The sequence below is a fragment of the Streptomyces sp. NPDC052023 genome (genome assembly GCF_044548465.1).
In the GTDB taxonomy this organism is placed as follows: Bacteria; Actinomycetota; Actinomycetes; order Streptomycetales; family Streptomycetaceae; genus Streptomyces.
On record NZ_JBIUBW010000015.1, the window covers coordinates 114906 to 170740 of the forward strand.

Genomic DNA, 55835 nt, shown 5'->3' on the forward strand with positions numbered 1-55835 from the left:
CCCACGACCCGCGCCCGGGACGGCAGCCCCGCCGGTCAATGCACCTGAGCGCCCCGGGCGAAGAAGGCCGCGGTGCGTTGCGTGAACCACTTCGGGTCGTCCACCCACGGATAGTGCCCCGCGCCCGGCTGGACGGCCACCTCGGCGTGCGGGAAGACCTCCGCCGTGCGGTGGGCCAGGCCGGGCCGTGGGCCGCCGTCGAGTTCGCCCGCGTACACGAGGACCGGGGCGTCCAGTGCCGCAAGCGCGGCGCGGGTCGCGGGTGCGTCGAAGGCGCCCTCGGAGCCGTACCGCCCGGCCGCCTCGTCGTTGCTCTCCTGCTCGTCCCGCTCGGCGTGCGCGGCGGCGGCCTCGTCCCAGCGCCCGTAGAAGAACGGTATGAACCTCGGGTCGAAGTCGCCGCCCTGGCGCAGCCACTTCTCGAACGCCGGGAACGCCTCCGCGAACCAGGGCTGACCCTCCCGCAGTCGCGCGGCGGCCAGCCGGTCCTCGGTCGTCGCCGGCATGTCCAGCGCCCAGGGGGTCGCGGTGATCAGCGCGAGCCGTGCCACCCGGCCGGGGTGGCGGGCGGCGTACAGCATGGCGAGGCTGCCGCCCGCCGAGTGGGCGAGCAGGTCCATCCGCTCCAGACCGAGGTGGACGCGCAGCGCCTCCACGTCGTCGACGAGGCGGTCGCATCGGTAGGTCGCCGGGTCGGCAGGCACCTCCGAGTCGCCGGTGCCGCGCAGATCGAGCAGGACCAGCCGGCGGTGGGCGGCGAGGCCGCCCAGGTCACCGAGATAGGTGGAGCGCCGCATGGGGCCGCCCGGCAGAACGACCAGCGGCGCGCCGTCACCGCGCAGATGGTAGGCGAGCCGGGTGCCGTCAGGGGCGAGGAAAGTGGGCATGGCGAGCATCCTCGACGCCCGGCGACGGCCCGCGCAACGGACTTCCGCCCGCCGCAGAAAGTGCGGGCCGGGGCCTTGCTTCCGCCGGGGCGGACTGGATTACTGATCCACAACACCTCGACCGAATGATCGGTCGTCCGAGATGCTGCGGTTGGTAAGGAGAGGTCCCATGGCGAGGACGACGGACCTGCTGGACGCGGGGGAACGACTGGGCCCGCAGGAACTGCGGGCGGTGCAGCTGGAGCGGCTGCGGGCACAGTTGCGGCACGCCTACGACAACGTGCCCTTCTACCGGGAGTCCTTCGACAAGGCGGGCGTCCACCCCGACGACTGCCGCTCCCTCGCCGGCCTCGCCCGCTTCCCGTTCACCACCAAGGCCGACCTGCGGGAGCACTACCCGTACGGGATGTTCGCCGTGCCCCGGGAGCGCATCCGCCGGATCCACGCGTCGAGCGGTACCACCGGGCGCCCGACCGTCGTCGGCTACACGGACAACGATCTGTCGATGTGGGCCGACATGGTGGCCCGTTCGATGCGGGCGGCGGGCGCGCGGCCCGGCGACACCGTGCATGTGGCTTACGGCTACGGCCTGTTCACCGGCGGACTGGGCGCGCACTACGGTGCCGAGCGGCTCGGCTGTACGGTGATCCCGGCATCCGGCGGCATGACGGCCCGTCAGGTGCAGCTGATCCAGGACCTGAAGCCCGGCGTCATCATGGTGACACCGTCCTACATGCTGACGCTGCTGGACGAGTTCGAGCGCCAGGGTGTCGACCCGAGGGGCACCTCGCTCCGGGTGGGCATCTTCGGTGCCGAACCCTGGACGGAGGGGATGCGGCGGGAGATCGAGGAGCGGTTCGCGATCGACGCCGTGGACATATACGGGCTCTCCGAGGTGATCGGCCCGGGAGTCGCCCAGGAGTGCGGGGACACCAAGGACGGTCTGCATGTGCACGAGGACCACTTCTACCCGGAGATCGTCGATCCGGTCACCGGTGAGGTGCTGCCCGACGGCGAACGGGGCGAGCTGGTCTTCACCTCGCTCACCAAGGAGGCCATGCCCGTGATCCGCTACCGGACCCGGGACCTGACGCGGCTGCTGCCGGGCACGGCACGCGTCTTCCGCCGGATGGAGAAGATCACCGGCCGGAGCGACGACATGGTGATCCTGCGCGGCGTGAACCTCTTCCCCACCCAGATCGAGGAGATCGTGCTCCGCACCCCCGGGGTGGCCCCGCACTTCCAGCTGCGTCTCACCCGGGAGGGCAGGCTCGACGCCCTGACCGTCCGGGCCGAGGCCCGTCCGGACGCCACCGCCGGGACCCGCGACGACGCGGCCCGGGCCATCGCGGCCGCCGTGAAGGACGGCATCGGCGTGTCCGTGACGGTGGAGATCGTCGAACCGGAGTCCCTCGAGCGGTCCGTGGGCAAGATCAGGCGGATCGTGGATCTGCGTCCGCGCTGACCTGTCCGTCGCCGAACCGGTCCCGCAGCTCCCGCTTGAGGATCTTGCCGCTGGCGTTGCGCGGCAGCGCGTCCACGAACACCACCCGCTTCGGCGCCTTGAAGTGGGGAAGCCTCTCGCGCGCGTGGGCGATCAGGTCCTGCGGGGTCACCTCGCCGCGCGGGACGACGAAGGCGGTGATCGCCTCGATCCACTTCTCGTCGGGCAGACCGACGACGGCGACCTCGGCGACGGCTTCATGGGTGTAGAGGGCGTCCTCGACCTGCCGTGAGGCGACGACCACGCCACCGGAGTTGATGACGTCCTTCACCCGGTCCACGATCGTGAGGTAGCCCTCCGCGTCCCGCACCGCGAGGTCTCCGGAGTGGAACCAGCCGTCGCGGAAGGCCTCGGCGGTCTCCTCCGGCTTGCCCCAGTAGCCTTCGCACAACTGCGGTGAGCGGTAGACGATCTCGCCGGGTGTGCCGTCGGGCACGTCCTTGCCGTCCTCGCCGACGACCCGGGCGTCCACGAAGAGCACCGTCCGGCCGCAGGAGGCCGGACGGGCCGTGTGCTCGCCGGGTGTGAGGACCGTGGCCAGGGGGCCGATCTCGCTCTGGCCGAAGCAGTTGTAGAACGCCAGCCCCGGCAACCGCTCGCGCAGCCGTTGCAGGACGGGGACCGGCATGATCGACGCCCCGTAGTACGCCTTGCGCAGCCCGCTCAGGTCACGGGTGGCGAAGTCGGCCCGGTTCGCCAGGCCGATCCACACGGTGGGCGGAGCGAACAGGCTGTCCACGCGCCCGGCTTCGATCAGGTCGAAGAGCTGGTCGCCGTCCGGGGCGTCCAGGATGACGTTCGTCGCGCCGACCGCGAGATACGGCAGCAGGAAGACGTGCATCTGCGCCGAGTGGTACAGCGGCAGCGCGTGCACCGGCCGGTCGCCCGCGCCGAGGTCGAGGGCGGTGATCGCACTGAGGTACTCGTGCACGAGGGCGCGATGCGTCATCATCGCGCCCTTGGGCAGCGCTGTCGTGCCCGAGGTGAAGAGCAACTGCGTCAGGTCCTCGGCGCGCGGATCCGGGCCGTCGTAGGGCGTCGTGGACGGCAGGCGGGCGAGCAGCGAGTCGCCTGCGTCCCGCAGCGGCAGCGTCCGTACGCCCTGCGGGAGTCGGCCCGCCAGGTCCGGGTCGGCGAGGACCAGCCCGCTGCCCGACTGCTCGACGATGTACGTCAGGTCGTCGCCGGTCAGGTTCTGGTTGACCGGCACGTGCACCAGGCCCGCGCGGGCGCAGGCGAGGAAACCGATGAGGTAGGCGTCGGAGTTGTGGCCGTAGGCGCCGACCCGGTCACCGGGGGCGAGGCCCTCACCGAGCAGGAGACCCGCCGCCCGGGAGACGGCGTCGTCGAGTTCCTCGTACGTCCAGCGGCGGTCGCGGTACTCGACCGCGACGCGCGCCGGGGTCCGGCGGGCGCTGCGCCGCAGCACCCCGTCAACCGTGCTGCCGTGTCCGGGCGTCATGACTGATGATCCTCGGTCCGCGTACGGCGGAGGTCAAGGGACCCGTCCGCGGCGGACATACCAGTTGGTACGCTCAACCGCTCCTTCCCTCAATGACGTTGGGAGGCACGATGCACATCCGCCTGAGACGATTCACCCTCATGGCAGTCGCCCTGCTCACCGCCGCCACCGCGCTGCCCGCCGCGGCCGCGCCGGCGCAGGGCCGTCCGGAGCGACACCCCTCGCACGGCGGCCTGTCGGCCGTCATCCGCTACACCGAGTACGGCGTTGCGCACATCCTCGCGCGCGGCTACGCGGACCTCGGCTTCGGCACCGGCTGGGCGCAGGCCGCCGACCAGGTGTGCACGCTGGCCGACGGCTTCGTGACGGTACGCGGCGAACGCGCGCGCCACTTCGGCGCCGACGCGCCGTCCGACCCGGCCCTCTCCTCGGCGGCCCGGAACCTCTCCAGCGACCTGTACTTCCGCGGGGTCCGCGAGGCGGGCACGGTGGAGCGGCTGCTCGCCACGCCTGAGCCGGCCGGGCCGAGCCGCGCCGCGAAGGACCTGATGAGGGGGTTCGCGGCCGGCTACAACGCATGGCTGAGGCAGAACCGGATCACCGACCCGGCCTGCCGGAACGCCTCCTGGGTACGGCCGGTCACCACCCTCGACGTCGCCGCGCGTGGCTACGCGCTCGCCGTGCTCGGCGGTCAGGGCCGGGGCGTGGACGGCATCACGGCCGCCCAGCCGCCCACCACGAGCACCGGGGTGGCGCCGGACGCCGAGCGCACCGCACGGGCCGCGCGGGAGCTGTTCGCCGCCGAGAGCGCTGACATGGGCTCCAACGCGGTCGCCTTCAGTGGTGCCACGACGGCCGGTGGACGTGGTCTGCTGCTCGGCAATCCGCACTACCCGTGGCAGGGCGGCCGCCGCTTCTGGCAGTCGCAGCAGACCATTCCCGGCCATCTCAACGTCTCCGGCGGATCGCTGCTCGGCACGGCCACCATCTCCATAGGCCACAACGCGCATGTGGCGTGGAGCCACACGGTGGCCACCGGGGTCACCCTCAACCTGCACCAGCTGACCCTGGATCCGGCCGACCCGACGGTCTACGTCGTCGACGGCCGGCGCGAGCGGATGACGCAACGTCATGTCACCGTCGCCGTCAAGGACGGGCCCGCGGTCACCCGGACGCAGTGGTGGACCCGGTATGGGCCGGTGGTCACCTCGCTCGGCGCCACGGTGCCGCTGCCGTGGACCAGTACGACGGCGTACGCGCTCAGCGATCCCAACGCGGCCAATCTGCGCGCCTCCGACACCGCACTCGGCTTCGGCCGGGCGCGCGGCACCGACGACGTCCTCGCCGCCCTGCGCCGCACGCAGGGCCTGCCGTGGGTGAACACGATCGCGGCCGACTCGGCAGGCCACACCCTCTTCACGCAGTCCCAGGTCCTGCCGCGCCTCACGGACGAGCTGACCGGGCGCTGCTCCACCCCGCTCGGCCAGGTGACCTACCCCTCGTCGGGGCTCGCGGTGCTGGACGGATCGCGCGGCGACTGCGCGCTCGGCCGGGACACCGACGCCGTGCAGCCGGGCATGTTCGGGCCGGGGAGGATGCCGGTGCTCAGGGACGCGCCGTACGCCGAGAACTCGAACGACAGTGCCTGGCTCGCCAACGCCGAGCGGCCGCTGACGGGGTACGAGCGGGTCTTCGGGAACATCGGCACGGCCCGCAGCCTGCGCACGCGCGGCGCGCTTCAGGACGTGGCGGCGATGGCCGGGCGTGGCCGTCTGACCGTGAGGGACCTCCAGGCACAGCAGTTCGCCAACCGGGCGCCTGCCGGGGACCTCGCCGCGGCGGACGCGGCGCGGGGGTGTGCCGCGCTGCCGGGTGGCACGGCGACCGGCAGCGACGGAAGGGCCGTCGACGTCTCCGAGGCGTGCCGGGTGCTGGGCAGCTGGGACCGCACCATGGACACCTCCAGCCGGGGCGCGCTGCTCTTCGACCGCTTCTGGCGGAAGCTGACGGCCACGGTCCCGGCCGCCCGGCTGTGGAAGGTGCCGTTCTCCGCCGCCGATCCGGTCGGCACCCCTCACACCCTGGACACAACGGCCCCCGGCTTCGCGACGGCCCTCGCGGACACGGTGGCCGAACTGCGGGCCGCGGGTATCGCGCCGGACTCCCGGCTCGGTGCGCACCAGGTGGTCGTACGGAACGGGCAGCGGATCGCGGTGCCCGGCGGTACCGAGTCGCTGGGTGTGTGGAACAAGATCGAGCCGGTGTGGGACCCGGCGGGCGGCGGGTACGCGGAGGTGTCGACGGGCTCCAGCTACATCCAGGCCGTGGGCTGGGACGGGAGTTCCTGCCCGGTGGCCCGGACCCTGCTGTCGTACTCCCAGTCCTCGAACCCGCGCTCCGCGCATCTCGCCGATCAGACGCGGCTGTTCTCCGGGGAGAGGTGGGTGACGTCCCGGTTCTGCGAGCGGGACATCTGGTCCTCGCCGGCGCTCCGGGTCGTGGTGGTGCGCGAGCGCCGCTGAGAGGCCGGTGGTGCCGCCCCTGGCGGGGCGAGCGCCCGGTCAGCGTGCGCGGCCCGCCGTGGACCCGTACATCAGCCGTCGCAGCACCGCTTCGGCGGGGCCGCGGCGGCCCGCGCGTTCCAGGGCGTACGCGCCGGCCACGGTGATCAGCCAGACGCCGGCCGCGAACAGTGCCATGCCGGCGCTGCCGAGGTGCGCGCCGAGCCCGAGGCCCCAGGCGGCCAGCACCGGGGCGAAGAGCAGGGAGTGGGCGAGGTAGCAGGACAGCGACCGCTTCCCCACGGCCGACACCGCGGCCACCGCCGTCGCACCGTGCCGGCGCTCGCGGCCGGTCCACCAGTGTGCGAAGAGCGCGACGGCGGCGACGTAGCCGAGTCCGGCGGCGTTGCCGGTGGCGTCGCGGAGGATGGTGAGCGCCCCCGACTCGCTCTGCGCGTCGGGCGGTACGTCCAGGGCGCCCACGTGGGCGAGCGCCGCGGGCAGGGCGCCGAGCCAGCCGGTCGCGATGCCGGCGACGGCGGTCCACCGCAGCAGGGTCCGGTGGCGGCCGGGCTCCTCCAGGACGCGGTGCCGCGCGGCCAGGAAGCCGAGCAGGAAGAGCCCGAACCCCCCGCCGACGAGCGACAGCGGCGCGGCAGCGAAGGTGACGAACAGGCCGGTCTCCAGCCGGATGCCCGCGGCGGCGAGCCAGTTCTCCTCGTCCGCCGCGTAGGCCTTGAAACCGGGCTCCGCCCCGGCGTCGCCCAGCGTGCCCAACTCGCCCCGCAGCAGCGCCGACACGACCGGCTCGGCGGAGGTGAGGAGCAGCAGGGCGACCGCGAGGCCGATCCACCACTTCAGGGCGCGGTCGCCGCGCCGCAGGAAGGCCACGCCGAGGACGAGGCTGAGCACGCCGTAGAAGCCGATGATGTCCCCCGCCATGAGCAGGCTGGAGTGGGCCAGGCCGACGGCGATCAGCCACAGGCTGCGCCGGCGCAGGATCCTCGCGGCGTCGCGCTCCGGGGTGCCGGCGGCGGTCTGCCGCAGGTAGAGCTGCGTCATGCCGTAGCCGAAGAGGAACGCGAAGAGCGGATAGACCCGCAGATCGAGCACGGTGATCATGGTGAACTGCACTGCGTGGTCGAGCCACGAGCCGTCCGCGGGCTGCCAGCCGGAGGGGCCACGCCGGGCCGTCCAGAGGTGGAAGGCCGTGTTGGACAGGACGATGCCCAGCAGCATGAACCCGCGGGCGAGGTCGGGGGCGAGTGCCCGTTCTGCGGGCCGCACGCCCCCGCGTCGCAGGCGGCTCTCCGTGGTCGTGGTCGTCATACGGCCACGCTAGGAGGGCGAGGCGGGGGCGAGGATCGGCCGAAGGTCGAGGGTGACCGGCCGAAGGATGACGTCCGCGCCGAGTCTGCCGGCCGGTCGGTCGGCCGCAGGCGACCGAGTGCGTCACATCGCCCGGGTCCGCCCCTCCCAGTAAGGCTCCCGCAGCCGCCGTTTGTACAGCTTGCCGTTGGGGTCGCGGGGCATCTCGCTGGTGAAGTCGACGCTCCTGGGGCGCTTGTAACCGGCGAGCCGGGCGGCGCAGTGGTCGAGGAGGGCGGCGGCGAGGGCGGGGCCGGGTTCGTGGCCGGGGGCCGGTTCGACGACGGCCTTCACCTCCTCGCCCCAGTCGTCGTGCGGGATGCCGAAGGCGGCGGCGTCGGCGACGGCGGGGTGGGCGAGCAGGGCGGACTCGATCTCGGCGGGGTAGATGTTGACGCCGCCGGAGATGATCAGGTCGATCTTGCGGTCCCGCAGGAACAGGTAGCCGTCCTCGTCGAGGAGGCCGAGGTCGCCGACGGTGAAGAAGTCGCCGATGCGGTTCTTCCGGGTCTTGTCGTCGTCCTTGTGGTAGGCGAAGCCGCCGGTGCTCATCTTCATGTAGACGGTGCCGAGTTCACCGGGGGGCAGCCGGTTGCCGTCGTCGTCGAAGACGGCGAGTTCACTGATCGGCCAGGCCTTGCCGACGGTACCGGGCTTCTTCAGCCAGTCCTCGGCGGTGGCGAAGGCGCCGCCGCCCTCGCTGGCCGCGTAGTACTCCTCGACGCAGTGCCCCCACCAGTCGATCATGGCGCGTTTGACGTGGTCCGGGCAGGGGGCGGCGCCGTGGATGGCGTGCCGCATGGAGGAGACGTCGTACGACCGGCGGACGTCCTCCGGGAGGGCCAGCAGCCGGTGGAACTGGGTCGGGACCATGTGCGTGTGCGTGCATCCGTGGGTGTCGATCAGGCGGAGCATCTCCTCGGGCGTCCATTTGTCCATGACGACGAGGCGGTGGCCGATGTGCAGCGAGGCGCCGGCGAACTGGAGCACCGCCGTGTGGTACAGCGGCGAGCAGACCAGGTGGACGTTGCCGTCGTGGGGCTTGATGCCGAAGATGCCGAGGAACCCGCCGAGGTAGGACTCCTCGGGGGGCTTGCCGGGCAGCGGGCGGCGGATGCCGCGGGGGCGTCCCGTGGTGCCCGAGGTGTAGTTCATCACCCAGCCGAGGGTGCGGCCGCCGGGCGGTGACTCCGGCCGTCCGTCGAGGAGTTCGGCGTACGGGCGGAAGCCCGCGGGTGTACCGACGGCGTACCGGTGACGGGACGGCAGGCCCGCCTCGTCGGCGGCCTGGCGGGCGGCGTCGGCGAACCGCTCGTGGGCGATGAGGACCTTGGCGCCGGAGTCGGCGACGATCCAGGCGATCTCGGGACCGACGAGGTGGTGGTTGACGGGGACCAGGTAGAACCCGGCCTGGGTGGCGGCCAGGTACGCCGTGAGGAACTCGGGCCCGTTGGGCAGCACGGCGGCGAAGGCGTCGCCGGGTTCCAGGCCGGCGGCTCGCAGCCCGTGCACCAGGCGATTGGCGGCGGCGTGCAGGCGCCCGGCGGTCCACTCCTCGCCGTCGGGTGCGACGAGGACGGTGCGCCCGGGATCGGCGCCTGCCTGGGCCCAGAAGCCGGTGGGGTGGTTCATGACGTGCCGCTCCTTCCCGCGATGCGGTTGATGCGGTCGACGGCCCGCTCGAAGCCGCGCGTGAGGTCGTCGAAGACGGCCTGGACGCTGCGCTCGCCGGTCATCCGGCCCACGATCTGGCCGACGGGCGTGCCGAGCAGGGGGTCGATCTCGTACTTCTGGATACGCGAGACGGCCTCGGCGACGAGCAGGCCCTGAAGGGGCATCGGCAGGGTGCCCGGTCCGGCGGGGTCGTCCCAGGCGTCGGTCCACTCGGTGCGCAACTGACGCGCGGGTTTGCCGGTCAGGGCGCGGGAGCGGACGGTGTCGCCGGAGGTGGCCGCGAGGAGTTTGCGGGTGAGGGCCGGGGAGTGGAGGTCGGCCTCGGTGGTGGTCAGCCAGATGGAGCCCGTCCACACACCCTGCGCGCCGAGCGCCAGCGCGGCGGCCACCTGTTCCCCGCTGCCGATGCCTCCGGCGGCCAGCACGGGCAGCGGGTCGACGGCCTCGACGACCTCGGGGGTGAGCACCATGGAGGCGATTTCGCCGGTGTGGCCGCCCGCCTCGTACCCCTGGGCGACGACGACGTCGATCCCGGCGTCCTTGTGCTTGCGTGCGTGCCGCGCGCTGCCCGCGAGCGCGGCGACCCGGACGCCGCGGTCGTGGGCGCGCCGGACGACGTCGGCGGGCGGTGAGCCCAGGGCGTTGGCGAGCAGCCGGATCGGGTAGTCGAAGGCGACGTCGAGCTGGGTGCGGGCGACCTGCTCCATCCAGCCGGTGATGCGCCAGCCGGCCGCCTCGCCTTCGGGTAGTTCGGGTACGCCGTACTTGGCGAGCGTCTCCTCGACGAACCGCCGGTGCCCCTGGGGGATCATCGCCTCCACGTCGGCCTCGCTGACGCCCTCGACCTTGGTGGCGGGCATCACGACGTCCAGGCCGTAGGGCCGCCCCTCGGCGTGGGCCTCGATCCAGTCGAGGTCGCGCCTGAGGTCGCCGGGTGCGGTGTAGCGGACCGCGCCGAGTACTCCGAAACCGCCGGCCCGGCTGAGGGCCGCGGCGACGGCGGGGAACGGCGTGAAGCCGAAAAGCGCGTGTTCTGCTCCCAGTTGCTTGCTCAGCTCCGTCTGCATGGGCGCAGGATGCCGCAGTCCTCCGGACGACGGAAGAGCTTTTCTGACACAGTGTCAGATCTGTCGGGCTCTCATCCGCGGACCGTACGCCCCATTGACACACCCCCGCCCCTGACAGGAAAGTTTCACTCCGCATGGTGGTCCTCGAAAGATACTTTCAGCCGGGTACGGGAGGGTCCTCGATGGGCGAAGAGATGGCGAACGGGTTCAGCCGCCGTCAACTGGGGTTCAGAGCACTTGCCTTGGGCGGCGCACTCACCCTCGCGCCCTTCCCGGCGGGACCGGCGGTGGCCGCCGCGCCCTCCGGCACCGGCCGCCCGACCCTGCGGCGCGGCTCGCCGGAGCGCGCCGGGCTGCTCGGCTCGCATCTGCGCCGGCTCGTCACCGACGCAGAGGCGTTCCTCGGCCCCTCCCCCAAGTACCCGTGGTACGCGGGGGCCGTGCTGCTCGCCGGGCGGGGCGGGACCGTGGCCCTGCACGAGCCGATCGGGACAGCCGTGCGGTACGCGGCGTACGACGAGAAGACCGACACCGCGGTCGAGCTGCCGGCCGAGCAGCAGATACCGATGGCCGAGGACACCGTCTTCGACCTCGCCTCGGTGTCCAAGCTGTTCACGTCGATCCTGGCCGTGCAGCAGATCGAGCGGGGCGCGCTGGAGCTGGAGGCACCGGTCGCCTCGTATCTGCCCGAGTTCGCGGGCGCCGGCAAGCAGGACGTCACGGTGCGGCAGCTGCTCACGCACACCTCGGGGTTCCGGGCGTGGATTCCGCTGTACGGCGCGCCGACGTACGAGGAGAAGCTGCGGCTCATCTGGAACGAGGCGCCGGTCAACGCGCCCGGAACCAGATATCTGTACTCGGACCTCAACCTGATCTCGCTTCAGCTGGTGCTGGAGAAGATCACCGGGCGCCGTCTGGACGCGCTGCTCCGGAAGGAGATCACCGCTCCACTCGGTATGCACCGCACTCGGTTCAATCCGCCGGCCTCCTGGAGACCGCGGATCGCGGCCACCGAGGACGCCCGCAAGCCGTGGTCCGGGCTGGACCGGGGGCTGGTGTGGGGCGAGGTGCACGACGAGAACGCGTACAGCCTCGGCGGGGTCGCCGGGCACGCCGGGATCTTCTCCTGCGCCTGGGACCTCGCCGTGCTCGGCCGGACCCTGCTGAACGGGGGCGCCTACGGCCGGGCGCGGATCCTGCGGCCGGAGTCGGTGGAGCTGATGTTCACCGACTTCAACACCGCTTTCCCCGGTGACGAGCACGGCCTGGGCTTCGAACTCCACCAGCACTGGTACATGGGCGCGATGGCCACCCCGCGCACCGCCGGCCACACCGGCTTCACCGGCACCTCCCTCGTCCTCGACCCGACGACCGACTCCTTCCTCGTGCTGCTGGGCAACTCGGTGCACCCGGTGCGAAGCTGGCGCTCCGGTTCGGCACCCCGGGTCGCCGCGGCGAACAATCTGGCGCGCGCCGTGGCCGTCCGCCCGGCGCGCGGCCGTACCGCCTGGTTCTCCGGGATGGCGAACTCGACGACCGCGACGCTCGCCCTGCCCGCGCTCGACACCTCCTCGGGCGGGGCATCGCTGCGTGGCGCGCTGTGGTGGGACACCGAACCGGGGTCCGACGGTCTGGTCCTGGAGTCCTCCACGGACGGCGGCGCGACCTGGCAGCCGGTTCCGTTCACCACGGTCCGGCGCGGCGAGGAACCCGAGGAGCACCCGGCCGGGCGGGTCACCGGCTGGTCGGGCCGCACCTGGCACCGGTTCACGGCGGCCCTGCCGCCCGCCCCGGGACTCACCCTGCGCTGGCGGTACACCACCGACCGGCTGTACGTCGGCCGTGGAGCGTACGTCGACGGCCTGCGGGCCGAGGCCGGCGGAGCCGTTCTCTTCGACGAGGCCCGGCCCGCGGACGCGGCACGGATCACGCCGACGGGGTGGACGGCCTCGAAGGACTGAACGGCGGTTGCGGCGGCGGGGTCCGCGGGGCTCGGCGGCGTGGTGCCCGTCCCGCAGCCGTACGGCACCACGGCGCCGGTCTCCGCGGGGCGGGCCTGCCGTGCGGATCGGCCCGGCCACCGTGTCCGGCGGCGGTGTCACCCCGCCGCACGAGGAACGCGCGCCCCGCCCCGGGCATCAAGCCGGGGCGAAAGTCACCGGGACGGGCCGGCACCGGCCTCCAGGACCGCCATCGCCGCGTTGTGCCCCGGCACCCCGCTCACCCCGCCGCCGCGCACGGCGCCCGCGCCGCAGAGCAGCACGTTGGGATGCCGGGTCTCCACTCCCCAGCGGCCGGTGCCCTCCTGGGCGTACGGCCAGGACAGCTCGCGGTGGAAGATGTTGCCGCCGGGCAGCCGCAGGTCACGCTCCAGGTCGAGCGGCGTTCTGGCCTCGATGCAGGGCCGCCCGTCGGCGTCGGTGGCCAGGCAGTCGGCGAGGGGCTCGGCGAGGTGGGCGTCGAGCTGCGCGAGGGTCGGTTTCAGCAGGGCGTCCCGGACCGCGTCGTTGTCCTGGGCGAAGAGCCGGGCAGGGGTGTGCAGACCGAACAGCGTGAGCGTCTGGTAGCCCTGCGCGGCCAGCTCCGGGGCGAGGATCGACGGGTCGGTCAGCGAGTGGCAGTAGATCTCGGAGGGCGGGGCGGCGGGGAGCTCCCCGGCGGCGGCCTGGGCGTGGGCGGTGGCCAGCTGCTCGTACCCCTCGGCGATGTGGAAGGTGCCGGCGAACGCCTCACGCGGGTCGACCGAGGTGTCACGCAGCCTCGGCAGCCGCTTCAGCAGCATGTTGACCTTGAGCTGGGCGCCCTCCGCGGGGGCGGGCGGGGTGTCCGCGGTGAGGGCGGCCAGCTCCTGCGGGGAGGCGTTCACGAGGACGTGCCGGGCGACGGCCACGCCCTCGCCGTCGTGGGTGCGGTAGGTGACCTCCGCGGTACGGCCGTCGGTGTCGATCCGCACGGCCTCGTGACCGGTGGCGACCACGGCGCCCGCTTCCCGCGCGGCGGCGCTCAGCGCGCCGGTCAGCGCGCCCATGCCGCCGACGGGGACGTCCCAGTCGCCCGTGCCACCGCCGATCACGTGGTAGAGGAAGCACCGGTTCTGGCGCAGCTCCCCGTCGTGCGCGTCGGCGAACGTGCCGATCAGCGCGTCGGTCAGCACCACGCCACGCACCAGGTCGTCGGCGAAGTGGTCCTCGACGGCCACGCCGATCGGCTCCTCGAAGAGCATCCGCCAGGCGTCCTCGTCGTCGATGCGCCGGCGCAGTTCGTCCCGCGTGGGCAGCGGCTCGGTCAGCGTGGGGAAGACCCGCTGGGCGACGCGGCCGGTCATGCCGTAGAAGCGCTGCCAGGACTCGTACTCGCGGTCGCCGCCCGTCAGCCGCGCGAAGGCCTCCCGGGTCCGGTCCTCGCCACCCCCGATCAGCAGCCCCGTCGGCCGGCCGTCGCGTTCGGCGGGGGTGTACGAGGAGATGGTGCGGGTGCGCAGCCGGAAGTCGAGGCCGAGGTCCCGCACGATCTTCTGCGGGAGCAGGCTGACCAGGTAGGAGTAGCGGGAGAGGCGGGCCTCGACGCCGGGGAACGGGCGGCTGGAGACGGCGGCACCGCCGGTGTGGTCGAGCCGTTCCAGCACCAGTACCGACCGTCCGGCGCGGGCCAGGTAGGCGGCGGCGACCAGGCCGTTGTGGCCGCCGCCGACGATGACGGTGTCGTACGCGCGGGATCCCTCGTGTGCAGGCATGTTTCTTGGTAACACGCGATGATCCCGCCCGGCCAGAGCGGGTCCGGCCCGGTCAGGTCTCGCGGGGGTCCTGTGGCCGGCGCAGCTCCGCCACCCTGCGGTACAGCTCCGCCGCCTCCTGCCCCCGGCCGAGCCGCTCCAGGCAGTGGGCCTCGTCGTTGCGGGCGGCGAGAGTGTCGGGGTGCACGGGGCCCAGGACGCGTTCGCGGGCGCCGGCGACCGCGCGGTGGCCGGCGAGTGCGTCGGCCCAGCGGCCCAGCCGGCCGAGACCGGCAGCGGCCTCGCGGCGGCTGATCAGGGTGTCGGGGTGGTCGGCGCCGAGGACACGCTCCCGGATCGCGCACACGTCCCGGGACTCGGCGAGAGCCTCTTGCCAGCGGCCGAGGCGGCCGAGGTTGACGCCGAGTCCGTGCCGGGCGCGCAGGGTCTCGGGGTGGTCGGGTCCGTGGACGCGGGTGCGGTCCTCGACCAGCTCGCGGTACAGCTCGAGGGCCTCCGCTCCGCGGCCCAGGCGGCCCAGGCTGATGCCGATCTCATGGCGTGCGGCGAGAGTGTCGGGATGGTCGGGGCCGAGCGCCCGGCCACGGGCCTCGGCGACCTCGCGGTAGGTGTCCAGCGCTTCCGGCCATCGTCCCAACTGGCCCAGCACATACCCCACTTCGAAGCGGGTCACCAGCGTGTCGGGATGGCCGGCGCCGAGCACCCGGGCGCGATCGTCGGCCACCTCGCGGGCCAGCCGGTACGAGTCCTCCAGGCGGCCGAGTCTGCTCAGGTTGAAGGCGAGGTTGTGGCGGCAGCGCAACGTGTCGGGGTGGTCGGCGCCCACGGTGCGCTCCCGCACGGCGAGCACCGACGTGTACCCCTGATGCGCCTCCAGGGGCCGCCCCAACTGGCCGAGCACATAAGCCATTTCCTGCCGGGCGGCGAGGGTGTCCGGGTGCTCCGGACCGAGCAGCCGCTCGCGGGCCCGGGCCACGTGCGTGTACTCACGCAGGGCGTCGGCCGCGCGGCCGGTGCGGCTGAGGGTGAAGGCGACCTCGTAGCGGCTGGCGAGGGTGTCGGGGTGGTCGGCGCCGAGGAGGTGCTCGCGCTCGGCGGCGACCGCGCGGTGCACCTCGCCCGCCTCGGACCAGCGGCCGAGCCGGGCCAGGCTGAGGCCCGCGTTGTGGCGTCCGACCAGGGTCGTGAGCGCCTCCTCGGCCGGCTCGGGAGGGACCGGCGGCACCGGACGGGGGGTGGGGCCGGTGACCGGGCGGGCGATCCACTCGCCGGTGAGGCCGTCGCCCGCGTCCGCCGGCGGGACGCGCAATGCCGCGCCGGCCGCCTTGTGGCCGGTGGTCATACCGCGCGTCCAGGACGGCAGCCGCGCCTCACGGGCTGCGGGCTCGACGGAGATCACGGTCGGGACGTACGCCGGGACGGCCCGGGTCGCGCCGATTCTCCGGCCCAGTTCGGTGGCGTCGCGCGGCCGTTGGCCGGGCAGCTTGGCGAGCAGGTCCAGGATGATCTGCTCCAGATCGGCGGGCAGATCGGCGCGGTGGGTGCGCGGCGGCTCCGGCGCGGTGTCGCGGTGGCCGACGAGGATCGCCCAGGCGTCGCCCAGGTCGAACGGCGGTACGCCGGTGGCGAGTTCGTACAGCACGCAGCCCAGGGAGTACAGGTCGCTGCGCTGGTCCACCTCGTCCCCGCTGATCTGCTCCGGCGACATGTAGTGCGGGGTGCCCATGGCGACGCCGGTGCCGGTCAGGCGGGAGGTGAAACCGATGTCCGCGCCCAGGCGGGCGATGCCGAAGTCGCAGATCTTCACCGTGCCGTCGGTGAGCCGCACCATGTTGGCGGGCTTCAGGTCGCGGTGCACGATGCCCTGCTGGTGGGTGTAGGCGAGGGCCGCGGAGACCTGCTCGGCGATGTCGACGATGTCGGGGACCGGCAGCGGACGGCGCTTGTTGTCCTCCAGCACCTGGCTGAGATTGCGGCCCTGGAGCAACTCCATCACCAGGTACAGCACCCCGTCGGACTCGCCGAAGTCGTGGACGACGGTCACCCCGCGGTGCTGCAGCGCGGCGGCCACGCGGGCCTCACGGCGGAACCTCTCCCGCAGCACGCGGACGAACGACTCCCCGTGGTGCGGGCCGAGGGGCCTGAGGCACTTCACAGCGACGTGCCGGCCGAGCGACTCGTCACGTGCCCGCCACACCTCGCCCATGCCGCCGCGGCCTATCGGATCCAGCAGCCGGTACCGGCCCTGGATCAGCCTGGTCTCCCCCATCGCGTGCCGTCGCCCCCGTCACTGTGAGCCTCGCCCTCCCCTGGCCCGTCCAGTATGGCGACCTACGGTTCGAGTTTGTACGGCGCCGGGCGGGCGGCCGGCCCCAGCCGGGCCATGGCGCGCAGGATGTGCCGGGGCGGAAGTTGCCAGCGCACATGCGCGGGGACGGCGCGCAGCAGGGTGCCGGTGCGGCGCAGGCGCCGGGTGACGACGTCGGGTGCGGGGGCCGGACGGCCGTACAACTCGTGGGCGTACGACGGCAGCGAGGCGTACGCCAGCCCGGCGACCCGGCTCCACACCAGCTCGCGCAGGGGTGCCAGGGCGGGGGGTACCGGCGGGCGGCGCAGGAAGGCGTCGACGTCCCTGGCCTCGGGTCCGGCGGCGAGTTCGGGCCGGACCTCTTCGAAGTAGGCGGCCAGCTCCGCCCGGTCCGCCGGTACGCCGGCGGGGTCGAGGCCGACCAGGCGGGCGCCGACCCGCTGTTCGCGTATGTAGCGGTCGGCCTGGGCGCCGGTGAGCGGGTAGCCGGAGCGGCGCAGCACGTGCAGATAGGAGTCGATCTCGGCGCAGTGCACCCACAGCAGCAGACGGGGATCGTCCACCGGGTACTCCTCGCCGGTCTCCGGGTCGGTTGCCCGCAGCATGCTGTGGATCTTCCGGACGCGGGCGCCCGCGCGCTCGGCGGCGTCGGTGGTGCCGTACGTCGTGGTGCCGACGAAGTTCGCGGTGCGCATCAGGCGGCCCCAGGCGTCACGCCGGAAGTCGCTGTTCTGCACGACGCCGCGTACCGCGCCCGGGTGCAGCGCCTGGAGGTGGAGGGCGCGGATGCCCGCGATCCACATCATCGGGTCGCCGTGCATCTGCCAGGTCACGGAAGCGGGTGTGAACAGTCCCGGATCACCCGCCGGGCGGCCTGACGGCGCCGGGACCAGGGCCCGACGTCCGGCGCCCCCACCCCCTTCACGTGTGGCCAACGAGCTCACCCCGCCCGGAATCCGTCGTCGCAGCACCGTCTCCCCCACTCTCCCTCAGCTCGCAGCGGTACGACAGCTCCGGCGCCGCACGGCGAGGGCAGGGTCGCGCGAGGCTGCCGCATGCAACGCCACGGCATCCGGTGCAGGCTGGCAGTGGAGGAGACGCAGCACTTTCCCCGGCCGCCCGACGGCCCCGGCAGGAGGGAGTCGCGATGGAGATCGCAGGCTCGGTCGCCCTGGTGACCGGCGCGAACCGTGGCATCGGCCGGGCGTTCGCCCGTGCCCTGATCGAACGGGGGGCGTCCAAGGTCTACGCCGGTGCCCGCGATCCGGCGGGCGTGGCCGACGAGGACCTGACCTCGCTGCGGCTGGATGTCACCGAGCCGGAGCAGGTCGCGGCGGCAGCCGACGCCGCGGGCGACGTCACCATCGTGATCAACAACGCGGGCGTGGGCGGTTTCGGCACCGAGCTGCTGACGGGCTCCCTGGACGACGCCCGCCAGGCGATGGAGATCAACTACTTCGGCACCTGGGCCGTCTCCCGCGCCTTCGCGCCCGTGCTGGCCCGCAACGGTGGCGGCGCGCTGGTGAACATGCTCTCCGCCGCCTCCTGGATCCCACGGCCGGAGTACCCCGGCTACGCGGCTTCCAAGGCGGCGCAGTGGTCGCTCACGGGCTCGCTGCGGGAGGGCCTGCGCACCCAGGGGACGCTCGTGGTCGGTGTGCACGCCGGTTTCGTGGAGACGGACCTCAGCTCCTTCACGGACGCGCCGAAGATCAGCGCGGCCGATGTCGCGGAGCAGACCCTGGACGCCGTGGCGAACGACCGGGTCGAGGTCCTCGCTGACGAGCGGACCAGGCAGATCAAGCAGGAGCTGTCGCGACCGCTCGACCCGTGAGCGGGTACCGGCCCCGCCCGGCCGCGGCGCGCGAGGACCGATTCCCGCCGAACGTTCCTGCCGCCACTGCGGAGGAGGACTCATGACTGCCGAGCCATCGGCCGCCCACCACCAGCGGGACCCGGCGCTGTCCGGACAGACCCTGGTCGTGATCGGCGGCAGCGCGGGCATCGGGCTGGCGACCGCCGGACACGCCCGGGCCGAGGGAGCGGTGGTGATTCTCACCGGCCGGGACCCCGAGCGGTTGCGCGCGGCGGCCGACGAGGTCGACGCGCTCAGCACCGCCGCCTTCGACGCCGGTGACCCGGCGCAACTGCGGCAGTTCTTCCAGGAACTGCCGGGGCAGGTCGACCACGTGATGGTCACCGCCGGCCATCCGACCTACGGACGCGCGCTGGACCTGGACGACGACGAGGCACGCCGGGCGATCACCGGGCACATGCTGCTCGCCATCGAGGTCGCGCGCCACGCCGCGGACAGGGTACGACCGGGCGGCACGCTGCTGTTCATGGGCGGCACCGGGGCGCGGCGGGTCCGAGCCGGCCTCGGGATCGCACCGGCGCTCACCGCCGCCCTGCCCGCGCTCACCGCCAGTCTCGCCCTCGAAGTCGCGCCCGTCCGGGTCAACCTGATCGCCGCGGGGTTCGTTGACACACCGCTGTCGGCCAGGCTGCTCGGCGAGGACCTCGACGCCCGCCGCGAGGAACTGCGCTCCACACTCCCGATCGGCCGCGTCGTCGGACCGGACGACGTGGCGGCACTCGCCGTTCACCTGATGACGAACACGGCCCTGACCGGCGCGACCTACGACATCGACGGCGGACAGCAGCTGGTCGGCTGAGGGCGCACACTGCCGGTCGCTGGAGCGGATGGGGAGTACGAATCCGCCCAGGCCACTTAGGCCTTGGCTGCCAGTGACAGAAGGTCGGCACTCTCGGGCTCGGCGAGCTGTAAGGCTTCCCCTCGCGAGTCGGCGGCACGTTGGGCGGGGCAACGCGAGGGGCGAGCGCCCTCATGGCGTGGGGGTCCGTGACGACGCTCGCGGGGCCCACCGCGAGCACGCTTCAGCCCTGGCTCCGAGCCTCGTCCAGGCGGTCGTCCTCGAAGGCGACGTCCGTCATCTGGTAACAACACGACCGGCCACGCACCAGACATGACAACAAACTTGTCCAACTGGTGACAGCTACCGTGTCCGGTCGGCAACGCCGAGCACCCGTCGGGTCTCGGCGGCGATCTGCTGTATCTCGCCGGTTGCGACCACGAGGACCGGGACACTTCTCACCGCCTGATCGATGCGGCGGAGGCCTTCCCGCATCAAATCCTCCAGTTCGGGGACGAGCAGCCCGCCTCGTACACCGAGAACAGTCAGGGCCGAGCAGATCTCCTCGCGAACCTCGGGTTGGTCCTCGCCGATCTCGCCGGTGAAGACCAGCGCGTCCAGCCGGTCCAGCGAGGCGGCCATCGAGGCGATGCCCCTGCGGCAGCTGAGTGTGAACGTCGCCAGCGCCAACGCGGCCGCGGCATCACCCTCCGCGCGGGCGCGCACCAGGTCCCGGGTGTCTCCTGAGGTACCGGAGAGACCGAGCAGACCGGAATGCCGGTGGAGTGTGTCATCCAATTCGGCCGTGCTCAGACCGTGCCGCCGCTGCAGCCACAGCAGCGCGCCGGGGTCGAGGCTGCCGCTGCGCCGGCTCATCACCAGGCCTTCCAGCGGAGTGAGGCCCATGGTGGTGTCCACGCTGTGTCCGTTCCGGACGGCGCAGGCCGAGCAGCCGCCGCCCATGTGCACGAGCACGACCTGGAGGTTGTCGACGGGTCGGCCCAACGCCTGCGCCGTCCTTTGCAGTGCCCACGAGTAGGAAAGCCCGTGGAAGCCGTACCGGCGCAGCCCGTATTCGGCTCGCCATCGCTCCGGCACGGCGTATGTGCGCGCCTGTGCCGGCAGATCCTTGTGAAAGACAGTGTCGAAGCAGGCGACATGAGGAATGTCGGGCAGAAGTTCTCGTGCGGCATCGACCACACGCAGGGCAGGGGTCACGTGCAGCGGCGCGAGATCGGCGACGTCCTCCAGCAGAGCCCGTACGGGTGTGTCGATCAGCGTATGTCCAGTCAGGTGCGGACCGCTGTGGACGATGCGGTGACCAACCGCCGCAGGAGCGGGCACCTCGCTGAGGAAGTTCCGCAGTTCCGCCGCCGCACCAGGACCCGGAGGCTCCGAGGCGTCTCGATCCGCCACCCGTTCACCGTCCGCCGCGAACAGAGCTATGTGGAGGCTCGAAGAGCCGGCATCGAGGACCAGTACGTGACCATCACGGCTCTCGTGGGAGCGGTCAGCTCTCATCACACACCTCCAGTGCACCTGCGTCCTCCGGCACGGTGCGCCCGCCACGGAGTGCGCTCTGCTTTCTGGGTCGGCCTGGGTTGGGAAGACGCCGATGTCCCCGCCGCCGTCCTCCAGGCGGTGCCGACGTTTCGGCCACGTCGGACACGTCGACCTGCTCGCTCGCCGCGAGGGGGCGCCATCGGTGTCCGCCTGGCGGTGCGGCGGCGCGGTTCCTCCCGCAGGCCGGGGCGAGGTCCCGGGCCGAAACAGAGGGCAGACCCCGGGTCGGCGCCAGGACGGGCCGCAGGTTCCTGCCGTTTGTGTCCGCGTCGGGACCGCGTGGTCCCTGCTGCATGGCAGGCCTGTCGTGCTCCGCCGCTTCCCCAGGCTGCCACGACAGGGAGGGATCCGCCCGTCCACCCGTTCGCCCAGCACGCAGCGCCTGCGGGCCGGGGCACTCCTGACATGCTCCTCGTACTGCTCGCGGGGATCCTCACCGTCGGGGTCGTCCATGACGTCATCCGGTCGGTCCAAGGGCCGTACCGCGTGGAGACGGTCGTTCTCTCCGCCCTGGACAGCAGCCTGGTGCTGTTCATCGTGGCCGAGCTGCTCCACACAGTCCGCCTCACCATCAGGAACCGGACCCTCGACGCGGAGCCGTTCCTCGTCGTCGGCCTGATCGCCGGCATCCGCAAGGTGCTCATCGTGACGGCCGCGGCGGAGAAGTCCTTCCGGTGGAACGTCGAGGGGATCGAACTGCTCGTCCTGGCGGGGCTGATTCTCGTGATGGCGGCAGCGGTGTACGTGTGGCGGCGCTCGACACGGCCGGGAGACTACGTCCCGCTCCAGGAGGCGCGGCGCTCACGGTCGCCGGAGCCGTCACCCGCCCCGGTGCGCGGGTCCTGATCCGTCACCTTCCCCAGCCACGGCCGCCCGCACCCGTTGCTCCTCGCGAGCGGAGCTGACGTCCCGTTCCAGGGGTGTGCGGCTCACTGCTGCCGCGAGGTCCTCCAGGGCCCGCTTCTGCAGCTCTGCCCCGTGCCGTAGCACCGGGCTCCGGTCCCCGGCGGCGCCCTCCCACGCGTGGAGCGCCTCCTCCACGCGCCCCCAGTCCGGATTCCTGTGCTCACGCACATCGACTGCCGCCCGCGCGGTGTCTGCCTCCAATGCCTCGGCGAACCGCTCCGCCTCGGGGGCGAAACGACTACCGGCCCGCGGGACGTGGCTCTCCATGAGCATCGCCGCCCGGTCGAGTCCCTGGAGCGCCTCCTGCGCCTCTTCCGCCTCGCGCGATGTCAGACCTCTGGGGCCGACCGGTTCCTGCCTTGCCTGGTCGTAGGCCGCCTGCCAGGCGGCACGTGCCTCCCTGCTCGCCAGCAAGGCCCTGCGCATGTCGGCGCGATGCTCCCGGGTCGGTTCGGCGTAGCTGCGGAGCACTGCGGCCGCGTAGCGGCCGTCGGCGGCGAGCCAGTCCGCCAGCCGGCCCGGCAGCCGGGGAGTCTCCCATGCGGGGAACACCACGTACGCCAGCATCGCCAGGGCCCCGCCGAGCAGGGTGAGCACCACCCGCTCCGGGACCGTCTGCTCCCATGCCTGGCCGCCCATGCCGAGCAGGAAGACGACGTACGCGGCAGTGAAGCACTGGGAGTAGGCGTAGCCGGTACGGAGCAGCGTGTACGACAGGGCCGCCGAGACCACCGCCAGTGCGCCGAACACAGGGGCGTCCGGGCCCAGGGCCTGCACCATGCCGGTGGCGAGCGCGACCCCCGCCAGGGTCCCGGCGAGACGGCCCACCGCACGCGCGTACGTCCGGTGGAAGTCCGGCCGCATCACCATCACCGAGGCGATGGGCGCCCAGTAGCCGTGCTCCAGGGGCAGCCGGGAAGCGATCAGATAGCCGAGCGTGGCCACTGCCGCCAGGCGGACGGCGTGCCGGAACACGGGCGAGTCCCGGCGGAGCTCCCGGCGGACCGCCCGGACGACGACCGGGAGCAGCCGGAACATGGTCGGGCGCACCAAGAACTGGGCGCTCGCGGGCCCGGGCGGCGCAGGCGCCTTGTCGCGCGCCCCGCCGCTCCCGGCGATCTCCAACGCCTCGGCGAGCAGTTCCACGAGCCGTTCGGCAGCCTGCCGGGCGGGCCCCTCCAACACCTCGCCCTCCTCCTCGTCGACGCGCAGGACCTCCGCGCTGCGGGGCGGTACCTCGGCGAGAGTTCCGCGGCGGATCGAACGGGCGGCCGCGTCCAGGACGTCGGCGGCCGCATCGAGCAACTCCCGTGCGCGGTCCCGCCCAGGGCCCTCCGCCGGGGCGCCGACGTCCGGGTCGGCGAGCGCGGCGACGACCGGCAGGATGCGCTCGGCGAGGCCCCGCGGGCCGTGGAGGACGGGGGGCCGGGTGCGGGCCTGTGATGGTGTCACGGCGGCCGCGTCCCGGGCTGTCATCAGCGGCTCCGGGTCGAACGGCGCGGTCGGGTCGTGCCGCAGCCGGCGGGCGTAGTCAGCCACGGCGGCCAGAGCGTCGGCCAGCGCGTCACGATGCGCCCCCCAGCGGCGAATCGGGAACAGCAAGATCAGCACGGCCTGCGCCACGCCTCCGAGCGCGATGACCCCGGCATGTTCCAGGGCACGCCCGACGCTGGTGGGCAGGGTGATGGTCACCAGCATGCTGCCGACCGTCGTCGCTGCGACGATCCCAGCAGTCGATCCGAGGGACCACGCCATCCCCGCGGCAAAGGCCCATACGGCCAGCAGCGGGAGGAACGTCACGAGTCGCCCCGCCGCCAGGTAGCCCACGAAGGTGCTGAGCGCCAGACCCGCGCCCGCGCCGAGCGCGATCACCTTGCGGGGACGCCAGGTGCGCTGGAAGGTGGCCGCACCCGCGGAATAGGCACCGAGGGCGGCGGACGCGGCGTACGCGGGGGAGACCAGCCACAGCGCCGGCCCGATGACGAGCGCGACCCCAGCGGCCGTGCGCAGCGCGAGCAGGGGCTCCAGCCGCGTCTCCTCGATCGTGAGCCCGGATCGCACGACCTCCCCGAAGGTCCGCAGCCACCTCACCCGTGTGAGCCTAGCCGGAACGCCCTGCCGGGGCGCGTCGGCCGCGCCGCCACCTCCTGACGGCACCGCGCCCGGACGCGCGGCCCCGGGCCGACGTCGCGCTGCCGGTTGCGCCGGTACCGGTTCACGTCGAAGGCTGGTCACCGTGGTCTTGGAGGGCGTGACGACGTTCCTGTTCGCGCTTGGAGTAGGCGGCTGCCCGGATCGCATCGTCGCTCTCCAAGCCTGATCCCAGCGCGCCGCCCACGGTGGCGACCGAAGCGACGAACCAGGACAGCGTCAAGTACTCCGTGGCGTGGAGCGGGGTTCGCGTCATGGAAGCGAAGACTTGGTCGTTGAGGATGAACAGTGCCCAGACCAAGTTGATGACCATCAAACCCAGGTAGCAGACGAGCACGCCGATACCCACGGTCGCGACCGTCGAGGCGTTGTAGAGCCTGGCCCTCTGCCTCGCCTCCGGTGAGCCTTCTGTTGATCGATGCCACAGCTCCCCGTCCACGATCAGCCAGCCGATCATGAGCCCGACGGACCCGACCATGGCGATCACGAGGCGTGGCGCGCTCAGGGCCCCAGCGAGGCTCCAGGTGGTGGAGTCCAGGGTGGCGATGGCCCCCGTGGCGAGTGCGGCCGCCAGGGCTTTCGACAAGCCCGTCACCAACCGCCACGGCCGGTTGGCGCGAACCATGCCGAAGAGCACTCGCAGGTAGCCGCGCGGCCCGCCGACGACGTACCGAAGACCGTCGGTCTCCCTCTCACCGAGCGGGCCCGGACGAACAGGCGCGAGACGATTGACGAAGGGCCCCAGAAACGGCCTCCTTCGCGGAGGTGCTTCAGCCCCAGTGGTGTGCGGGCCTACCAAGTCGAGCACGGCTTCTTCGACGGCCCGCCGGGCCCTCGTCTGCAGCCGCAGGCCCCCCAGTGAGGGAAGAGAGAGCAGCGCCAAGCCGTGTTCGTGATTCAGATTCACAGCGAGCCTGCGTCCGTGTGAGTGCAGCGGAAGGTCGGTGAGGGCAACGACGACGTCCCAGTTCTCCGCACTGCCACGGTCCATGATCCGGCGCATCAAAGTGGGCGGGTCCTCCGTCCCCGAGGTGAAGGGCTCACTGACCACCTCGACGTCGAACCGTCGCCCCTGGCCCGACTTGTCGGCAAGCCGAGCAGAGAGTGTCCGGGCCATGCGCTGCGCGATCTCCGTCGGCGCGTCCGGATCCGCCAGGAGAGCCACGACCGTAACGCCCTGAGACGACACTCGCATGAGGGAACCTTCCTCGTCGGCTGCCCCGCGATCCCAAGGGCCCACAGACGTCACGGAGGTAACGCCGACGCCGCGTGACACGCTGACCTCCGGCAGCAGGTGCGGGCGGTACGGCCGGATCTCCTCATCTTCCCAGCACAGGACCTGCTCCCACGACCGGGCGCGATCGCGTCCGCCATCGCGAACACCCGCTCACGCGCCCCCCGGCACGCCCGCACGCCGCGCCACCGACCACCCCGCTTCGGTGTCTGTCCCGGAGCCGGAGTCCGGCAAAGTCCTGCCACACGGGAAAGTTCCAGAACGCCTGCGAGGCACAGCGCTACGCCCTGCCCGGCGTCGGGGCGGCTGGTGGGCGGGGTGGAGCGTGTCAACCGGGCCTGGCTGCCGCTGGCCGGCCTCTGCCAAGCGCTCTGTGGCCCTGCTGTCGGTCCGCACGCCCGTCCGACACCCGGGCAGTCGGACGTTGGGCCTGGCAGGGCAATACAGGGAGGCCAATTGGGCCCGACATGCGCATGCGTTCGCGCGCCCTCGTCGGCCAGGCTGACTGGGAAGCCCTGGGGCCGGGAGCCGCCCGGCTCCCGCAGCCGGAGGTTGCCGTCATGACCGTGATGTCCATTGCCAGGTTCGAGAGGTTCTTCCGTGCGGCCGCAGGGCTGGACGTCGACAAGAACGATCTCAAGCGCCACAGCGACTTCGTCGACGCCAAGCTCTACGATCTGCTCACCGTCGCCCAGGCCACGGCCAAGGCCAACGGGCGCGACATCATCCGGACCAGTGACCTGCCGATCACGAAGGGCCTGCAGGAGAGCATTCACCACTTCCGGAAGATCGACCAGGAAATAGAACTCAAGCCGATCCTGGAACAGCTCGCCACCCATCCCGCTCTGGACCGCACGCCCGATGAGGAGACCGAGGCGGCCTATCCGGACATCATCGGCGGACTCAGCCTGGCCCTTGCCCAGAGCTTCAAGATCCTCCACCCCGACCTGAAAAACCCCCAGACCCAGCACTGGGACGAGGCTCGAGCCGTCTTCGACCTCCTGCTGTGAGTGGCGACCGGAACAGGCGGTGCAGGCCACGGCCGAGCAGCGTCAGCGCGTTCTGCTCCCTCGGCTGCGCAGCGACCTGATCGGCCCCCGGCTCGGGTGTCGGAGAGCTCAGATTGTGACAGCTCGTCCTCGAAGGGATCATCGAAGGTCACGGACAGGAACGTGTCCGTCGGGTCCGGGGAGCGGCTGCTGGATGAACTGGTCAGGGCTGCCCAGCTGGCATCACCTGCGGAACTGCCCGCGGTCCCGAATGAGTCACCCCGGGTGTCGAACCTCGCCGGCCCGGCCGCGGTGCCGGACGGATGTCCGGCACCGCGGCGTTCGCGTCTCAGCCGCTGCCCCCGGTGCTTTCACTCGTCTCGCTGATCTCGACGTGCCGGGGCTTTGCGACCTCGGCTTTGGGGACGGTGATGGTGAGCACCCCGTCCGAGATCTGCGCATTGATCTTTTCGGTGTCGACCTCTCCGGGCAGCCGCAGCCGGTACTCGAAGGCTCCGGTGCGGCGGGTGCTCCGTCGCAGGACGCCTTTGCGTTCCTTCTCCTTGATCTCTCCGGTCACCACCAGCTCCTGGCCGTTCGCTTCGACGTCGATGTCCTTGCTCTTGACGCCGGGGAGTTCGATCTCGATGTGGAAGGCGTCGTCGGCCTCCGTGACGTCCGCCAGGGGTGTCCACGCGACTACGGGCGCCGCGCCTCCCACCGTGGATTCGATCAGTCCGCTCATCTCGCTGAGCAGTTGGTCGAACTCCGTCAGCGGATTGCGTGCCCAGCCAAGCGGCCTGACCTGCATTGCGGCACCCCGCTGGTGCCGGACGGGCGTAGTCATCACCGTCGCCTCCTTCTCCTTCTCGTGATCTCGTCTCTCTTTGAAGTCATCCGAGCCAAGCGGACTCCTTCGGGCGGGTGTGCGGGGAGCGGTCGGTGCCGCCGGGCGTGGCCGTGTGGCCCAGGTGGCGGTGCACGGAGTGGATGCTGATCGCGCCTTCGCCGACCGCGGAAGCCACGCGTTTCACCGAGCCGCTGCGGACATCGCCGGCGGCGAAGACGCCAGGCAGGCTGGTCTCCAACGTCAGGCAGTCGCGGCCCTGGCTCTGCCACAGTCCGGGGACGGAGCAGGCCTGCGCCTCCGCCCCGGTGAGGACGAAGCCGCGCGCGTCGAGGGCGAGCGCGTCGGACAGCCACTCGGTGTGGGGCTCGGCGCCGGTGAAGACGAACAGGGCACGCACCGCGAGGTGCCGATGCTCGCCCGTACGGTGGTCGACCACGGTGACCGCCTCCAGGACCTTGTCGCCGAGTGCCTCGGTCGTCTCGGTGTGCAGCAGCACGCGCACCCGCGGGTGGCGCTCGACCTGATCGATCAGGTAGCGGGACATGTGTGCCTCGAGGCTCGGCCCACGGACGAGCAGATACACCTGCGGTGCGTACCCGGCCAGGAAGAGCACGGCCTGGCCCGCGGAGTTGCCTCCGCCGACGACGGCCACCGGGTCGGTGCGGCACTGCTGGGCCTCGTAGACGGTCGCCGAGTAGTGGACGCTCGTTCCCTCCAGGCGTTCGATGCCGGGCACCTGGAGGCGGCGGTAGCGAGCGCCGGTGGCCAGGACGACGGTACGGGCGGTGATCTCGCTGCCGTCGGCGAACCCGACGGCGTAGTGCCCGCCGCGCGGTTCGAGCCGAGCCGCCTCCGCCGGGACGCTGATCCTGGCGCCGAACTTGTCGGCCTGGAGCACGGCGCGTTCGGTGAGTTCGGCGCCGGAGATGCCGGAGGGGAAGCCCAGCAGATTCTCGATGCGGGACGACGTACCGGCCTGTCCACCGCTGGCCAGGGCCTCGACCACGGTCGTGCCGAGGCCCTCCGAGGCGGCGTTCACCGCGGCGGCGAGACCAGCGGGGCCGGAGCCGACGATCAGGAGATCGCCGTGATGGTTTCCGGCGGGCAGCGACGGCAGGCCCATGAGCCGGGCCAGTTCCGCGTTGCTGGGGTTGCGCAACAGAGTGGTGTCCCGCCAGATGACGAGCGGTGTCTCCTCCGGGCCGACGCCGAAGCGGCGCAGCAGTTCCTCGGCCTCCTCGTCGGCCTCCAGATCGATCCAGCGGTGCGGCAGCCGGTTGCGGGCGGCGAACTCGCGCAGCCGCCGGGTGTCAGGCGAATAGCGCGAGCCGATGATGCGGAAGCCGGCGCCCTGGCCGACGAGCAGAGCACGGCGGCCCAGGCAGGCGCGCAGCACCACATCGCCGAGGGCGGAGTCCCGGGTCACCAGGTCACGCAGCTGATCCATGGACAGGGCGAGGACCTCGCCGGGGACCCTGACCACGGCGGTGTAGAAGGCCACCTGCCCGTTCAAGAGGCCGAGTTCGCCGATGAAGCGGCCGGGGCCGTGCACACGCAGCAGGCGTTCGTCGGCCGTGCCGTGGTCCTCGACGATGGCGACCGAACCACTGAGGACGACGTAGAACGTCTCGCACCGCTCCCCCTCCCGGATCAGCACGTCACCGGCGTCGACCGCGCGCCGCCGACCGTGCTGCGCCAGGCGGGCCATCTGGTCATCCGCCAGGCGGGGATAGGCGCCGTAGATGTCAGCGGTCTCGAAGGGGACGCTCTCCTCCGCCTCGTCCGGCACAGGCGCTGCGCCCGGCCGCGTCTCGTCGCCGGCCATCACACGAACGCCTCGTGGGCGAAGCACCACCGCCAGTCCTCGCCGGGCTCCAGCGACGCCACGATCGGATGGCCGTCGGCTGCGGCGTGACGGCGCGCGTGCCGGTTGGGCGAGGAATCGCAGCAGCCGACGTGGCCGCAGGTCAGGCAGAGCCTGAGGTGAACCCACGGGGAGCCGAGCAGCAGACACTCCTGACACCCTTCGGGGGTCCGTGGCTGGACCGGCCGGACGAGGGCGAGGTGGGGGTCGGTTCGTACGGTCATGGCTGATCACCCTTTCCCGGCCGGTTCGCGGCCCGCGATCGACTGCTCCACCCACCGCTGAAGGGCGGGGGCAGGTGCGGCACCCGCCTGCCGGGCGATGGTCTGCCCTTTGTCGAGGACCAACAGCGTCGGTACCGCCTGGACCTCGAACCGCTGCGCCAGGCGCGGGTTCTTGTCGATGTCGACCTTGACCAGCTTGATCTTTCCCGCGAGATCGGCGGCGACCTTCTCCAGCGCGGGGCTCACCATGCGGCAGGGGCCGCACCAGGTGGCCCACAGGTCGACGACGACGGGCACGGTGGCCTGCTCGACGACCTCGGTGAAGTCGTCGTCGCCCGCGTCGGCCATCCACGGCAGAGGCTGCTTGCAGTTGGCGCACCTGGGGCGGCCCTCGGCTGCCACGGGTACCCGGTTGGTGCGCCCGCAGTGCGGGCAGGTGACGTTGGTGGCTTGCACGGTATTCATGCCGCCCTCGCTCCCTTCACGTCCTCGGGCTGGTCGTAGGTGACGACCAGCTCTCCGTGCTCGGCGTCGACGCGGACCTTCGCGCCGTCCTGGACGTCGCCGCGCAGCAGGGCGCGCCCGACCAGCGTCTCGACCTCGTGGGAGATGAAACGCCGCAGCGGCCGGGCCCCGTACACCGGGTCGTAGCCCTGGTGGGCGATCAACTCTCGTGCCGCGTCGGTGAGTTCGACGGTGATGCGGCGTTCGGCGAGGCGGCGGCGCAGTTCGTCGAACTGCAGCTCCACGATCCGCTCGATCTGCCGCTCGCCGAGCGGCTTGAACAGCACGATGTCGTCGACGCGGTTGAGGAACTCCGGGCGGAAGTGCCCGCGCAGCTCACCCATCACCAGGGCGCGGGCGTCCGGCTTGATCTCACCCTCGGCGGTGGCGCCGTCGAGGAGGTGCTCGGAGCCGATGTTGGACGTCATGATGATCACGGTGTTGCGGAAGTCGACGGTGCGGCCCTGGGCGTCGGTGATGCGGCCGTCGTCGAGGATCTGCAGCAGGGTGTTGAAGACATCGGTGTGCGCCTTCTCGATCTCGTCGAACAGCACAACCGAGTACGGCTTGCGGCGTACGGCCTCGGTGAGCTGGCCGCCCTCCTCGTAGCCGACGTATCCGGGCGGGGCCCCCATCAGCCGGCTGACGGTGTGCCGCTCCTGGTACTCGCTCATGTCGAGGCGGACCATGTTCTCCTCGGAGTCGAACAGGGCCGCCGCGAGGGTCTTGGCCAGCTCGGTCTTCCCGACGCCGGTGGGGCCGAGGAAGATGAACGAGCCGATGGGGCGGCGAGGGTCGCGGATGCCGGAGCGGGCGCGGATGATGGCGTCGGCGACGAGTTTGACGGCCTCGTCCTGGCCGATGACGCGCTCGCGCAGGATCTCGTCGAGGCGCAGCAGCTTCTCGCGTTCACCCTCCTGGAGGCGGGCGACGGGGACGCCGGTCCAGGCGGCGACGATCTCGGCGATCTCCTCCTCCGTGACGACCTCGCGCAGCAGCCGGTTCTCCCCTTGCTTCGCGGCCAGTTGCTCCTCCTCTGCGGCGAGCCGGCGCTCCAGGTCCTGGAGTCGGCCGTAACGGAGTTCGGCGGCGCGGTTGAGGTCGTAGGCGCGTTCTGCTTCCTCCGCCTCGTGGCGGACCTGCTCCAGTTCCTGGCGCAGCTCCTGCACGCGGCGGATGGCCTGCCGCTCGGCCTCCCACTGGGCGTGCTTGGCGTCGGCCTCGCCGCGCAGGTCGGCCAGTTCCCTGCGCAGCTCCTCCAGGCGGGTTTTGCTGGCGGGATCGGTCTCCTTGGAGAGGGCGGCCTCCTCGATCTCCAGGCGGGTGACGCGGCGGGTGATCTCGTCGAGTTCGGCCGGCATCGAGTCGATCTCGGTACGCAGCCGGGCGCACGCCTCGTCGACGAGGTCGATGGCCTTGTCGGGCAGGAACCGATCGGTGATGTAGCGGTGGCTGAGGGTGGCCGCGGATACCAGCGCGGTGTCCTGGATCTTCACGCCGTGGAAGATTTCCAGGCGTTCGCGCAGTCCGCGCAGGATGGAGATGGTGTCCTCCACGCTCGGCTCCTCGACCAGGACCTGCTGGAAGCGGCGTTCGAGGGCGGCGTCCTTCTCGATGTGCTTGCGGTACTCGTCGAGGGTGGTGGCGCCGATCATGTGGAGTTCGCCGCGGGCGAGCATCGGCTTGAGCATGTTGCCCGCGTCCATGGCCCCTTCGGCGGCGCCCGCGCCTACGACGGTGTGGAGTTCGTCGACGAAGAGCAGGATGTGCCCCTGGGCCGCCTTCACCTCGGACAGCACGGCCTTGAGGCGTTCCTCGAACTCGCCCCGGTACTTTGCCCCGGCCACCAGGGAGCCCATGTCGAGTGCGAACACCGTCTTGTCGCGCAGGCCCTCGGGGACGTCGCCGCGGACGATGCGCTGGGCCAGGCCCTCGACGATGGCGGTCTTGCCGACGCCCGGGTCGCCGATGAGGACGGGGTTGTTCTTGGTCTTGCGGCTGAGGATCTGGGTGACGCGGCGGATCTCGGCGTCCCGGCCGATGACCGGGTCGAGTTTGCCGTCCCTGGCCTCGGCGACCAGGTCGCGGCCGTACTTCTCCAGCGCCTCGTACGCCACTTCGGGGTTTGCCGAGGTCACGCGCTGGTTGCCACGGACCTGGGTCAGCGCGCTCAGGAACGAGTCCCGGGTGATGCCGTGCTCCTTGAGCAGCCGTCCGGCGGCGGTGGACGAGCCCTCCTCGGCCAGGGCCAGCAAGAGGTGCTCCACGGACACGTACTCGTCCTTGAGGCGCTTGGCCTCCCGCTCGGCCGTGTCCAGCAGCCGGGACAGGCGCTGGGTGACGAATACCTGGCCCGGCGCCGCACCCGGGCCGGTCACCTTGGGCCGGCGGGAGAGCTCCTCACGCACAGCCGCACGGAGCTCTTCGGGCTCCCTGCCCGCCTGTTGCAGCAGCCGCGGGATCAGGCCGTCCTCCTGGTCGAGGAGCGCGAGCAGCAGGTGCTCACCGTCGACCTCGGTCTGGCCCATGCGGACGGCGGCGGTCTGCGCCTCCTGGAGGGCTTCCTGTGACTTCTGGGTGAGACGGTTCATGTCCATGGGGGTGAGTCACTCCTCCTGCCGCGGTCGCGCAGTGCGGCTTCGAGCAGGCTGATGCGGTCGAGCAGGTCGAGCACCAGACCGATGGATGCGTAGTTGAGGCAGAGTCCGGAGCGCAGCCGCTGGACGCGGGCGAGCACCGCCGGGGCGGCGGGGTCGAACACGAGGTGCCCCGCGGCGTCGCGCTCGGCGTCGACCAGGCCGAGGGCGACGAACCGGCGGACCAGGTCGGGATGGAGGCCCGAGCGGCGGGCCACGGTGTCAAGGGAAAGCCTGGGCACGGGGACGAGCGCGTACCGTACGGCCGTGGACCCGGCGCTCGTCCGTACGGGACGCCCGCCCGCGTCGGCCCGGGCGGCCTGACCGCCGGTCGCCGCCCATGAGGGTCGGTCGCTCATCACGTCCTCCTGGGGTCGTACGAAGAGGTGGCGGCGAGCTCCTCGAACAGCTCGCGCTCCCGGTCGCCGAGGGCGGGCGGCACCATGACGCGGAGTTCGGCGTACAGGTCGCCGTTCGCACCGCGCGGGTTCGGCATGCCCTCGCCGCGCAGCCGCAGCCGCCGGCCGCTGGAGGAGCCCGCGGGCACCGTGACCTTGGCCGTGCCGCCGCCGGGGGTGGGCACCGGCACGGTCGCACCCAGGGCCGCCTCCCAGGGGGTGACGGGGACCTGTACGTGGACGTCGCGGCCGTCCAGCCGGAACCGGGGGTGGGGCTGGATTCGCACCCGCAGGTACAGGTCGCCCGCGGGTGCGTCACCACTGCCCCGGCCGCCCTCGCCCGCCAGGCGGATGCGCTGCCCGTCGGTGACCCCGGGCGGTACGTCGACCTCGTACCGTCGCGGCTGCCCCGTGGGGCCGGCGAGCGTGACGGTGCGGCGGCCGCCCCGGTAGGCCTCCTCGACGGTGAGCGGCAGCTCGGCCTCCTGGTCGGCCCCCGGTACACCGCCGCGGGCGGCGCCTGCTCCGAAGAGCGAGCCGAGCAGGTCGTCGATGTCGACGCCCTCCGCTGCGAAGTCGTCGCTGAAGCCCGTGTACCGGACGCGGGGGCCGCCCGCACCAGCGGTCCTCCGAGCGCGGAAGCCGCCGCCCGCTCCGGCCGCGACCCGTTCGTCGAAGTCCTCGGGGATCTTGCGGAAGTCCTCACCGAAGCGGTCGTAACGGGCCCGTGTCCTGGGGTCCGAAAGGACGCTGTATGCCTCGTTGAGGTCCTTGAAACGCTCCTCCGCCCCCGGATCCTTGTTGACGTCCGGGTGGTACTTGCGGGCGAGTTGGCGATATGCCTGCTGGATCTCGTCCTGGCTCGCGGTCCGCGACACGCCCAGCACCTCGTAGAAGTCCCGTGCCATGACCGGTCACTCCCGCTTCGCGACAGTCACGGCGGCGGGCCTGAGCTGCCGTTCCCCGTCCCCGTAGCCCGGGCGCAGCACCTCGACGACCGTGCCCGGTGGGGCCTCGGGGTCCTGGACGACGCCGACCACCTCGTGCCGGGCCGGGTCGAAGGCGACGCCGGTTTCCGCGTGCCTCGGGTAGCCGAGCAGTTCGAGGACGTTCACCGCCTGGTCGCGGACCGCCCGGACGCCCTCCACGATCGCGCCGGGGTCGGATCCGGCGTGGGTCAGGGCGAGTTCGAGGTTGTCCAGGACAGGCAGGAAGGCGGCCGCCGTGCGGGACCGCTCGGCCGTCCGCTCCCGGTCCAGTTCCCTGGTGTGGCGCTTGCGGAGGTTGTCGAGGTCGGCGAGCGCGCGCCGCCAGCGGTCCTCGAGTTCCTTCAGCTCGGCCGTGTGCTCGTCCTCGGACGGTGCGGGGCCGCCGGCCGCGTCGGGGCCGGGTTCCTCGTCCGTCTCAGGCCCCGTCCCGGTCGGCGGGCCGGAGCCCGGAAGATCCCCTCGGGGAGGGCGTACGGCGCCCTCCGGAGCCGGGTGGGCCGGGTCCGGCACGGCCGGGTCGGGTTCCCTGGGGTGGATCGGCATGGCGGTTCCTCAGTCCTTGTCGAACTCGGCATCGATGACGTCGTCGTCACCGCCACCGCCGCTCGGGCCGCCGCCGGTCGCACCGTCCCCGGTGGTGCCCTGATCGGGACCGCCCGTGGTGGCGCCGCCCTGATGCGCCGACAGCCCTGACAGCACCTGCTGGAGTTCGGAGGTCAGAGGCCGCACCCGCTCCACGCCTGCCTCCTCCTTGACCGCCGCCCGGGCATCCGACACCAGCATCTCGGCGCGTGCCTTCTCGTGCGCGGGTGCGGCGTCGCCCAGCTCGGCGAGGCGCTTGTCGACCTGGTATGCGACGGCGTCGAGCTCGTTGCGGGCGTCGACGGCCTCCCGCAGGGCCTGGTCCTGGCCCTGGTTGCGCTCGGCCTCCTGGACCATGCGCTCGACCTCGCTACGGTCGAGGTTGGAGCTCTCGGTGATGGTGATGCCCTGTTCCTTGCCGGTGTCACGGTCTCGGGCCTTGACGTTGAGAATGCCGTTGGCGTCGATGTCGAAGGTGACCTCGACCTGCGGTTCGCCGCGCGGCGCCGGACGGATGTCGGTGAGCTGGAAGCGGCCGAGCACCCGGTTGTCGGCGGCCCGTTCGCGCTCGCCCTGGAGTACGACGATGTCGACGGCGGGCTGGTTGTCCTCGGCGGTGGAGAAGGTCTCGCTGCGGCGCACCGGGATGGTGGTGTTCCGCTCGATGATCTTCGTCATCACGCCGCCGCGTGTCTCGACACCCAGCGACAGGGGCGTGACATCGAGCAGCAGGACGTCCTTGACCTCGCCCTTGAGCACCCCGGCCTGGATCGCGGCACCCAGGGCCACGACCTCGTCGGGGTTGACACTCATGTTGGGTTCCTTGCCGCCGGTCAGCCGGCGCACAAGGGACTGGACGGCGGGGATGCGGGTGGAGCCGCCGACGAGGATGACCTCGTCGATGTCGCTCTCGCCGACCTTGGCGTCGGCCATGGCCTGCTGGACCGGTCCCAGGCACCGCTCCACCAGGTCACTGGTGATCTGATCGAACGTGGACCGCATGACCGAGTCGGTGAGGTGCTTGGGGCCCGAGGCATCGGCGGTGATGAACGGCAGGCTGACCTGCGTCTGCGTCACCGAACTCAGCTCGGTCTTGGCCTTCTCCGCCGCCTCGAACAGGCGTTGCAGGGCCTGCGGATCCTTGCGCAGATCGATGCCGTTCTCCTTCTGGAAGTCGTCCGCGAGGTAATCCACCAGACGCCGGTCGAAGTCGTCACCGCCCAGGTGACTGTCGCCCGCCGTGGAACGCACCTCCACCACGCCGTCGCCCACGTCGAGGATGCTCACATCGAACGTGCCGCCGCCGAGGTCGAAGACCAGCACCGTCTCGTGCTGCTTCTTGTCCATGCCGTACGCCAGGGCGGCCGCGGTCGGCTCGTTGATGATCCGCAGCACCTCCAGTCCCGCGATCCGCCCGGCGTCCTTGGTGGCGGTGCGCTGGGCGTCGTTGAAGTAGGCGGGCACGGTGATGACCGCCTCCGTGACCCGTTCCCCGAGCTGCTTGGACGCGTCGTCGGCGAGTTTGCGCAGCACCTGAGCGCTGATCTCCTCGGGCGCGTAGAGCTTGTCGCGCACCTTGAAGCGGGCGACGCCGCCCGGGCCCTCGACGACGTCGTACGCCACCGCTCTGGCCTCGTCCGGGATCTCGTCGAAGTGCCGGCCGATGAACCGCTTGGCCGAGTAGATGGTGCCCTTGGGATTGAGGATCGCCTGGCGTCGGGCCAGCTGGCCCACCAGCCGTTCCCCGGTGTCGGTGAAGGCCACCACGGACGGTGTCGTACGGTTGCCCTCGGTGTTGGGCACGACGGAAGCTTCGCCGCCCTCCCACACGGCGATCACCGAGTTCGTGGTGCCCAGGTCGATGCCCACTGCCTTGGCCATGAGGAACTCCTCCCGTGCGGCGGCAAGCGCCGGCACTGCGGATCCGATCGTTCAGGTATGGGCGGGACGTCCGCCGGCACCGGCGGTCGGCAACCCGCCGAGCAGCCGTACCGCCTCGTCGGCGACCGCTTCGTCCACGACGACGTCGTACCGGCTGGGCTGCATCGAGCGGACGGAGGCGAAGTCCCGTCGGCCGCCCTGCAGGGCATACAGCAGCAGGCCGAACAGCGCACCCACGATCGCTCCGAAAATCAGGCCGTAGAGGGCGACGAGCAGGGCGGATACGAGCGGGTCCACCCAGTCGACCAGGCCGAAGAGCCAGCCGATCAGCGCTCCGGGAAGGGCCCCGCTCGCCGCTCCGTGCAGGGCGGCCCTGCCGTAGTCCATACGGCCGACGACCTGCTCGACGAGCCTGACGTCCTGTCCGATGATGGCCACCCGCTGCACGGGAAACCCCTGGTCCGAGAGGTGGTCGACGGCGCGTTCGGCTTCCTGGTACGTCTCGTACGTGGCGACGGTCCTGCGAGGCTGCTCGCTCATCGCCCAGTCCTTCCTGCCCGTGTGCACGGCGGCCCCCGGCACGCCCCAGACTCGCGAACCGAGCAGCTCTGCGCCTGCACCCGGCAGGTCAAAGAACAACGGAGCCCGTCCCCCCGCGAGCACGAGAGGGACACGCCGGACATCTCGGGTACTTTGGTCGGGCAAGGCGTAGAGGAAGAGGCGCTGTCACCTCTCCGGGGGCTCAGGGAAGGGAGCAATCCCATGGGCGGCTTCAGGGGCCGGAACGTGTACCGACGCCGTCCCCACCGGGAAGGCGGCCTTCCGCCGGGCCGTCTGGGACAGCACCCCACGATCTCGCGGCGCGGGGCTCGCCCGCCCCTTTCCACCCTGGCATCCCACAAGTGGCCGGCACTCTCTCGCGCCCTGTTCGACACTCGGGACGAAAGCGAGATCCTGCGCCTGGCCATGAACCACGTGTCGGCTGTCGGCCCGTACAGAGCCGAGGCCGGGTACCTCAGGGTGGACGGCCACATGATTCCCAGCCCGCAGGTCGGGCCGGGTCATGCGTCAACCGTCGACCGGACAGTGCGAGAGCTGACAGGGCAGGACGTCCCCGTGACCGTTCCCGGCCGGCCCAGGGGCCGGGCCTTGGCCCTGCACGGCCCCGGTGGACTGCACGGCTATCTTGTGGTGACGTCTCGCTCCCGGCCCACCGAAGCGCAGCACTTCCTGCTCGCCACGCTCGTACGCCTCACCGCCGCGGCCCTGTCGGTCGCCGTCGCGCACCGCCGGCAGCGGGAAGACGCCCTGGAGCTGCACCGACTGCGACGGGAACGGACAGCCTTCCAGGGGCGGCTGATCTCTCTCGTGGTCGAGCTGAGATATCGGCGGGCCGTGCACGAGGCCCTCGCCGAGGTCGCGGCCTCGGGCGGCGGCGAGGAGGCCATCACCAGCGCACTGCATGAGCTCACCGGATTTCCCGTGCTGGTGGAGGATCGCTTCGGCCGACTGCGGTCCTGGATTGGTCCCGGCCGGCCCGACCCCTATCCGGAACCGAACCCCGCACGCCATGAGGAGATGCTCCAGGGGGTCGCCCGGAGAGGCGGGCCCGTGCGCATCAACGACCGGCTGATCTCCCTGGTACGCCCCCGCGGTGAGGTCCTCGGAGTACTGGCACTGGTCGATCCCAAGAACGGCGCCGACGAGTACACCGTGTTCGCGCTGGAGCACGCCACCACGTCACTCGCCGTGGAACTGTCGCACCTGCGCCATCTGGCGGAGGCCGAGCTGCGACTGCGCCGCGAACTGGTCGACGATCTCCTGGGGGGCACGGACGAGGCGAGCGCCTACGCCCGGTCCGAGGCGTTCGGACACGACCTGCATCACATCCAGTACGTGGTCGTCGTGCAGTGGAGGAACCAGGCCGCGGACGACGCTTTCGCGCGGACCGTGGGCCGGGCGGCTTCGGCCGTGGGCATGCCGTCGCTGGTGACTCGGCGTTCCGACCACGTGGTCCTGATCGCCGAGGGCAGCCCCCACGACCACGCCTTGTACGAGACGCTCGCCCGGGAGACCGGAACACCGGACGGGACGATCGGGGTGAGCTCCCGCTGCGACACCCCGGACGGTATCCCCGGCCGGTACCAGGAAGCACTGCGCGCCCTGGAGGTTCGCCTCCGGTCCCGAAGGCGATACGGCACGACGTTCTTCGACGATCTGGGCCTCTATCGCATCCTGGGGCCTGGAAACGAATACCAGGAGCTGGAGGCGTTCGTTCGGGAATGGCTCGGACCCCTCGTCGACTACGACGGCCGGCACCGTACGGCTCTTGTGGAGACCCTGTCCCGGTACTTCGACTGCGGTGGCAACTACGCCGAGACCGCCGAATCCCTGGCGATCCACCGCAGCACGCTGCGCTACCGGCTCCAGCGCATCCGCGAGATCAGCGGCCATGACCTCACGAGCGTGGAGGACCGCCTCAACCTGCAGGTCGCCACCCGGGTGTGGAAGATCATGCTGGGCGGACCGGGTTGAGGAGCCCACGCACCGCGGGGCCGGCTCCACTGTCCCGATCGCCATAGGAGCAGGCTTCCCCTGCCGCCGAATCGGCTCGCCAGGTATCACCCGACGGTCGGCAGCGGCTCGAATGCGACCTTGCCGCCCGGCGCCGCTCCGAGTCCTCGTCCGCCGTACGACAGCAGCTCACCGACGAGGTCAGCAGTCTGCTGGCGCGAATGGCCTTCCACCAAGCGTGGCTCCAGATCGAGGCCCAACCGTCGCGGGCACCTACGCGACCCTCGTGGCCACGGCGCGAGCGGAAGCCGGCGCGCAGATGAGCCTCGCCTGGCAGCACCCACCGATCACCACCGACAGCGGCATGAACCTCGGAATCCCGTCCCCCGGGACCGATCGAACGCGGCCCGAGCCACATGCATAGAGGTGATGCGCCAACACCTCTGAAAGGCTGCTGTTCTTGGTGCCAACTATCCCTCTTTTGTGCCAACCAAAAATCCTCGTCACAGGGGTTCAACGGCGTACGCGGGGCATGCCCAGGCCGATCCACGAGATGATTTCGCGCTGGATCTCGTTGTTGCCGCCGCCGAAGGTGAAGATCACCGCGGAGCGGTAGCCGCGTTCCAGTTCGCCGTGCAGTACCGCACCGGCGGAGCCCTCCTGCAACGCGCCTGCCGCGCCCACGACTTCCATGAGCCAGGCGTAGGCGTCGCGGCGGGCCTCGGAGCCGTAGACCTTGACCGCGGAGGCGTCCTGCGGGGTCAGTGTGCCGTGCTGGACGGCGCTGACCATCTGCCAGTTCATCAGTTTCATGGCCTCCAGGCGGGTGTGGGTCCTGGCGAGCAGGCGGCGCACCCAGGGCAGGTCGACGACGCGGCGGCCGTCGGTGAGCTTGGTGCGGCTCGCCCAGCGCCGGACGTCGTGCAGGGCGCGGATCGCCATGGTGCCGTGGGCGGCGAGGGTGACGCGTTCGTGGTTGAGCTGGTTGGTGATCAGCCGCCAGCCCTGGTTCTCCTCGCCGACCCGGCGGGAGACGGGGACGCGGATGTTCTCGTAGTAGCTGGCCGTGGTGTCGTGTCCGGCGAGGGTGTTGATGAGGGTGCAGGAGTAGCCGGGATCGGAGGTCGGCACGAGAAGCATGGTGATGCCGCGGTGCGGTGCGGCCTTCGGGTCGGTGCGCACGGCCAGCCACACCCAGTCGGCGGTGTCACCGTTGGTCGTCCAGATCTTGTGGCCGTTGACCACGTACGCGTCGCCCTCACGCACCGCGCGGGTCTTGAGTGCCGCCAGGTCGGTGCCCGCGTCGGGCTCGCTGTAGCCGATCGCGAAGTCGATGTCGCCGGCGAGGATCCGGGGCAGGAAGTACGCCTTCTGCTCCTCGGTGCCGTACTGCATGATCGTGGGCCCGACGGTGTTCAGCGCCATCAGCGGCAGCGGTACGCCGGCCTGGGCTGCCTCGTCGAAGAAGATGAACTGCTCCATGGCGGTCAGTCCGCGTCCACCGAACTCCTTCGGCCAGCCCACACCGAGCCAGCCGTCGGTGCCGAGCCGGCGAATGGTGTCGCGGTAGAAGCGCTTCTGGGCTGCGGGCTCGGCATACCGCCCATGCGCGTCGGCCGGCACCAGCTCGGCGAAGTAGGCACGCAGTTCGGTGCGCAGCCGCTGCTGCTCGGGCGTGTATTCGAGATGCACGGCGCCTCCAGGCTCCCGGGGCCGGTCCTGCCTGACGGCGCACACCGTAGAACGTGTTTCAGAAATTGGGAATGGCGACGCCGGTCGGGAATGGCCGCGTCGGGGGTCGGGGGTACGGAAGCGCCGCGCCGGGCCGGGCTCACCCGCACCCGGCTCGACCGCCGGCCACCTGGCATCCCGCCACGGCCCGGAAGAACCGGTCCGCACGACCACCGCCGGGCGCCGCCGCTCAGCCCAGCGTCCCCAGGAACTCCGTGCATGCCCGGGCGCAGGCGCGGCACGCCTCGGCGGCGGCCTCGGCCGCGGGGTGGCCGTCGAAGGCGTGGGCCGATTCCAGGCAGACGCTGCGGCACCACTCCAGCTGGACCCGCAGTCCGTCCTCGTCGACGAGGGTCTGCTCGGACAGCATGCGGCAGGTCGCGTCGCAGACCTCCGCGCACATGATCCCTTTGCGGCGCAGGAATTCCTGGTCCTCGGTGCCGTCCGGGTCCACCAGGCTCGCGCGCAGCGCGCACGCCCGGGCGCAGTCCGTGCACGCCTGCGCGCAGGCGAAGCGGTCTTCCAGGAAGCGGAAGACGTCCTGCTGCGAAGTCGTCGAAGTCACACCGCGCGGGTAGCCCTAGCGGCCCCCTCCAAACGCGTGCAGAACGAAGGGTAGGGCTCATTTTCCGCCATCGCCCCCGGACGGCCGGAAGGCCCCAGGAGACCGGCGGGGAACGAGGTGAGGGGCCCGCGCCGGCCGCTCCGGGCAAGCGGGTTCAGGGGCGAATTTGGGGGTATTCGTCCGATATGAACACTGCATTCCTGCAAGCTGCCCCCATGCAGCTGGCCGCGCCAAGCGGACTGCTCAGTCTCGTCCTGTTCGTGGTGGCCATCGCCGTCGTCGCGGTGCTGGCGGGCAGCTTCTGGCTCGGCAACCGGATCAAGTACAACGAACCCCCGCGCCCACGCCCGGACGAGCAGCCCCACCTGCCACCGGAAGGCGCGGTGCACGAGGTCCGGGAGAACCGGGAGCCCGACGACGTCCCCGTGATACCCAGGGGCGGCCGCCCCCTCACGCCCTACGAGCTGACCAACATGCAGACCCGGCCCAGCACCTCGAAGGACCGGCCCCGCTGGAGCAAGGGCACCACCGGCTCGTTCGGCGGCGGCGGGCTCGGCGCTCACTGACCGCCCAGGGCATGGCGGCGTCAGCGGGGCGGCGGCCGGGAGATACAGGACCTCCCGGCCGCCGCCCCGCGTCACGGGATGACGCGGCCGTCGTCCAGCTGTTCGATGCGGGCCACGTTCCCCCGGTCCTCGGCGTCCTCGCTCGCCTCCGAGGCGAACCAGGCGTCGAGGATCTCCTTCAGGACCGGCTCCGAGGTCAGCCGCAGGCTCAGCGCCAGCACGTTGGCGTCGTTCCAGCGGCGGGCACCACCGGCCGCATAGGCGTCCGTGCACAGCGCCGCCCGCACCCCCGGCACCTTGTTCGCGGCGATGGACGCGCCGGTGCCGGTCCAGCAGCACACGACGCCCATCGCCGACGTCCCGTCGGCCACGTCGCGGGCGGCCGCCGCGGAGCACGCCGCCCACTGCGGGTCGTCGCCGGGACGCAGCGCGCCGTGGGTGAGCACCTCGTGCCCACGGCCCCGCAGTTCCGTGACGAGCAGGCGGGCGACGGGTTCGTCCATGTCCGAGGAAACGGAGATCCGCATGTCTCGGAGCCTACGTCAGAGCCCGGCTCAGGTGGAGGCCTGGCCGCTGTCCTTCAGGGCGCCCCAGCCGTGCCAGCGCTCCACCTCGATCCATGCGCTGACCCGGCCGCGCTCCCGGTCCGGATAGGTGTCGCCGGTGTAGCGCCGGGCGAGCCGGTCGATGTCGGCCAGCCCCTCGTCCTCGTAGGTCCGTGTGACGCGCCCGACCAGGGTGACGTGGGTGTACCAGTTCTCCTTGTCCAGGACGGTGAGGGTGACCCGCGGGTCGCGCCGCAGATGCTTCAGCCGGACCCGGCCCTCGTCCAGGTTGATCAGCACCTGCCCGTCCTCCCAGAGGTACCAGGTGGGTGTGGAGACGGGTGTGCCGTCGGAACGCAGGGTGGCCATCACGCAGGGGTTGGGAGCGGCCAGCAGGGCGTCGGCCTCGGGCGGGAGCGGCGGCTTGGACATGGGGCTCTGTCTCCTCTGTTCGCGGATGCGGATGCGGGTGCGGGCGGAGGTGCTGCGGTCAGGCGGGGGGCGTCTCGTCGAAGCTGGCGAAGTACGCGGCGGCCATGTCCTTCTCGCCATGGCCCTGCTCCTCGGCGCGGGCCAGCCGCCGCGCGCTCGCGGCGGCCAGATCCAGCCGTACGCCGTTGCGCTCGCCCGCCTCGACGATCAGCCGGGCGTCCTTGACGGCCGTGGCCACCGCGAACTGGGGCGGGGACAGCCGGTCGTCGAGGATCAGCCCGCTCTTGACGTGCAGGTACCCCATGTCGAGCGGGCCGCCCGCGATGGCGTCGAAGAAGTTCTGCGGGTCCACGCCGAGCGCCTGGGCCAGGGCGAGCGTCTCGCCGGCCGCCGTGGTGGCGGCGAGGACCCAGCTGTTGGCGACCAGCTTCAGCCGGGTCGCGGTGCCGGCGGCGCCGTCGTCGCCGGTCCACACCGTGCGGTTGCCCACCGCGTCGAAGACCGGCGTGACCGCGTCCCGGCCCTGGACGGGTCCGGCGGCGAGCACCAGCAGCTGCCCGTCCTCGGCGGGCTTGCGGGTGCCGAGGACAGGGGCGTCGTAGAAGACCAGTCCGTGTTCCTCGGCGAAGGCGGCCAGTTCGGCGGCGGACTCCAGGCCCGCGGTGGTCGACTGCGCCCACGCCGTGCCGGGGCGCAGGGCGGGCGCGGCCTGGCGCATCACGTCCAGGACGGTGGCCCCGTCGTACAGCACGGTCAGGACGACGTCGGCGCCCTCCACGGCTTCCGCGGGGGTGCCGGCGACATGCGCGCCGACGGCGGCGAGTGGTTCGGCCTTGGCGCGGTTGCGGTTCCAGGCGCGGACCGTGTGTCCGGCCCCGGCGAGGTTCCGGGCCATCGCGGCGCCCATGATGCCGGTGCCCAGGACGCTCACGGTGAGTGTGTCGGTCATGCGTCGACTTCCCTGTCGGTACGGTGATCGCTGCTCTGCTCGGTCCGTCGTTCCCGACAATGCCACTGCCCGGTCGGGTCGCGCGCGCCCGGTCACCCCGTCGGGCCGATGGTGCCACGCGGCGGTGGCCGCTCATTCCGGCAGCACCAGCCGCCCTCTCTCCCCGGGCTCCAGGCGCACGGCCCGGTCCGGCAGACGGACGTCGACGGGGGTCGCGTCGGACGACGGCACGGTCACCTCCAGGCGGCCGTGGCGCAGGCGGAGCCGGACGCCCCAGTTGTTCTGGTAGCGCAGGGAGAAGCCGTAGGAGGAGAGCTCCGGCAGCGGCACCGGGTCCAGCCACAGTGCGCCCTCGCGGGTCTCCAGGCCCGTGAGTCCGCGCTGGACGAGGTCGAGGGTGCCGGCCATCGCCCCGAGGTGGATGCCTTCGCCGGTGGTGCCGCCCTGCACGTCGGCGATGTCGCCGCGCAGCGCCTCCTGCACGAACTGCCAGGCCTCGGCGCGCCGGGCCCGGGTGAGGACCCAGCCGTGCACCAGGCCGCTGAGGGTGGAGCCGTGGCTGGTGCGATGGAGGTAGTGGTCGACGGTGCGCCGCCAGGTCTCCTCGTCTAGGCGAAGCCCCAACCGGGCGAACAGGCCGTGCAGTTCGGCCGGCGAGAACAGGTAGCCGAGCATCAGGACGTCGGCCTGCTTGGAGGCCTGGTAGCGGTTGACGGTGTCGCCCTCGGCCTCCAGGATCCGGTCCAGCCGGCGGATGTCGCCGTACTCCCTGCGGTAGTGGTGCCAGTCGAGCTCGGCGAGGGCGCCGTAGCCGTCGAACTGGCTGATGACGCCCTCGTGGAAGGGCACGTGCAGGGCGCGGGAGACCTCCTCCCACTCGGCGAGTTCGGCGTCGTCCAGGCCGGTGCGCTCGGCGAGCTCGCGGCGCCGTGGCTCCGGCAGGCCGTGCAGCAGCTCCAGCGTGCGGGTGAGCACCCAGGAGGCGGTGACGTTGGTGTAGGCGTTGTCGTCCAGGCCGGGCTGCTCGGCGCCCGGATAGGCGTCGTGGTACTCGTCGGGGCCGACCACGCCCCGGATGCGGTAGCGGCCGAGGGTCTTGTCGTAGCGGGCCGCGTCGGCCCAGAAGCGGGCGATCTGCAGCAGCATCTCGGCGGCCCTGGTGTGCCGGAACTCGATGTCGCCGCTGGCCTCGCAGTACTGCCAGATGTTGTACGCGATCGCCGAGCCGACATGGTACTGGAGATGGGAGTGGTCCGGCAGCCAGCGGCCCGAGCGCGGGTTGAGGTGCAGCTGCTGGGTCTCCTCACGGCCGTCGCTGCCGCTCTGCCACGGGTACATCGCGCCCCGGCGGCCGGCGTTCAGGGCGGCGGTGCAGGCCTGTTCCAGGCGCCGGTGCCGGTAGCGCAGCAGGGCCCGGGAGACCTCGGGGAAGTGCAGATTGAGGAAGGGCAGGACGAACAGCTCGTCCCAGAAGACATGCCCGCGGTAGGCCTCGCCGTGCAGCCCGCGCGCGGGCACCCCCACGTCGAGGTCGGCGGTGTGCGGGGACAGCGTCTGCAGCACGTGGAACAGGTGCAGCCGCAGGATGCCGCCGGCCTCACCGGCGACGTCGAGGTCGGCGCGGCGCCACAGCTGCGCCCAGGCGGTGCGGTGACTGCGCAGCAGCTCGTCGAATCCGGGGGCGCGTCCCACCCGGGCGACGGCGGCGTGCAGCGGGTCGCTGATCGCCGGGTCGCGTGAGGTGTGCAGGGCGACGGTCTTGTCGACCGTGGCGGTGCGGCCGGACTCCAGGTGCAGCCGGATGCGCTGGGTGGTGCGGGGGCGGACGTGCCGGGCGGTGACGGGAGCGTCGGCGGTGAGCCGGGACGCCATACCGATGCGGATGTCGGAGGTGCGGGTGCGGCAGCGCAGCCACACCGTGTCGTGTTCGGCGGTTCCCGCGTGCTCGTGGGTGAGGTGCAGGCCGTCCAGGTCCCGGTAGCGGGCCACTCCGGCGTTGCGGACGCCGCCGTCGAGGGCGGCCTCGACGTGCAGTTCGCCGGAGAAGCCGTCGGTGGTGAACTCGGTGCGCAGTGCGGCCAGATGCGGGTCGGCCATGTGCACCAGCCGCTGCTGGCGTACCGTCAGGGCTCGCCCGTTGCCGAGCGCGAACCGGGTCAGCCGCTCCAGCACACCCGAGGACAGGTGCAGGATCAGCCGGTGTTCGAGGACGCTCGCGGTGTCCGGGGTGAGCCAGGGGCGGCCGCGCAGCCGGAAGCGCAGTTGCAGCCAGTTGGGCAGGTTGACCATGTCCTCGTTCTCGACCCTGCGTCCGGCCACGTCGGACGTGAGCCGGTTGTAGCAGCCGGCCACATAGGTCCCCGGGTAGTGCACGTCGTCCGCGGAGCACTCCGGCAGTGCGCCACGAGAGGCGAAGTAGCCGTTGCCGAGTGTGCACAGCGACTCACGCAACCGCTCGTCGGCCGGCTCGTATCCCTCGTACTCCCAGGTCCAGCCCGTCACCTCGGTGCTCCTCCCGCAGCAGGCGGCTCGCCGAGACCGGGTACGGCCGTCTCGGCACCGTGCGGAAGCAGTCTCTCCCCGGCACCTTGTCCCGAGGCACGGCCCACGCCGGTGACGAGCGGGAACGGCGCCGGAAACGGGACCCGGGACGGCGCACCCGGCCGGCGGACGCGTGTGTCAGACCCGCGTCCGCGGCGTACCCGGACGACAGGCCCTAGCAGGCCGGCTGCGGCACCCCGGCCGGGTCGCGGCGCAGCACCGTGACCCGGTGGAAGTTGCACCCGGCGGGCGAGGCGGGCTGCTCCGGCGGCCCGTCCTGGTGGGCGTGGAGCGCGACGCTCACCAGGCTCAGCAGTACGTCGACGTCCGTGTCGCAGTCGAGGTGCACGGTCACCCACCGGGAGCCGGGCACCAGCCGGACCGCCGTGGAGACGGTGAGCTCCTGGGCGAACCGCCCGATGGCCCGGCCGGTCAGGTGCAGGTCCACGTCGTGAGCCGTGTGGAAGTGGGCGATCTCGTTGCGAGCGGAGCGAACTGCCCGCCCCGTGCCGCAACTGGCCGGTCCCGCCGTGAGGTCGGGCCAGGTTTCCAGTTGCTCCAGGGCGCGCTGGGCCAGAGTCATGTCTCCATCGTCACCGCATCACCCCACGGATACCAGTGGTTGGACACTTCGTAACCCAGGTGTGAGGATCTCACGCGGGCAGCCGCCGTGCCGGGCGTGCCCTGCGGGCCGCCGCCAGGGCGTTGAGATGGGCCTCGATGTAGGGCACGGCCGCCGTCTCGACCTCGCCGTCGATGAAGGCCGGCTGCACGTTCACCTCGAAGACCACCCCGCCGTTCTCGATGGCGAGGTCGACACCGGCGAAGGGCAGCCCGACCGACGCGGTGGCGGTGACCGCCAGCTGGGCCAGGCGCGGCGGCAGGTCGGCCGGGGCGATGGGGACGGCGGTGGCGCCCTGGCAGGTGTTGCAGGGGGTGTCCGTATCGGGCTGGATGTGCTCGCGGGCGTGGATGACGCGGCCGCCGAGGACGAAGACGCGGAACTGGTGGCGGGCGCCGCCGGCGGTGAAGTTGCCCGCGTCCCGCGACAGCAGCCAGTCGGTGCCGCGGTCGGCGTAGAAGGCGGTGGCCCGCTCCACCCCGTCCTCGGTGGTCAGGTGGAAGGTGTCACCGCCGCCGGTGCCGACGACGGGCCTGGCCCAGGTGTCCCGGCCGAGCTTGTCGAACGCGGCCAGCGCGTCGCTCACGCCGGGCCGGGACAGCACGACGGTCTCCATGTGGGCGATGCCGTCCCGCCGGAAGCGCTCGACGGTGAGGTCCTTCTCGGTGGCGGTCCGCCAGGCGGCGACGCCGGTGCCGAGGGTGACCACGTCGTGGTGTTCGAGGAGGCGCTGGAAGGCGGCGAGTTCGTGGCGGCGGTGCGGCGGGATCTCGTAGAGCACGATGATGTCGGGCACCAGGTCGAGTTGCTCGCCGGGGACGTGCAGCCGTAAGCCGTCCCCGGCGGGGACGCCGCGCCCGGTGCCGCCGGTCGCGAAGTGCCGGGAGTCGATGCGGACCGGCGCGGTGCCGGTGAGGAGTTCCACCGCGCGGGCGAGGAACGCGGCGCAGCCCTCGGGCGAGGTGGGGTCGGTGATCAGGGCGATGCACGGGTGGGACACGGCGACCTCCAGCGGTTCTCGACGCGCAACGGTGCCGCGCACACTCGGTCGCGCGGCCCGAGCGAACTCACGGGGTGATGCCGGTCGCGCGGGTGGTCGCCGGTGCCCTTCGCTCTGCGGGCTCCGCCGTGCCGAAAACCCGGCGCGGACCGGGGCGCCACACTGTAGGCGCAGGGCGGAACGCCGTAACAGGGCGCATACGTGCCCGGTGCCTGCTCCCGTCCCTGCGCCGTCCGCCCCCTCGCGTGCGCCTGGCGGACGGCGCCGGCCGCAGCAGGTGGTGCCGGCTCGCAGTGGACGTGCCGGTGAGCGTTCCCGTCCGCCTCACACGTCACGCGGTGCGCGGTCGAGCGGTTCGCCGAAGGCGTCCTTGCGGGCGACGCACAGCGCCCAGATGACGAACCCGGAGAACGCGATCATCAGGACGGACCACACCGGGGAGTAGGGCAGCGAGAGGAAGTTGGCGATGATGATGAGCCCGGCGATCGTCACGCCGCCGATCCGTGCCCAGGTCGCCGCCTGGAACAGGCCGACGCTGACGAGTACGGCGACCGCTCCGAGGATCAGGTGGATCCAGCCCCAGCCGGTGAGGTCGAACGCGAAGACGTAGTTCGGTGTCGTGACGAAGACGTCGTCCTGGGCGATCGCCATGATGCCGCGGAAGATGGCGAGTATTCCGGCGAGCAGGAGCAGGACGGCGCCGAAGACCATCACTCCCGCGGCCCACTGCTGCCGCGCCGTGTGCGTACCTGGCGTGTGTGTGCCGGTCATGTTCTGCCTCGTTTCCTTGTCCTGTGTGCTTGGTGGGGGGCCGGCTCAGGTGGCGGTGCCGGAACCGGCGGAGGGGCCGTGGTCGGCCAGGACGAGCTCCTTGGCGCGGCGGAACTCCTCGTCCGTGATGTCGCCACGGGCGCGGATCTCGGACAGCTTGGCGAGTTCTTCGGCGCTGCTGGGGCGGCCGGCGCCGCCGGCCGTCTCCCGGATGTAGTCGTCGAAGGCCCGTTGCTGCGCCTGGGCGTGCTTCACCTCTCGGCCGCCCATGTCCTTGCCGCGGGCGATGAGGTAGATGAACACGCCGAGGAACGGCAGCACGATGACGAACACCAGCCAGCCCGTCTTGCCCCAGCCGCTGAGGCTGTCGTCGCGGAAGATGTCGCCGATGATGCGGAAGAGCAGGATGAACCACATGATCCACAGGAAGAACCACAGCAGTGTCCAGAACATGCTGAGGAGGGGATAGTCGTAGGCGAGATACATCTGGGTGCTCATCTGTCGTCTCCGTTCGGAGCAGGGCCCGGCGGGCGTCGCCCGCTGATCCAGACTGCGCAGGGTGGGACGGGTCGGCCTCACCCGGCGGGGGTGATCCCTCGGGGCTGGGGGGCACGGCTCGCGGGCCGGCCAGTGCCGCCCGCCGCCGCGAGGATCGCCAGTACGACGAGGACCAGCAGGACCAGGCCGAGGACCAGGGCGACGGCCCCGACCGTGGGGTGGTTCCACAGCAGCAGGGCGAGGACACCGCCCGCGATGACGACGCCGGTGGTCCACGAACGATGCGTTTGCAGCCACTGACCGGCAGCCCCGGTACGCAGCCCCAGGCGCCGCAGCCCGTGACCGGCCGCGGTGGTGCCGCGCGCCGCCAGGCCGCGCACACCACGGGCCACGCGCCCCGGACCGTACAGGTAGGCGGCGAGCGCGGTGATCACGGCGACGACGAGCAGGGTCAGCGTGCTGTCGCGCAGGAAGCGCACGAAGGTGTCGTAGATCGCCTGGGCGGCGTCGGCCGGCAGCGTCGACGCGGGTACGGCGTCCAGATACAGCCGGCGCATCACCGCCAGGGCCACCAGCAGAAGGACCATCATCAGGCCGACGCCCAGGGCCGTGACCAGCAGCATCACGCGGTGTGCGGGAGCGGTCCAGACGGCGAGGGCGGCGAGCAGCACGGTCAGTACGGGCAGCCACAGGCCGACGATGTCCAGCACCCGCAGGCCGGCCTGCGCCTGGGGCAGTTTGTCGGCCTCGAAGAGGGTGATCTGCCGGTCCGGCGCGGGGATGGCCGAGGCCTTCTCGAAGCCGGCGTCGACGAGCCGCTTCTTCACCTCGTCGACCACGGCCCCCAGGTCCAGGACGACCTTGTCCTGTTCGGCGCGCACGGCTCCGCTCTGGCTGCCGGTCAGGACGTTCACCATCGCCGTGTGGGCACGCCGGTTGGCGGCCACCCATGCCTGCTCGAAGACATCGCTGGTGATCACACGGTTGACGACCCGGTGCACCACGTCACTGACGGCGGCGCGCAGCGGACCGGTGAGCGCGTCGGAGCGGTCCACGACGGCCGGCGGCGCCCCGGCGTCGGCGAGCGCCTTCCCCAGCCATTGGGTGACCGCTTCGACGTTCACCTCGGCCACGACCCGGTCGGTCAGCTTGCCGGTGACGGCCGACTGCACCGCCGGGTCCGAGCCCAGCGGCGCCACGGTCTCGACGTACCGGTCGGTGTCGGCGACCTCCTCGTCCAGCCAGGTCGCGACCACGGCCAGGGGGGCCAGCAGGAGGGCGATCAGCAGCAGGACGGAGGCGCCGGTGTAGCGGGCTTTGCGGTGGCGCACGGCGGCGGCGCGTCGGAGCCGACGGTATTCGGCCTGCTCCTCGGCGGTCAGGGTGATCCGGTTGTCCGCGTCGCCGCCGGAGGGTGAGGGTGGTGCGGGGGTCTCGGCCATGGGGTCTCCTCCTCACGCCGCCGCCGGTGGATCGGCGCTGTGGTCCGCGACCGCCCTGCGCAGGGCGGCCCGCCAGGCGAAGGCGACCGCCAGCTCGACCACTCCGAGGAGCACCAGCCACAGGCCGAGCAACCGGGTCAGGGCGACGGCGGACTCGGCCGGCAGGGCCAGTACGACGACGCCCGCGACGATCCCGAGCGCTCCGGCGCCGAAGAGGACGCCACGGTGGGGCAGGGCCTTGGTGGCGAGGGCCGCGTAGGCGGTCAGCATGCCGGTGACGAGCCAGACGATCCCGACGATCAGCGACAGTGCCGCGATCGTCTGGAGCGGGTTGCGCAGACACAGCACCCCCGCGAGCACGTAGAGCACCGCGAGCAGCAGCCCCGGCAGCCGTTCGCCACGTTCCTGGGCGAAGACGGCGACGAACCTGAAGCCGCCGATCACCAGCAGATACAGCCCGACGAGCACGGCCAGGACGTGAAGCGTCCCGTTGGGCCAGGCCAGCAGGATGATGCCGGGCACCAGCGTCGCCAGCGCCGAGCCCAGCAGCCATGTCCACGACCCGCCGAGCCGGGCCAGCGTCTCGGCGGGGTCGGCTCCCGGGGCCGTACTGCCCGTCGAGGCCGAGGGTCCTGATGCCGGCGAGGCCGGTTCACGGGGAACGGTCATGGCTCCTCCTGGCGGTGTCGCGCACCGGGCCAGCCTCGCGCCGCCCGCCGGGGCCGCGGATCACCCAGGACGGGTGATCCGCGGGCGGCGCCGTGTGCCGAGGGTGATGCTGGAGCGGTGCACCGGTTCCCGGCGGAACGGAGCGGAGATGAGCAGTCCGTCGCGTCCCGGCCGCCGGGTGGCGTTCCTGGTGTTCGCCAGAGCGACCGCCATCACGGCCGGTCTGGTGACCACGTACTTCCTGCTGCCCCTGGAGGGCGTCACGGCGGACACCGTGGCCTGGCTGGTGTGCGGCCTGCTGGCGGTCATGGTGGTCTTCTTCTGGGAGGTCCGCACGATCGCACGCTCCGCCCATCCGCGGCTGAAGGCCGTGGAGGCGCTGGCCGCCACCGTTCCGCTGTTCCTGCTGCTCTTCGCCAGCGCCTACTACCTGCTGGGCCGGTCCTTTCCCGCGGCCTTCAGCGAGCCGCTGACCAGGACGGACGCCTTGTACTTCGCTCTCACCACGTTCAGCACCGTGGGGTACGGCGACATCACCGCCCGCTCCCAGTCCGGACGCGTCCTGACGATGCTCCAGATGGCGGGCGGGCTGCTGCTGGTGGGCGTCGCCGCCCGGGTGGTGGCGAGCGCGGTGCAGGCGGGGCTCCAGCAGCGGCGCGGCAGCGCGACGGACGACGTGGGAGGAGAACGACCATGACCTTGCCCAGCGCGCCGGCGTACCCCCCGACCGTGGCTGAGCGGGCCGCGTACGGCAGGCAGGCACGCGCACGTGCCTCGCGTTCGTGCCACGGCTGGTTCGAGACGGATCCGCAGCGGCCCGACCCCGTCGGCGTGCTGGAGCGCCAGTCCGCCACCCGGGTCCAGGAGCTGGTGCCGGTCCGGTACAGCCGCATGCTCGAATCCCCGTTCCGCTTCTACCGCGGCGCGGCGGCGATCATGGCGATGGACCTCGGCCCGCTGCCCGGGACCGGACTGACCGTGCAGTTGTGCGGCGACGCCCACCTGCTGAACTTCCGGCTGCTGGCCTCTCCCGAGCGGCATCTGGTGTTCGACATCAACGACTTCGACGAGACCTTGGCCGGGCCCTTCGAGTGGGATGTGAAACGCCTGGCGGCGAGTCTCGTGATCGCCGCGCGGGCCAACGGCTTCTCCACCGGGGAGCAGAACCGCGCGGTGGACGCGTGCGTCCGGGCGTACCGGAAGCGGATGCGCGCGTTCGCCGGCATGGGGACGCTCGACGTCTGGTACGCCCAGGACGACGTCGGCCATCTGCGCGCGCTGCTGGACGCGCCGATGAGCCGGGAGGCCCGGCGGCGCACCGACCGGGCCACGGCGAAGGCACGTACCCGCACCCACCTCCAGGCCTTCGAGCAGCTCACCCGGGCCACGGCTCAGGGCCGCCGCATCGCACCGGACCCGCCGCTCATCACACCGCTGCGCGACCTGGTGCCGGGCACGGGCGAGGAGGCCCAGGCCCAGGAGCTGGGCGCGTTGCTGGACGCCTACGCGCACAGCCTCTCCTCCGAGCGCCGGCATCTGCTGCGCCGCTACCGGCTCGTGGACGTGGCCCGCAAGGTGGTGGGTGTCGGAAGCGTCGGCACCCGCTGCTGGATCGCCCTGCTGCTCGGCCGGGACGACGACGACCCCCTGCTGCTCCAGGCGAAGGAGGCCCAGGAGTCGGTGCTCGCCCCGTACACGGGCGGCGAGCCCTGGGACAACCAGGGCCGACGCGTCGTGGCGGGGCAACGCCTCATCCAGACGTCCAGCGACATCTTCCTCGGCTGGACCCACACGGTCGGGCTCGACGGCCGGGACCGTGACTTCTACATCCGTCAGCTGCGCGACTGGAAGGGGATCGCCCGCCCGGAAACCATGGACCCGGCCCTGCTGACGCAGTTCGGCGGGCTGTGCGGCGGTTCGCTCGCCCGCGCCCACGCGCGCTCGGGGGATCCCGTCGCCATCGCCGCCTATCTGGGTGGCAGCGCCCGATTCGAGCGCGCGCTCACGGAGTTCGCCCAGTCCTACGCCGACCGCAACGAGCGGGACTTCGAGGCGCTCAAGGCCGCCGTCCGGTCGGGCCGCGTCACGGCCGAAGGCGTCTGAGCGGCCGAAGGCGTCTGAGCCTCACTCCGCCAGCCGGCGCATCTCCACCACGGTCAGCCCCAGCGCCTGGAAGCGGGCCAGCAGCCCGTACAGGTGCGCCTCGTCCACGACCGGACCGTAGAAGACCGTCTGACCGGCCATCACCACGTGCTCCAGTTCGGGGAAGGAGGCGGTCAGCGTCTCCGACACCTGTCCGTCGACGCGGATCTCATAGCGCATGGGCTGTTCTCCCGCGGGCGACTTCCATCGGGCCGACTGCGGCCACCCTGCGATCCTGCGCCCCCATGTCCCGCGCGGCCTCACCCCGTGCAGGTGACCTGGCGGGTTCGCGGCGTCAGTGGGTCACCGCGAGCTTGAAGGCGACGATCAGCATGCCGATCACGAGGTTCACCACCGCGGCGCCGGCCACCATGCGCGGGCTCGCGCCGGCCCGGTGGGCGGCGGCCACCGTCCAGCCCACCTGCCCGGCCAGCGCGACGCCGAGCGCCAGCCACACCGCGCCCTGCACGTCCAGGCCCAGCAGCGGGCTGAGCGCCACCGCCGCGGCGGGCGGGACGGCGGCCTTGAGGATCGGCCACTCGTCACGGCAGACGTGCCGGACCACCCGGCGGTCCAGCGGCTGCTGGGCCAGGCGCGCCCCGAACAGCTGGGCATGGACGTGCGCGATCCAGAACACCACGCCCGTGAGCAGCAGCAGCACCGCCAGCTCCACCCGTGGGAACGCGCCGAACGTGCCGGCGCCGACCACGACGGAGGTGGCCAGCATCGATCCGTAGACACCGCCCGTGTAGTCGGCGTGCGCCCGCCGCTCGGCCGAGCGCGCGGCCCGGGCGGACGTGCGGCGCGTCCCGGGCATCAAGGTCTCCGTTCCGGTGCGGCCGGTCCTGGTTCCGGTGTCGCTCCCGTGCCGTCGCGCACGGTTTTGGCGCCCGGCAGATGGCGCGTGGCCAGGAAGCTCGCCAGGGTGACTCCGCCGGCGGCGAGGATGGCCGCCCTCAGGCCGGCGAGCTGCGCCTGCTCGTAGGAGTCGGTGAGCGCCTCGATCTCCGCCGGCGGGAAGCCGGCCCGCTCGGCGGCCGAGCGCACCTGGTCGGCCGGGACGAAGCTGATGCCGGCCTCCAGGGCGATGCCGGTCTGCCGGCGGACCTGCTCCGACAGCCGGGGGTCGTCCGCGACCTGCGTCGTGAAGGCCTGTGCCAGGGCGCCGACGAGGAGGGAACCGATCAGGGCCGTGCCGAGCGCCGAACCGAGGTTCTGGGCGGTGAACTGCAGGCCTCCGACCTCGCTGCGCTCCTCTTCCCCCGCAGTGGACTGCACGACATTGCCGAGTTGCGAGGCGAGCAGGCCCATGCCGACACCGAGGACGGCCATGGCCGCGAAGAACTGGGCGTCGTCGATGACGGGGTCGATGGCCGCCAGCAACCACACGACGGCCACCAGCAGCGTCGCCAGAGCCAGCCGGACGACCCTGCGGGCGCCGTACCTGCGGCCCAGCCGGGCGGCCCCCAGCGAGGTCACCAGCATGGTGACCGAGACCGGCAGCAGGCGCAGTCCCGTCTCGAAGGCGTCGAAGCCCTGCACCACCTGCAGGTACAGCGGAATGGCGAAGAACAGGCCGAGGAGGATCAGGTTCTGGCTCAGCAAGGTCGTCAGACCCGATCTCAGCGGCGGCCGGGAGAGCAGTGAGAGGTGCACCAGGGGGTCCTCGCCGTGCGCGGCCCGGCGCCGCTCCCAGGCACGGAAGAGGGCGAGGACGACCGCCCCGGCAGCGATCACGAACAGCGTGGGTGCGAAGCCCAGGACCGTGAACGGGGGATTGCGCGGCTGCACCCATCCCCAGGTTCCGCTCTGCAACACCCCGAGCACACTCAGCCCGAGCCCGGCCGCCGACAGTGCCGCGCCGACGAGGTCCAGCCGAGGTCGCCGGCCGTCGGCGGCGGTCCTCGGGATCGCCCGGTGGAAGCACAGCACCACCAGCACGACGACGACCTCGCCGGCGAAGACCAGGCGCCAGGTGAGGTAGGTCGTCACCCACCCGCCGAGCAGCGGACCCACCGCGATTCCCGCACCGGCGAGGCCCCCGACGACGCCGTAGGCGATCGGGCGGTCTCGTCCGCGGTAGGACTCCGCGACGAGCGCGGCCATGGACGGCAGCACCATGGCCGCGCCGATCCCTTCGATCACGGACCAGCCCAGCACCAGGACCCCCAGGGTGGGTGCCACGGCGGTGAGGGCCGAGCCCGTACCGTAGACGGCCATCCCGACGAGGAAGACGCGGCGGCGGCCCAGGACGTCCCCGAGTCGGCCGCCAAGGACCATGAAGGCGGCCATGACCAGGGCGTACAACGTGATGACGGCCTGGATGGCGGTGACCTCGGTGTCGAAGTCCTCGACCAGCCGGCTGATGGACACGTTCATCACGGAGGTGTCCAGCACCATCAGGAACTGTGCCGTACCGAGGACCATCAGTGCACGCCAGTGCTTCACGGCTACATCGCAGCAATCGATGACGGCGCGCGCCTCACCCTGCGCGGGCGAGGCGGGGCGGGAAGAGCGCGGCGGACCGTCCCCGGTTCACAACAGCCGCAGGTCGCGGGCGCGGCGCACCGCCTCGCCACGCCGGTTGACCCCGAGTTTGCGGTAGGCGCTCTTGAGATGGGTCTTCACCGTGTTCACGGACACCTGGAGGTCCGCGGCGATCTCCTCCGTCGACATCATCCGGGCCAGCCGGCGCAGCACGTCACGCTCGCGTGCGCTCAGCTCCTCCACGACCAGCCCGGGGGGCCGGGCGGAGTCGCCGCCGGGGCCCGGGGTGAGCCAGCCGTAGGTCAGCTCCCGCAGCGGGTCCGCGCCCAGCAGGGACCGGATCCATGGCCCGGCCTCCAGGAACGGCCTGCGCAGCTGCTCGCGGCGGGCGTCGAGGAGGGCGCGGGCCACGAGACGCCGGGCGGCTCCGGT

Annotated in this window: 49 protein-coding genes (1 of these 49 only partly in view); 11 read left to right on the forward strand and 38 right to left on the reverse strand. The window is 72.0% G+C overall.

Annotation, left to right across the window (positions count from 1 at the left end; translation table 11 throughout):
* Nucleotides 1–35: 35 nt before the first annotated feature.
* Complete coding sequence (locus tag ACIHCM_RS26600; protein WP_399900645.1) at nucleotides 36–887, reverse strand: alpha/beta fold hydrolase; 852 nt, start codon at nucleotides 885–887, stop codon at nucleotides 36–38.
* Nucleotides 888–1056: 169 nt separating this feature from the next.
* Between ACIHCM_RS26600 and paaK the strand changes: the two genes are divergently transcribed.
* Nucleotides 1057–2352 carry a phenylacetate--CoA ligase PaaK gene (gene paaK, locus ACIHCM_RS26605; protein WP_399900649.1) on the forward strand — a complete coding sequence of 432 codons (1296 nt, stop codon included), beginning with the start codon at nucleotides 1057–1059 and terminating at the stop codon, nucleotides 2350–2352.
* On the opposite strand, the gene ACIHCM_RS26610 is transcribed toward paaK, so the two are convergent.
* The gene (locus tag ACIHCM_RS26610) at nucleotides 2321–3853 is read right to left on the reverse strand and encodes an acyl-CoA synthetase (RefSeq protein ID WP_399900652.1); all 1533 of its coding nucleotides are present in this window, start codon (nucleotides 3851–3853) and stop codon (nucleotides 2321–2323) included. The two genes, paaK and ACIHCM_RS26610, sit on opposite strands and share 32 nt — an antisense overlap.
* Before the next feature lie 110 nt (nucleotides 3854–3963).
* On the opposite strand from ACIHCM_RS26610, the gene ACIHCM_RS26615 reads away from it, so the two are divergent.
* The gene (locus ACIHCM_RS26615; protein ID WP_399900655.1) at nucleotides 3964–6375 is read left to right on the forward strand and encodes a penicillin acylase family protein; all 2412 of its coding nucleotides are present in this window, start codon (nucleotides 3964–3966) and stop codon (nucleotides 6373–6375) included.
* Between the two features lie 39 nt (nucleotides 6376–6414).
* Here the strand turns inward: ACIHCM_RS26615 and ACIHCM_RS26620 are convergent, their stop codons facing one another.
* From ACIHCM_RS26620 to ACIHCM_RS26630, 3 genes are all read right to left on the reverse strand, one after another.
* Nucleotides 6415–7683, reverse strand: a complete 1269-nt coding sequence (locus ACIHCM_RS26620; RefSeq protein ID WP_399900658.1) for a DUF418 domain-containing protein — start codon at nucleotides 7681–7683, stop codon at nucleotides 6415–6417.
* A 123-nt stretch (nucleotides 7684–7806) separates the two neighbouring features.
* Nucleotides 7807–9354, reverse strand: coding sequence for an acyl-CoA synthetase (locus tag ACIHCM_RS26625; protein WP_399900661.1), 1548 nt, complete (start codon nucleotides 9352–9354; stop codon nucleotides 7807–7809).
* A complete protein-coding gene (locus ACIHCM_RS26630; RefSeq protein ID WP_399900664.1) occupies nucleotides 9351–10463 on the reverse strand; it encodes a nitronate monooxygenase in 1113 nt (370 codons plus the stop codon). The genes ACIHCM_RS26625 and ACIHCM_RS26630 overlap by 4 nt, the downstream gene beginning before the upstream one ends.
* A 182-nt stretch (nucleotides 10464–10645) precedes the next feature.
* On the opposite strand from ACIHCM_RS26630, the gene ACIHCM_RS26635 reads away from it, so the two are divergent.
* Entirely contained in the window at nucleotides 10646–12424 is a 1779-nt protein-coding gene (locus tag ACIHCM_RS26635; RefSeq protein ID WP_399900667.1) for a serine hydrolase, read from the forward strand.
* 194 nt (nucleotides 12425–12618) lie between these two features.
* Here ACIHCM_RS26635 and ACIHCM_RS26640 read toward each other — a convergent pair whose 3' ends face one another.
* The 3 genes from ACIHCM_RS26640 to ACIHCM_RS26650 form a co-directional block, all read right to left on the reverse strand.
* The gene (locus tag ACIHCM_RS26640) at nucleotides 12619–14196 is read right to left on the reverse strand and encodes a phytoene desaturase family protein (RefSeq protein WP_399900670.1); all 1578 of its coding nucleotides are present in this window, start codon (nucleotides 14194–14196) and stop codon (nucleotides 12619–12621) included.
* A gap of 52 nt (nucleotides 14197–14248) precedes the next feature.
* Entirely contained in the window at nucleotides 14249–16465 is a 2217-nt protein-coding gene (locus tag ACIHCM_RS26645; RefSeq protein ID WP_399900673.1) for a tetratricopeptide repeat protein, read from the reverse strand.
* Nucleotides 16466–16527: 62 nt separating this feature from the next.
* Nucleotides 16528–17325 (reverse strand): oxygenase MpaB family protein, encoded by a 798-nt coding sequence (locus ACIHCM_RS26650; RefSeq protein WP_399900856.1) that lies wholly within the window; start codon nucleotides 17323–17325, stop codon nucleotides 16528–16530.
* A gap of 326 nt (nucleotides 17326–17651) precedes the next feature.
* Here ACIHCM_RS26650 and ACIHCM_RS26655 point away from each other — a divergent pair, with 326 nt between their 5' ends.
* Both ACIHCM_RS26655 and ACIHCM_RS26660 read left to right on the forward strand, forming a co-directional pair.
* A complete protein-coding gene (locus ACIHCM_RS26655; protein WP_399900676.1) occupies nucleotides 17652–18338 on the forward strand; it encodes an SDR family oxidoreductase in 687 nt (228 codons plus the stop codon).
* 82 nt (nucleotides 18339–18420) lie between these two features.
* The gene (locus tag ACIHCM_RS26660) at nucleotides 18421–19179 is read left to right on the forward strand and encodes an SDR family oxidoreductase (protein ID WP_399900678.1); all 759 of its coding nucleotides are present in this window, start codon (nucleotides 18421–18423) and stop codon (nucleotides 19177–19179) included.
* 342 nt (nucleotides 19180–19521) lie between these two features.
* On the opposite strand, the gene ACIHCM_RS26665 is transcribed toward ACIHCM_RS26660, so the two are convergent.
* Nucleotides 19522–21174 (reverse strand): acetate/propionate family kinase, encoded by a 1653-nt coding sequence (locus tag ACIHCM_RS26665; protein ID WP_399900681.1) that lies wholly within the window; start codon nucleotides 21172–21174, stop codon nucleotides 19522–19524.
* Here ACIHCM_RS26665 and ACIHCM_RS26670 point away from each other — a divergent pair.
* A complete protein-coding gene (locus ACIHCM_RS26670) occupies nucleotides 21127–21567 on the forward strand; it encodes a phosphate-starvation-inducible PsiE family protein (protein WP_399900683.1) in 441 nt (146 codons plus the stop codon). The genes ACIHCM_RS26665 and ACIHCM_RS26670 overlap by 48 nt on opposite strands.
* On the opposite strand, the gene ACIHCM_RS26675 is transcribed toward ACIHCM_RS26670, so the two are convergent.
* Together ACIHCM_RS26675 and ACIHCM_RS26680 are read right to left on the reverse strand one after the other, a co-directional pair.
* Nucleotides 21541–23718, reverse strand: a complete 2178-nt coding sequence (locus tag ACIHCM_RS26675; RefSeq protein WP_399900686.1) for an FUSC family protein — start codon at nucleotides 23716–23718, stop codon at nucleotides 21541–21543. The two genes, ACIHCM_RS26670 and ACIHCM_RS26675, sit on opposite strands and share 27 nt — an antisense overlap.
* 124 nt (nucleotides 23719–23842) lie before the next feature.
* Nucleotides 23843–24943, reverse strand: coding sequence for a hypothetical protein (locus ACIHCM_RS26680; RefSeq protein ID WP_399900690.1), 1101 nt, complete (start codon nucleotides 24941–24943; stop codon nucleotides 23843–23845).
* A gap of 629 nt (nucleotides 24944–25572) precedes the next feature.
* Between ACIHCM_RS26680 and ACIHCM_RS26685 the strand changes: the two genes are divergently transcribed.
* On the forward strand, nucleotides 25573–26022 hold the full coding sequence (locus ACIHCM_RS26685) for a DUF1931 family protein (RefSeq protein ID WP_388166067.1): 450 nt from the start codon (nucleotides 25573–25575) through the stop codon (nucleotides 26020–26022).
* Nucleotides 26023–26350: 328 nt separating this feature from the next.
* Here ACIHCM_RS26685 and ACIHCM_RS26690 read toward each other — a convergent pair whose 3' ends face one another.
* The 10 genes from ACIHCM_RS26690 to ACIHCM_RS26735 are packed head-to-tail and all read right to left on the reverse strand — an operon-like array spanning nucleotide 26351 to nucleotide 36469.
* Nucleotides 26351–26848 carry an Hsp20/alpha crystallin family protein gene (locus ACIHCM_RS26690; RefSeq protein WP_399900694.1) on the reverse strand — a complete coding sequence of 166 codons (498 nt, stop codon included), beginning with the start codon at nucleotides 26846–26848 and terminating at the stop codon, nucleotides 26351–26353.
* Nucleotides 26849–26894: 46 nt separating this feature from the next.
* A complete protein-coding gene (locus tag ACIHCM_RS26695; RefSeq protein ID WP_399900698.1) occupies nucleotides 26895–28676 on the reverse strand; it encodes an FAD-dependent oxidoreductase in 1782 nt (593 codons plus the stop codon).
* Nucleotides 28676–28939 (reverse strand): UBP-type zinc finger domain-containing protein, encoded by a 264-nt coding sequence (locus tag ACIHCM_RS26700; protein WP_030896296.1) that lies wholly within the window; start codon nucleotides 28937–28939, stop codon nucleotides 28676–28678. The genes ACIHCM_RS26695 and ACIHCM_RS26700 overlap by 1 nt, the downstream gene beginning before the upstream one ends.
* Nucleotides 28940–28945: 6 nt before the next feature.
* Nucleotides 28946–29404 (reverse strand): thioredoxin, encoded by a 459-nt coding sequence (gene trxA / locus ACIHCM_RS26705; protein WP_399900701.1) that lies wholly within the window; start codon nucleotides 29402–29404, stop codon nucleotides 28946–28948.
* Nucleotides 29401–32040, reverse strand: coding sequence for an ATP-dependent chaperone ClpB (clpB, locus tag ACIHCM_RS26710; protein ID WP_399900704.1), 2640 nt, complete (start codon nucleotides 32038–32040; stop codon nucleotides 29401–29403). Before clpB ends, trxA begins: the two co-directional genes overlap by 4 nt.
* The gene (locus ACIHCM_RS26715; RefSeq protein ID WP_399900707.1) at nucleotides 32031–32438 is read right to left on the reverse strand and encodes a chaperone modulator CbpM; all 408 of its coding nucleotides are present in this window, start codon (nucleotides 32436–32438) and stop codon (nucleotides 32031–32033) included. Before ACIHCM_RS26715 ends, clpB begins: the two co-directional genes overlap by 10 nt.
* On the reverse strand, nucleotides 32438–33385 hold the full coding sequence (locus tag ACIHCM_RS26720; protein WP_399900710.1) for a DnaJ C-terminal domain-containing protein: 948 nt from the start codon (nucleotides 33383–33385) through the stop codon (nucleotides 32438–32440). The genes ACIHCM_RS26715 and ACIHCM_RS26720 overlap by 1 nt, the downstream gene beginning before the upstream one ends.
* Nucleotides 33386–33391: 6 nt before the next feature.
* Nucleotides 33392–34009, reverse strand: coding sequence for a nucleotide exchange factor GrpE (grpE, locus tag ACIHCM_RS26725; protein ID WP_399900714.1), 618 nt, complete (start codon nucleotides 34007–34009; stop codon nucleotides 33392–33394).
* Nucleotides 34010–34018: 9 nt separating this feature from the next.
* On the reverse strand, nucleotides 34019–35929 hold the full coding sequence (gene dnaK / locus ACIHCM_RS26730) for a molecular chaperone DnaK (RefSeq protein WP_399900717.1): 1911 nt from the start codon (nucleotides 35927–35929) through the stop codon (nucleotides 34019–34021).
* Nucleotides 35930–35980: 51 nt separating this feature from the next.
* Nucleotides 35981–36469 (reverse strand): general stress protein, encoded by a 489-nt coding sequence (locus ACIHCM_RS26735; RefSeq protein WP_399900720.1) that lies wholly within the window; start codon nucleotides 36467–36469, stop codon nucleotides 35981–35983.
* 222 nt (nucleotides 36470–36691) lie between these two features.
* Between ACIHCM_RS26735 and ACIHCM_RS26740 the strand changes: the two genes are divergently transcribed.
* On the forward strand, nucleotides 36692–38464 hold the full coding sequence (locus ACIHCM_RS26740; protein ID WP_399900723.1) for a PucR family transcriptional regulator: 1773 nt from the start codon (nucleotides 36692–36694) through the stop codon (nucleotides 38462–38464).
* Nucleotides 38465–38550: 86 nt separating this feature from the next.
* Here ACIHCM_RS26740 and ACIHCM_RS26745 read toward each other — a convergent pair whose 3' ends face one another.
* The 3 genes from ACIHCM_RS26745 to ACIHCM_RS26755 all read right to left on the reverse strand — a co-directional run bounded on the left by ACIHCM_RS26745 (nucleotide 38551) and on the right by ACIHCM_RS26755 (nucleotide 40739).
* Entirely contained in the window at nucleotides 38551–38679 is a 129-nt protein-coding gene (locus ACIHCM_RS26745) for a hypothetical protein (RefSeq protein ID WP_399900726.1), read from the reverse strand.
* A gap of 277 nt (nucleotides 38680–38956) precedes the next feature.
* On the reverse strand, nucleotides 38957–40135 hold the full coding sequence (locus ACIHCM_RS26750) for an acyl-CoA dehydrogenase family protein (RefSeq protein ID WP_399900729.1): 1179 nt from the start codon (nucleotides 40133–40135) through the stop codon (nucleotides 38957–38959).
* Between the two features lie 229 nt (nucleotides 40136–40364).
* The gene (locus ACIHCM_RS26755; RefSeq protein WP_399900732.1) at nucleotides 40365–40739 is read right to left on the reverse strand and encodes a ferredoxin; all 375 of its coding nucleotides are present in this window, start codon (nucleotides 40737–40739) and stop codon (nucleotides 40365–40367) included.
* 185 nt (nucleotides 40740–40924) lie between these two features.
* Between ACIHCM_RS26755 and ACIHCM_RS26760 the strand changes: the two genes are divergently transcribed.
* Nucleotides 40925–41305: a DUF6479 family protein gene (locus ACIHCM_RS26760; RefSeq protein WP_399900734.1), complete on the forward strand. Its 381-nt coding sequence runs from the start codon at nucleotides 40925–40927 to the stop codon at nucleotides 41303–41305.
* Nucleotides 41306–41376: 71 nt separating this feature from the next.
* Here ACIHCM_RS26760 and ACIHCM_RS26765 read toward each other — a convergent pair whose 3' ends face one another.
* The 10 genes from ACIHCM_RS26765 to ACIHCM_RS26810 all read right to left on the reverse strand — a co-directional run bounded on the left by ACIHCM_RS26765 (nucleotide 41377) and on the right by ACIHCM_RS26810 (nucleotide 50774).
* The gene (locus tag ACIHCM_RS26765; protein WP_399900737.1) at nucleotides 41377–41832 is read right to left on the reverse strand and encodes an RpiB/LacA/LacB family sugar-phosphate isomerase; all 456 of its coding nucleotides are present in this window, start codon (nucleotides 41830–41832) and stop codon (nucleotides 41377–41379) included.
* A 27-nt stretch (nucleotides 41833–41859) separates the two neighbouring features.
* Complete coding sequence (locus tag ACIHCM_RS26770; RefSeq protein WP_399900740.1) at nucleotides 41860–42282, reverse strand: PPOX class F420-dependent oxidoreductase; 423 nt, start codon at nucleotides 42280–42282, stop codon at nucleotides 41860–41862.
* Nucleotides 42283–42340: 58 nt separating this feature from the next.
* Nucleotides 42341–43231, reverse strand: a complete 891-nt coding sequence (locus ACIHCM_RS26775; RefSeq protein WP_399900743.1) for an NAD(P)-dependent oxidoreductase — start codon at nucleotides 43229–43231, stop codon at nucleotides 42341–42343.
* A gap of 132 nt (nucleotides 43232–43363) precedes the next feature.
* Nucleotides 43364–45733, reverse strand: a complete 2370-nt coding sequence (locus tag ACIHCM_RS26780) for a glycoside hydrolase family 65 protein (RefSeq protein WP_399900746.1) — start codon at nucleotides 45731–45733, stop codon at nucleotides 43364–43366.
* Between the two features lie 214 nt (nucleotides 45734–45947).
* Entirely contained in the window at nucleotides 45948–46355 is a 408-nt protein-coding gene (locus ACIHCM_RS26785; protein WP_399900749.1) for a luciferase family protein, read from the reverse strand.
* A 70-nt stretch (nucleotides 46356–46425) separates the two neighbouring features.
* Nucleotides 46426–47394 carry a RimK family alpha-L-glutamate ligase gene (locus tag ACIHCM_RS26790; RefSeq protein WP_399900751.1) on the reverse strand — a complete coding sequence of 323 codons (969 nt, stop codon included), beginning with the start codon at nucleotides 47392–47394 and terminating at the stop codon, nucleotides 46426–46428.
* Between the two features lie 324 nt (nucleotides 47395–47718).
* Nucleotides 47719–48165 (reverse strand): hypothetical protein, encoded by a 447-nt coding sequence (locus ACIHCM_RS26795; protein WP_399900754.1) that lies wholly within the window; start codon nucleotides 48163–48165, stop codon nucleotides 47719–47721.
* 45 nt (nucleotides 48166–48210) lie between these two features.
* Nucleotides 48211–48663, reverse strand: a complete 453-nt coding sequence (locus tag ACIHCM_RS26800) for an SHOCT domain-containing protein (RefSeq protein WP_399900757.1) — start codon at nucleotides 48661–48663, stop codon at nucleotides 48211–48213.
* Between the two features lie 77 nt (nucleotides 48664–48740).
* Nucleotides 48741–50105, reverse strand: coding sequence for a hypothetical protein (locus tag ACIHCM_RS26805; protein WP_399900760.1), 1365 nt, complete (start codon nucleotides 50103–50105; stop codon nucleotides 48741–48743).
* A 12-nt stretch (nucleotides 50106–50117) separates the two neighbouring features.
* Entirely contained in the window at nucleotides 50118–50774 is a 657-nt protein-coding gene (locus tag ACIHCM_RS26810; RefSeq protein ID WP_399900763.1) for an HdeD family acid-resistance protein, read from the reverse strand.
* A gap of 148 nt (nucleotides 50775–50922) precedes the next feature.
* Here ACIHCM_RS26810 and ACIHCM_RS26815 point away from each other — a divergent pair, with 148 nt between their 5' ends.
* Both ACIHCM_RS26815 and ACIHCM_RS26820 read left to right on the forward strand, forming a co-directional pair.
* Nucleotides 50923–51471, forward strand: a complete 549-nt coding sequence (locus ACIHCM_RS26815) for a potassium channel family protein (protein WP_399900766.1) — start codon at nucleotides 50923–50925, stop codon at nucleotides 51469–51471.
* A complete protein-coding gene (locus ACIHCM_RS26820; protein WP_399900769.1) occupies nucleotides 51468–52877 on the forward strand; it encodes a DUF2252 domain-containing protein in 1410 nt (469 codons plus the stop codon). Before ACIHCM_RS26815 ends, ACIHCM_RS26820 begins: the two co-directional genes overlap by 4 nt.
* A gap of 21 nt (nucleotides 52878–52898) precedes the next feature.
* On the opposite strand, the gene ACIHCM_RS26825 is transcribed toward ACIHCM_RS26820, so the two are convergent.
* The 4 genes from ACIHCM_RS26825 to ACIHCM_RS26840 all read right to left on the reverse strand — a co-directional run.
* Nucleotides 52899–53096, reverse strand: coding sequence for a hypothetical protein (locus ACIHCM_RS26825; RefSeq protein WP_393111227.1), 198 nt, complete (start codon nucleotides 53094–53096; stop codon nucleotides 52899–52901).
* 115 nt (nucleotides 53097–53211) lie between these two features.
* A complete protein-coding gene (locus ACIHCM_RS26830; RefSeq protein WP_399900772.1) occupies nucleotides 53212–53733 on the reverse strand; it encodes a hypothetical protein in 522 nt (173 codons plus the stop codon).
* Nucleotides 53733–55364: an MFS transporter gene (locus tag ACIHCM_RS26835; protein WP_399900775.1), complete on the reverse strand. Its 1632-nt coding sequence runs from the start codon at nucleotides 55362–55364 to the stop codon at nucleotides 53733–53735. Before ACIHCM_RS26835 ends, ACIHCM_RS26830 begins: the two co-directional genes overlap by 1 nt.
* 87 nt (nucleotides 55365–55451) lie before the next feature.
* Nucleotides 55452–55835, reverse strand: the final stretch of a protein-coding gene (locus tag ACIHCM_RS26840) for a LuxR C-terminal-related transcriptional regulator (protein WP_399900778.1). Its footprint extends 2277 nt past the window's final position; the window shows 384 of its 2661 coding nt (coding positions 2278–2661); its start codon lies off the right edge, out of view; the stop codon is at nucleotides 55452–55454.

What these genes read in the sequence shown, in the direction of transcription:
- ACIHCM_RS26715 (WP_399900707.1), bottom strand. Translation starts at nt 32,438, where the DNA reads ATGAGCGACCGACCCTCATGGGCGGCGACCGGCGGTCAGGCCGCCCGG.
- dnaK (WP_399900717.1), bottom strand. Translation starts at nt 35,929, where the DNA reads ATGGCCAAGGCAGTGGGCATCGACCTGGGCACCACGAACTCGGTGATC.
- ACIHCM_RS26665 (WP_399900681.1), bottom strand. Translation starts at nt 21,174, where the DNA reads ATGGACGACCCCGACGGTGAGGATCCCCGCGAGCAGTACGAGGAGCAT.
- ACIHCM_RS26820 (WP_399900769.1), top strand. Translation starts at nt 51,468, where the DNA reads ATGACCTTGCCCAGCGCGCCGGCGTACCCCCCGACCGTGGCTGAGCGG.
- ACIHCM_RS26800 (WP_399900757.1), bottom strand. Translation starts at nt 48,663, where the DNA reads ATGAGCACCCAGATGTATCTCGCCTACGACTATCCCCTCCTCAGCATG.
- ACIHCM_RS26775 (WP_399900743.1), bottom strand. Translation starts at nt 43,231, where the DNA reads ATGACCGACACACTCACCGTGAGCGTCCTGGGCACCGGCATCATGGGC.
- ACIHCM_RS26740 (WP_399900723.1), top strand. Translation starts at nt 36,692, where the DNA reads ATGGGCGGCTTCAGGGGCCGGAACGTGTACCGACGCCGTCCCCACCGG.
- ACIHCM_RS26655 (WP_399900676.1), top strand. Translation starts at nt 17,652, where the DNA reads ATGGAGATCGCAGGCTCGGTCGCCCTGGTGACCGGCGCGAACCGTGGC.
- ACIHCM_RS26760 (WP_399900734.1), top strand. Translation starts at nt 40,925, where the DNA reads ATGAACACTGCATTCCTGCAAGCTGCCCCCATGCAGCTGGCCGCGCCA.
- ACIHCM_RS26670 (WP_399900683.1), top strand. Translation starts at nt 21,127, where the DNA reads ATGCTCCTCGTACTGCTCGCGGGGATCCTCACCGTCGGGGTCGTCCAT.
- ACIHCM_RS26610 (WP_399900652.1), bottom strand. Translation starts at nt 3,853, where the DNA reads ATGACGCCCGGACACGGCAGCACGGTTGACGGGGTGCTGCGGCGCAGC.
- ACIHCM_RS26770 (WP_399900740.1), bottom strand. Translation starts at nt 42,282, where the DNA reads ATGTCCAAGCCGCCGCTCCCGCCCGAGGCCGACGCCCTGCTGGCCGCT.
- ACIHCM_RS26650 (WP_399900856.1), bottom strand. Translation starts at nt 17,325, where the DNA reads ATGCACGGCGACCCGATGATGTGGATCGCGGGCATCCGCGCCCTCCAC.
- ACIHCM_RS26805 (WP_399900760.1), bottom strand. Translation starts at nt 50,105, where the DNA reads ATGGCCGAGACCCCCGCACCACCCTCACCCTCCGGCGGCGACGCGGAC.
- clpB (WP_399900704.1), bottom strand. Translation starts at nt 32,040, where the DNA reads ATGGACATGAACCGTCTCACCCAGAAGTCACAGGAAGCCCTCCAGGAG.
- ACIHCM_RS26695 (WP_399900698.1), bottom strand. Translation starts at nt 28,676, where the DNA reads ATGGCCGGCGACGAGACGCGGCCGGGCGCAGCGCCTGTGCCGGACGAG.
- ACIHCM_RS26720 (WP_399900710.1), bottom strand. Translation starts at nt 33,385, where the DNA reads ATGGCACGGGACTTCTACGAGGTGCTGGGCGTGTCGCGGACCGCGAGC.
- ACIHCM_RS26765 (WP_399900737.1), bottom strand. Translation starts at nt 41,832, where the DNA reads ATGCGGATCTCCGTTTCCTCGGACATGGACGAACCCGTCGCCCGCCTG.
- ACIHCM_RS26810 (WP_399900763.1), bottom strand. Translation starts at nt 50,774, where the DNA reads ATGACCGTTCCCCGTGAACCGGCCTCGCCGGCATCAGGACCCTCGGCC.
- ACIHCM_RS26620 (WP_399900658.1), bottom strand. Translation starts at nt 7,683, where the DNA reads ATGACGACCACGACCACGGAGAGCCGCCTGCGACGCGGGGGCGTGCGG.
- ACIHCM_RS26640 (WP_399900670.1), bottom strand. Translation starts at nt 14,196, where the DNA reads ATGCCTGCACACGAGGGATCCCGCGCGTACGACACCGTCATCGTCGGC.
- ACIHCM_RS26645 (WP_399900673.1), bottom strand. Translation starts at nt 16,465, where the DNA reads ATGGGGGAGACCAGGCTGATCCAGGGCCGGTACCGGCTGCTGGATCCG.
- ACIHCM_RS26795 (WP_399900754.1), bottom strand. Translation starts at nt 48,165, where the DNA reads ATGACCGGCACACACACGCCAGGTACGCACACGGCGCGGCAGCAGTGG.
- ACIHCM_RS26700 (WP_030896296.1), bottom strand. Translation starts at nt 28,939, where the DNA reads ATGACCGTACGAACCGACCCCCACCTCGCCCTCGTCCGGCCGGTCCAG.
- ACIHCM_RS26825 (WP_393111227.1), bottom strand. Translation starts at nt 53,096, where the DNA reads ATGCGCTATGAGATCCGCGTCGACGGACAGGTGTCGGAGACGCTGACC.
- ACIHCM_RS26785 (WP_399900749.1), bottom strand. Translation starts at nt 46,355, where the DNA reads ATGACTCTGGCCCAGCGCGCCCTGGAGCAACTGGAAACCTGGCCCGAC.
- ACIHCM_RS26685 (WP_388166067.1), top strand. Translation starts at nt 25,573, where the DNA reads ATGACCGTGATGTCCATTGCCAGGTTCGAGAGGTTCTTCCGTGCGGCC.
- ACIHCM_RS26830 (WP_399900772.1), bottom strand. Translation starts at nt 53,733, where the DNA reads ATGCCCGGGACGCGCCGCACGTCCGCCCGGGCCGCGCGCTCGGCCGAG.
- ACIHCM_RS26815 (WP_399900766.1), top strand. Translation starts at nt 50,923, where the DNA reads ATGAGCAGTCCGTCGCGTCCCGGCCGCCGGGTGGCGTTCCTGGTGTTC.
- ACIHCM_RS26735 (WP_399900720.1), bottom strand. Translation starts at nt 36,469, where the DNA reads ATGAGCGAGCAGCCTCGCAGGACCGTCGCCACGTACGAGACGTACCAG.
- ACIHCM_RS26625 (WP_399900661.1), bottom strand. Translation starts at nt 9,354, where the DNA reads ATGAACCACCCCACCGGCTTCTGGGCCCAGGCAGGCGCCGATCCCGGG.
- ACIHCM_RS26635 (WP_399900667.1), top strand. Translation starts at nt 10,646, where the DNA reads ATGGGCGAAGAGATGGCGAACGGGTTCAGCCGCCGTCAACTGGGGTTC.
- paaK (WP_399900649.1), top strand. Translation starts at nt 1,057, where the DNA reads ATGGCGAGGACGACGGACCTGCTGGACGCGGGGGAACGACTGGGCCCG.
- trxA (WP_399900701.1), bottom strand. Translation starts at nt 29,404, where the DNA reads ATGAATACCGTGCAAGCCACCAACGTCACCTGCCCGCACTGCGGGCGC.
- ACIHCM_RS26690 (WP_399900694.1), bottom strand. Translation starts at nt 26,848, where the DNA reads ATGACTACGCCCGTCCGGCACCAGCGGGGTGCCGCAATGCAGGTCAGG.
- ACIHCM_RS26630 (WP_399900664.1), bottom strand. Translation starts at nt 10,463, where the DNA reads ATGCAGACGGAGCTGAGCAAGCAACTGGGAGCAGAACACGCGCTTTTC.
- ACIHCM_RS26660 (WP_399900678.1), top strand. Translation starts at nt 18,421, where the DNA reads ATGACTGCCGAGCCATCGGCCGCCCACCACCAGCGGGACCCGGCGCTG.
- ACIHCM_RS26615 (WP_399900655.1), top strand. Translation starts at nt 3,964, where the DNA reads ATGCACATCCGCCTGAGACGATTCACCCTCATGGCAGTCGCCCTGCTC.
- ACIHCM_RS26600 (WP_399900645.1), bottom strand. Translation starts at nt 887, where the DNA reads ATGCCCACTTTCCTCGCCCCTGACGGCACCCGGCTCGCCTACCATCTG.
- grpE (WP_399900714.1), bottom strand. Translation starts at nt 34,009, where the DNA reads ATGCCGATCCACCCCAGGGAACCCGACCCGGCCGTGCCGGACCCGGCC.